Raw genomic sequence first — 57,671 nt, forward strand, 5'->3', positions numbered from 1 at the left:
CGGTGCGCAACAGCGGGCGGTTGCGATCCCGAGCGGTGCGACCCACCTGCTGCTCGACAGAAGCATGCAGATAGACCACTCGTCCGCCGGCATGCAGCGCCCGACGGTTGGCTTCGCGCATCACCGCGCCGCCACCGGTGGCGAGCACCACGCCATCGAACGCGCACAGCTCGGCGATCATCGCCTGCTCACGGTCACGAAAGCCCGGCTCGCCTTCCTTGTCGAAAATCCATGGGATATTGGCGCCCGTGCGCAATTCAATTTCCTTGTCGGAATCTTTGAACGGCAGGCGCAGCTCTTTGGCCAGCAAACGGCCGATGGTGCTTTTTCCAGCGCCCATCGGCCCAACAAGAATCAAATTTCGCACAGAATCAACGACTCACAGCAATCGCCTGGTTATTCATGATACGCGGAGTGAGGAACACCAGCAGCTCGGATTTGCTATCCGAAACCACATCACGCCGGAAAAGGCGGCCAAGATACGGCACATCGCCAAGAAATGGCACCTTATCTACAACCTTGCTCTGAGTATTTGAGAAAACCCCGCCAATCACAATGGTCTCGCCATCATTGACCAGGACCTTGGCATTGACCTCGTTTTTCTTGATCGGCGGCACATCATTCACCTTGTTCAGGTAGTCCGGCTCATCCTTGGTGACCTTGACCTCCATGATGATCCGGTTGTCTGGAGTGATCTGCGGGGTCACCTCCAGCGACAGTGAAGCCTCCTTGAACGACACCGACGTCGCACCGCTGGAGCTGGCTTCCTGATAAGGAATTTCCGTGCCCTTGAGGATCTTTGCCGTCTCCTTGTCGGACGTCACCACCTTGGGCTGGGAGACGATCTCCCCGTTGCCGGTCTTCTCCATGGCCGTCAGTTCAAGGTCCAGCAATACGTTGTCGGTGATGAAGGCAATGCCAATGCCCGAGGTATTGCCCGAGGCGCCCAGGTCGACGAACGGCTGGTTGGTGCTGGTGCTACCCGGCGTGCCGACAGTGGTTGAATCGCCCGTGGTAACCCCCGAGGAACTCCAGTTGCCCTTGTTTTGAATCGAACCGCCCCAACGCACGCCCAGGCTTTTGTCGTAGTCGACGTTAGCCTCGACAATCCGCGCCTCGATCATCACCTGGCGCACCGGAATATCCAGTTGCGCCACGATCCGGCGCAGTTCGTCGAGACGGTCCTGGGTCTGGTAGGCAATGATGTTGTTGGTTCGCTCATCGACCGTGATCGTGCCGCGCTCATCGGCTTTCGCCTCGGCGCTGGTCACCGACTGGAACAGCTTGGCGATGTCCGTCGCCTTCGCATAGTTGACCTGCAACAGCTCACGCCGCAGCGGCGCCAGGTCGGCAATCTGCTTCTGCGACTCCAGTTCCTGGCGCTCACGGGCGGCAATTTCATCGGCCGGAGCCACCAACAGCACGTTGCCGACCTTGCGTTTGTCCAACCCCTTGGTCTTGAGCACCAGGTCGAGCGCCTGGTCCCAGGGCACATTCTGCAACCGCAGGGTGATGCCACCCTGCACCGTGTCGCTGGCCACGAGGTTCAGGTTGGTAAAATCGGCAATCAGTTGCAGGACCGAACGCACCTCGATGTCCTGGAAGTTGAGCGAGAGCTTCTCGCCACTGTAGGCCGCCCGGTCGGCGTTACGTTTTTGCAGGTCGTCGACGGTCATGGGCCGGACGCTGACGGTGAGCTTGTTGTCGGTCTGGTAGGTCGAGTAGTCGAAAGTCCCGCTGGGTTCGATGCTGATGGTCGCCCGGTCGCTGCCGGCGCTGGCATTGACGAATTGCACCGGGGTAGCGAAGTCCTTGACGTCCAGGCGCACCCGCAGCGGCTCGGGCAACTGCGTCCTGGCGAAATTGAGGATGATCTTGCCTTCGCGCTCCTGGATGTCCGGGGCGATGGACGGATCAGACAGATCGATCACCACGTTGCCTTCGCCCTGGGTCCCGCGTTGGAAGTCCACCCCACGGATCGCCTTGCCCACCGGCCCACTGGCCCTCGCAGGCGCAGCGCTGGCAACCGCCGGGCGCGGGGGCTGAGTGGTGGAGTTCTTCGGAGCAGTGCTCTTCGGGGCGGCGCCCTTGCCAACCACCACGAACAGGTTGTTACCTTCGATCCGGGTGTCATATGGCGCCAGTTGGGTAAGGCCGATAATCAACCGAGTACGATCCCCAGCCTCGACCACAGTGGCGCTGCGTGCATTGCCCCCGCCCAGGTCGTGGCGCTTGCTGGAAAGTTGATTGGTCACGCCCGGCAGGTCCAGTGCAATCCGGGCCGGTTGTTCGGTGGTGTAGCCCCGGGGTGGTGGCGGCGGCCCGTCGAAGGTGAGCTTCAACTCGACACGGTCCCCCGGCAACGCCGCCACATCCAGCGTCTTCAGGCTGGCCCCAAGAACCATCGGCGACAACAGCGCTATCCATAGCGAAATACCGAGGGCTGAAAAAAACCTGTTCATTGTTCGAATTCCACTATGAATGCTCTTTCAAAGGAATGGTCCGTGGTCGCTCCAGCCAGGCACCCTCGCCATCGGGAACGATTTCGACCACATCGACCTGGGTGGCACTGATGCTGACGATCCGCCCGTCGTTACGCCCCAGATAGTCACCGACCTTGAGCCGATGCACCCCGCCCGCGCCCCGCAGGAGCGCGAAGGAGCCACTGACATTGGAGATCGTACCGACCATTTCGAACTGCTCGATGTTGAAGCCTTCCAGGTACTGTTTGACCCGGTTCGGATCGGGCCGGACATTGCGCGAGCCCCGCTGCCGTTCAGCCTGGTCCACGCGAACCTGCCGGGAAAACGGGCTGCGCAGGTTGGCGGCACTGTAGGTAAAGGTTTCGTAGGGCCTGAACGTCGGCGTCGGCTCGATCTTGCCGGGTGGCCGCAGACGCACTTCGTTCATGTAGGCGTCCAGGTCGCTGAAACCGTTGTCGCTGTCGCAGCCCGCCAGCGCAACCAGGCCTGCCAGCAGGCAGATACGACACAGCGGCCTCATGGTTGCGCCTCCTGCTCGTTGTACCGGTAGGTCTTGGCCTGGATGCTCATGCGCAGCTTCGCGCCGGCCTCGGGCTCCATCGGTGCGATCTCGAAATCGTGCAGCGTGACAATCCGGGGCAGCCCCGCCACCCCACTGACGAACGTCGCCAGGTCGTGGTAGCCGCCGGTCACGGTGATCTGGATCGGCAACTCGATGTAGAACGGCTGGGTGACTTCCGGCAGCAGCTTGATTTCCTCGAACTCCAGGCCACTGCCCAGGCCGGTGCGAGTAATGTCTTCCAGCAGGCCTGGCACTTCGGTATCGCTGGGCAATTGCCGCAACAGCACACCAAAAGACATTTCCATCTGCTTCATCTGCTCGGTGTAGCGCTCCAGGTTCGCAGCCATGTGGGCCTTGCCCGCGAATTGCGCCTTGAGGGTGTTTTCTTCCTCGCGCACCTGCTGCAACTGGTTCTCCAGGTCGCTCAAGGCAAAGTTATAGCCCAGCCCCAGCACCAGGACCACCAGCAGGACACCCGACAGCCACTTGATCGGCGCGGGCCAGGAACCGATGTTGTTGGTGTCCAGGTCACTGAGATCGATCTTGCGCAGTGCGTCGAACCACTCCCCTGGCTTCATTGGGCGTCCTCCGCATCGGCCGGGCGAGTCTGGCGAACCGTCAGCTGGAAGACGTTGGCCTGGTCGAGCTGCCCAGCGGTGGTAGCCTTGACCTCCGTCAGGCTGGGCGTGTCGAACAGGTCCGACGAGTCCAGGTTGCGCATCAGGTCCGAGACCCGGTTGTTCGATTCCGCGGCCCCCTTGATCAAGAGCGTCCGCTCTTCCATCTTCACTTCAGTGAAATACACCCCGTCCGGCAGGGTCCGCACCAATTGGTCGAAGATGCGCCCGCTGACCGGCCGGTTACCTTGCAAGTCCTGGATGATGCGCATGCGCTCCACCAATTGCTGGCGACGGGCCTTCAATTCGCTGATCTGCTTAATGCGTTCGTCCAGCACGGCGATCTGCTGGGAGAGATGGCTATTGCGAGCGACCTGATGGTCGATGGCGCTGTCGAAGTACCGGACCGCGACCAGGACCACGCCGACCGCACCGACCAGCGCCCCCACCAAGGCCAGCAAAAAGCGTTTACGCCGTTCTTCACGCAGCTCTTCGCGCCATGGAAGCAGGTTGATCCGCGCCATCAGTCGAAACTCCTGAGGGCCAGCCCACAGGCAATCATCAGTGCCGGCGCATCACCGGCCAGGGCGCCGGCATTGACCTTGCTGCTCAGGGCCATGTTGGTAAAGGGGTTGGCCACCTGGGTCGGCGTGCCCAGGCGCTGCTCGATCAGCCGATCCAGGCCGGCCACCGAAGCCGTGCCCCCGGCCAGCAAAATGTGGTCCACCGCACTGTACTGGCCCGAGGCGAAGAAGAACTGCAAGGACCGCGAGACCTGCTGTACCAGGGCCTCGCGAAAAGGTTGCAGCACTTCGCTGAGATAGTCGTCCGGCAGGCCACCCTGCTTCTTTGCCAGGCCGGCCTGTTCGGGTGTCAGACCATAGCGACGCTGAATTTCCTCGGTCAGTTGGCGACCGCCGAACAATTGTTCGCGGGTATAGATGATGCGCCCGTTGTGCAGCACGCTAAGGGTGGTCATGGTGGCGCCGATGTCGACAACCGCCACAGTCAGCCGTTCCTGAGAGGCAGCCAGTTGCTTGGCGAGCAGGCCGAAAGCACGCTCTAGCGCATAAGCTTCCACATCGACCACCCGGGCCGTCAGCCCGGCGAGCGCCAACGCGGCCTCGCGGACCTCGACGTTTTCCTTGCGGCACGCCGCCAGCAGCACTTCGACGCGCTCGGCACTGCGTGGCGAAACACCCATGACTTCGAAATCAATGGCCACCTCATCCAGGGGATAGGGGATGTATTGATCGGCCTCGATCTTGAGCTGGTTTTCCATGTCATCGTCGGACAGCCCGGCGTCCATCTCGATGGTCTTGGTGATCACCGCCGAACCCGCAACGGCCACGGCCACGCCACGCAAGGGTGTCCGGGCCTTGGCCAACAGACGCGACAACGCCTGCCCCACCCCTTCGAGCTCGGCGATGTTCTTCTCGACCACGGCGTTGGCTGGCAACGGTTCGACCGCGTAGGACTCGACGCGGTATCGGTCGCCCTGGCGGCTCAACTCCAGCAGCTTCACCGACGTCGAACTGATGTCGATCCCCAGAAGCGCATGGGCTTTTTTATTGAAGAGTCGTAGCACTACCAATTCCCTATGACTATCCGTGAGTTACGGACTCTCTAATATGCATTGCGTTCAATCACACCGGTCCGACGGACGTCCGGATGGCATTCCCGACGAAAAAAAATGCTTATAATGCCCAGCGTTTTTTTTCGCTTTGTTGCAAGCACGGGTCCATCCCTGCACCTGGCGCCTTTTTCATTCTTTGCCTGGATATCCAAAAGCCTTGATTCGTCTGCTGAAATTTTTCGGATGGTCCATCGTCGCCGTTTTCTGCGGACTGCTCTTGGGCCTGAGCGGTGCCTTTCTTTACCTTAGTCCGGGATTGCCGTCCGTGGAGGCGCTGAGAAGTATTCAGTTGCAGATTCCTTTGCGGGTGTACAGCAGCGACAACAAATTGATCGCCGAATTTGGCGAAATGCGCCGCACGCCGATCCGTTTCGCCGACATTCCCCCCAATTTCATCAATGCGTTACTAAGTGCTGAAGACGATAACTTCGCCAATCACTACGGCGTCGACCCGGGCAGCCTGATGCGCGCCGCCAGCCAGTTGATCAAGAGCGGCCACATCCAGTCCGGCGGCAGCACCATCACCATGCAGGTGGCCAAGAACTTCTTCCTGACCAGCGAGCGCAGCTTCTCGCGCAAGACCACCGAGATCCTCCTGGCCCTGCAAATCGAGCGGCAGCTGACCAAGGATGAAATCCTCGAGCTGTACGTGAACAAGATTTACCTGGGCAACCGCGCCTACGGCATCGAGGCGGCGGCGCAGGTGTATTACGGCAAGTCGATCCGCGACGTGAGCCTGGCACAGATGGCGATGATCGCCGGCCTGCCCAAGGCACCCTCGCGCTTCAACCCGCTGGCCAACCCGGCACGCAGCAAGGAACGTCGCGACTGGATCCTGGGGCGCATGTACAAGCTCGGCAAGATCAGCGAGGCCGACTACACCGCCGCGATCAATGAACCGCTGAACGCCAGCTATCACGTACCGACACCGGAAGTGAACGCCCCGTATATCGCCGAGATGGCCCGTGCCGAGATGGTTGGGCGCTATGGCAGCGACGCTTACACCGAAGGTTTCCGCGTGACCACCACGGTGCCGAGCAACTTGCAGGAAATGGCCAACACCGCGCTGCACGAAGGCTTGATGACCTACGACCAGCGCCACGGCTATCGTGGCCCTGAATCGCGCCTGCCGGGCAAGACCAAGGAAGCCTGGGCCCTGGAGCTGACCAAGCAGCGCACCATCAGCAGCCTGGAGCCGGCGATCGTCACGTCGGTGGACAAGGACGGCATCAAGGTGCTGACCCGTAACGGCGAACAGGAGGAACACGTGGCCTGGGACACCATGAAATGGGCTCGGCCGTTCCTCAATACCAACAGCATGGGCGCCAACCCACGGCAACCGTCCGACGTTGCCCAGGTCGGCGACCTGATCCGCGTCCAGCGCCAGGCGGACAACACGCTCAAGTTCAGCCAGATCCCGGCCGCCCAAGGCGCACTGGTGTCCCTCGACCCGCAGGACGGTGCCATCCGTTCGCTGGTGGGTGGCTTCGCCTTCGAGCAAAGCAACTACAACCGCGCGTTGCAGGCCAAGCGCCAACCGGGCTCGAGCTTCAAGCCGTTCGTCTACAGCGCCGCCCTGGACAACGGCTACACCGCCGCCAGCCTGGTGAACGACGCGCCGATCGTGTTCGTCGATGAGTACCTGGACAAGGTCTGGCGTCCGAAGAACGACACCAATACGTTCCTTGGCCCGATCCGCCTGCGCGAAGCGCTGTACAAGTCCCGTAACCTGGTATCGATCCGCCTGCTGCAGGCATTGGGTGTGGACCGCACCATCGACTACATCAGCAAGTTCGGCTTCAACAAGCAGGACCTGCCGCGCAACCTGTCCCTGGCCCTGGGCACCGCGACCTTGACGCCGATGGAAATCGCCACCGGCTGGAGTACGTTCGCCAACGGCGGGTACAAGATCACTCCGTACATCATCGACAAGATCGAAAGCCGCAACGGCGAGACGCTGTTCGTCGCCAACCCGCCACGCGTTCCCACGGGTGAGCAGGCCAGCGATGGCCTCGCCGCCCCATCCACCGAGACGTTTACGGTCAATGCGACGCCGGGCGAAGCCACCACGGCCCCAGGCCTGCCCCAGGCGCCCGCCATCGCGGAGCGCATTGTCGATGGCCGCACCACCTACATCCTCAACAGCATGCTGCAGGACGTGATCAAGCTCGGCACCGGCCGTCGCGCCCTGGCCCTGGGCCGCACCGACCTGGCCGGCAAGACCGGTACCACCAACGAATCCAAGGACGCCTGGTTCTCCGGCTACAACGCCGATTACGTGACCACCGTCTGGACCGGTTTCGACCAACCCGAAAGCCTGGGTCGCCGCGAGTTCGGCGGTACCGTGGCGCTGCCGATCTGGATGAGCTACATGGGCGCCGCCCTCAAGGACAAGCCGCCGCACACCCAGCCGGAGCCGGAAGGCATCCTCAGCCTGCGGGTCGACCCGGTCAGCGGCCGTGCGGCCACGCCAGGCACCCCAGGGGCGTACTTCGAACTGTTCAAGAGCGAAGACACCCCGCCATCGGTCAACGAGCTGGGCAATGGCGTCGCACCGGGCAGCCCGCTGCCAGCGGACGAAGCGGCGCCGATCGATCTGTTCTAAGCAACAACAGCACACCAACCTGTGGCGAGGGAGCTTGCTCCCGCTCGGTTGCGCAGCGACCGCAAGTTTTTGGGGCCGCTTCGCAGCCCAGCGGGAGCAAGCTCCCTCGCCACAGGTTATCTGGCTTCCCTGAAGAACCATGTCGCCCCAGACAATTTCCGCAGGACAATAAAAAACCCCGACTCGCAAGAGCCGGGGTTTTTCGTTGAAGCGCTACAACGGCTTAGCCGTTGAACACGTCATCCACGCTCTTGAGCGGGTAGTTCTTCGGATACGGCAGGGTCGCCACGCCAGTCTCGATGGCGGCCTTGGCCACGGCGTCGGAGATCAGGGTGATCAGGCGGGCGTCCATTGGTTTCGGGATGATGTACTCACGACCGAATTCCAGCTTGATGCCGCCGTAGGCGTCGCACACTTCCTGAGGCACCGGCAGCTTGGCCAGTTCGCGCAGGGCGTTGGCGGCCGCGACTTTCATTTCTTCGTTGATGCGCTTGGCGCGAACGTCCAGGGCACCGCGGAAGATGAACGGGAAGCCCAGTACGTTGTTGACCTGGTTCGGGTAGTCCGAACGGCCGGTGGCCATGATCACGTCATTACGAGTGGCGTGAGCCAGTTCCGGGGCGATTTCCGGGTCCGGGTTCGAGCACGCGAACACGATTGGGTTCGGCGCCATGCGCAGCAGGTTTTCCGGGCTCAGCAGGTTCGGACCCGACAGGCCGACGAACACGTCGGCACCGTCCAGCGCGTCCGCCAGGGAGCGCTTGTCGGTCGCGTGGGCAAACACGGCCTTGTACTGGTTCAGGTCGTCACGGCCGGAGTGGATCACACCGGTACGGTCGACCATGAAGATGTTTTCGATCTTGGCGCCCATGCTCACCAGCAACTTCATGCAGGAGATGGCCGCAGCGCCAGCGCCGAGGCAGACGATCTTGGCTTCCGGCAGGGTCTTGCCGGCGATTTCCAGGGCGTTGATCATGCCGGCCGCAGTAACGATCGCGGTGCCGTGCTGGTCATCGTGGAATACCGGAATGTCGCACTGTTCGATCAGGGCGCGCTCGATCTCAAAGCACTCAGGTGCCTTGATGTCTTCCAGGTTGATGCCGCCGAAGGTAATGGAGATGCGCTTGACGGTGTCGATGAAGGCTTGCGGGCTCTCGGAATCGACTTCGATGTCGAATACGTCGATACCGGCGAAGCGCTTGAACAGCACGCCCTTGCCTTCCATGACTGGCTTGGAAGCCAATGGGCCGAGATTACCCAGGCCGAGAATCGCGGTGCCATCGGAAATGACTGCAACCAGGTTGCCTTTACCGGTGTATTTGTAGGCCAGTTCAGGGTCGCGAGCGATTTCGCGGACTGGTTCGGCTACGCCGGGGCTGTAGGCCAGCGACAAGTCGCGAGCAGTAGCGGTGGCCTTGGTGAGCTCGACACTCAGCTTCCCTGGACGAGGATTAGCGTGATATTCGAGAGCGGCAGTTTTCAGATCAGACATGTGGGCATTCCGCTTTTTACTGTGTTGGACAGACGGACCGCCGAGGATACGCGCCTCGCAAAGTCCCCACAAGACTGACCAGTCACTGCTGTCAAGCGCCCTGCCCTACGACTTTGGGCCAAGAGCCACGAAACACAAGGGCCACATGCATACAATCCACTGACAAAATGTCTACAATTTTTTCTTACAAGACCGCTTGCAGCATGGCAGGATCGGTCAGCGGCAACATCCATCGCGCCTGCCCGGCCTTGTGGCCGCCGCGTCGGGCGCGATCGACGACCCAGCCACGGGCCTCGATTTTTCGGCCCTTTAGCCGCTTCAGGGCCGAGGCGTCGAAGCGTCTTTGCACACCGGGCGCAATGTGCAGGACAACTGACCCCTGCAATTCAATCCAGATGCCACCGCGATTGCGCTGCACGTTTTCGACACGTCCGCTCATCAGCACAAAACCGGGCGCATTGATTTGCTCCGCTCGCACGACGGGCGATTTTTTCCAGAGGCCGGATCCGGCTTGCCGCGCATGACGTTCAGCCATTTGCTGGCATCTGACCAGGTCGACGTTCGGCGCGACCGCCACCAGAAACCCCAGCCCCTCGGCAATCAACCGTTCCTCGAGGTTCTCGCCCTGGGCGTTGTAGACATGGGCCAGTGTGCGACCGTAATCATCGCGGTCATCCTTGCCAGGCAACACGCCCACCCGGCCATCACTGGCGGCTACCAGGGCTTCGAGTCGCTGACGCGCCGCCACGGCGAACGGTTCGTCGGCGCGGCCTCGCTTGCCCAGTTCAGGGCTGTTGAGACCGATCATCCGAATGCGCCGGCCATCCTCCAGGTACAAGGTATCGCCGTCCACCACCCGTTGCACCGCCACTTGGGGCAGGTTGCCCGGCGAAGGACAGGACGCCTGGGCACCACCGAGGCAAATCGCGGACACAAAAAAGGCGCCCGCAAGGGACGCCTTTTTCATCAGTCTGGAGCGGTCGAAACGACCATCCAAAATGATCAGCCTCAGGCTTTTGGAGTAACTTTGCCGAAAGCACCGAAACGATCGGCGAACTTCTGAACACGACCGCCGGTATCCAGAGTCTTTTGCTTGCCGGTGTAGAACGGGTGGCATTCGTTGCAAACGTCGATCGCCAGGGCTTTGCCGTAGGTCGAACGCGTTTCGAACTTGTTGCCGCAGCTGCAGGTTACGGCAATTACTGGGTATTCCGGATGGATATCGGTTTTCATGCTGTTTTCCTCAGGCTAGCGTGCCGCCACCCAACACTATTGTTGAATACCGCACGTAATTAGGCCGCGGATTCTACCAGACAACATCAATCACGCAAGCTATGACTTGTACCAACCGTCTGCTAGGCTCGCGGCCTCAAGCACAATCCCTGTGGGAGAGAGCTTGCTCGCGATAGCGGTGGGTCAGTTGCAGTGATGCTGGCTGTGCCACAGCCATCGCGAGCAAGCTCGCTCCCACATTGAATCGTGTTCAGCCTTGCGAACTTGTCCGCCTATCGAGATCCCCCGCGTGCCCGACGCCATCCTGCGCCTCGCCCTGCCTTCGCCGCTGCGCCGCCTGTTCGACTACCGCGCCCCGGCCGGAGTCCTGCGCGCCCAGTTGCAGCCGGGCATGCGCCTGCGGGTGCCGTTCGGCCGGCGGGAGATGATCGGCATCCTGGTGGAGGTCACCGACCACAGCGAGGTCCCGGTCGACAAGCTCAAACCAGCCCTGGCCCTGCTCGATGCCACGCCACCACTGCCCGCCGCGCTGTTCAAGTTGTGCCTGTGGACGTCCCAGTATTACCAGCACAGCCTCGGCGACACCCTGAGTTGGGCGCTGCCGGTGCTGCTGCGCCAAGGCGAACCGGCCGAGGCGCGCCAGGAGCGGTTCTGGTCGGTGGCGCCCGGCGCCTCGCTGGACGATCCACGCATCGCCCGCGCCCCGCGCCAGCGCGAGGCCTTGGCGACCCTGGCCCAACATCCCCACGGCGTGGCGCACCAATTGTTGAGCAAACTGATGCTCAGCAAGGACAGCCTGGACCTGTTGCTGGCCAAGGACCTGGTCCAGGTGGAAGTACGCAGGCATGCCCCCGGCGCCCGCCATGAACATTGGCTGGCCCAGCCGGAACTGCCGCTCAACGCCGAACAGCGAGCCGCTTGCGAAGCGATTCGCGCAGGTTTCGACAGTTATCACGCCTTTCTGCTGGCAGGTGTCACCGGCAGCGGCAAGACCGAGGTCTACCTGCAACTGATCCGCCAGACCCTGGAGGCCGGCAAGCAGGCGCTGGTGCTGATTCCGGAAATCAACCTCGGCCCGCAAACCCTGGCGCGCTTCGAACAGCGCTTCAACGCCCGGATCGCCCTGGTGCACTCAGCGGTCAACGACCGCGAACGCCTGGAGGCCTGGCTCGCCGCCCGGGACGGCGAGGCCGATATCATCATCGGCACCCGTTCGGCCCTGTTCACACCGATGAAGAACCCCGGCCTGATCATCATCGACGAAGAGCACGACGGTTCCTATAAACAGCAGGAAGGCCTGCGCTACCACGCCCGCGACCTCGCGCTGGTGCGCGCCCGCCAGGAAAACATTCCCATCGTGCTCGGCTCGGCCACGCCATCGCTGGAAAGCCTGCACAACGCCTATACCGGTCGCTACGGCCTGCTGCGCCTCAATGAGCGGGCCGGCGGCGCCAAGCAACCGCGCTTCCTGCGCCTGGACGTGAAAAGCCGCCCGCTGGACAGCGGTATTTCCGGGCCGATGCAGCAAGCCATCGGCCAGACCCTGGCTGCCGGGCAACAGGTCCTGGTGTTCCTCAATCGCCGCGGTTTTGCCCCGACCCTGTTGTGCCACGACTGCGGCTGGATGTCTGGTTGTGAGCGTTGCGATGCGCGGATGACCGTGCATCAACGCCATGGCGAGTTGCGTTGCCACCATTGCGGCCACGTCGAGCGCGTGCCAAGGCATTGCCCGCAGTGCGGCAAAGTGGACTTGCGCCCGGTCGGCGCCGGCACCGAACGCGCCGAAGAACGGCTGGGCATCCTGTTCCCCGATTACCCGGTACTGCGGGTGGATCGCGACAGCACTTCGCGCAAAGATGCGATGAACCAGTTGTTCGCAACGATCCAGAAGGGCCAGCCGTGCATCCTGGTGGGCACGCAAATGCTCGCCAAGGGGCACCACTTCCCACGGGTCACGCTGGTGTCGATCCTCGACGCCGATGGCGGACTGTTTTCCGGTGATTTCCGCGCCAGCGAGCGCATGGCACAGTTGATCGTCCAGGTCGCAGGCCGGGCCGGGCGGGCCGAGGAGCCGGGCAAAGTGATCATCCAGACCCACCTGGCCGATCATCCGTTGCTGATCCAACTGACCGAGCAAGGTTATTTCGCCTTCGCCGAACAGGCCTTGAGTGAACGGCGCAGCGCCGGCCTGCCGCCGTTTGCCCATCTGGCGCTGTTGCGGGCTGAGGCCCACAAGCCGGGGCAGGCCGAAGCGTTCCTTGATGAGGCCTGCGGCGAGGCAGAGCGCTTGCTGGCGGAGCAGAACCTCACCGGCATCGAACTCTTAGGCCCGGTGCCGGCGCCGATGGAACGGCGGGCGGGGCGCTATCGAGCCCAGCTTTTACTACAGGCCAATGCCCGGGCGCCGTTGCATCGGCTATTGAGTGCCTGGCTACTGGTGCTGGAGCAGATGCCCAGTGGACGGGCAGTGCGTTGGTCGCTGGATGTGGATCCGGTGGATTTGTACTGAATGGACCGCAAGCCGGCCCCCTGTGGGATCGCGTGCGTCCAGGCCAGCAAGAATAGTCACCACACATCCCCAACCGACCCGCTACAGTTGGCAAGCTCGTCCGGGCCACGGATAATGCCCAGTTTTTCCACCAGCGCATCGAAGCGCCGCCGCGCCTGCGGTTGAAAGAGAAGACCATGAAAGACACCATTCGCCAGCTCATCCAGCAAGCCATCGCCCAACTCGTCACTGAAGGTGTGCTGCCAGAAGGCCTGTCGCCGGCGATTCAGGTCGAAAATACCCGCGACAAGACCCACGGCGACTTCGCCAGCAACATCGCGATGATGCTCGCCAAGCCGGCCGGCATGAAACCGCGGGACTTGGCGGAGAAAATCATCGCCGCGCTGCCGGCCGACGAGAACGTCAGCAAGGCCGACATTGCCGGCCCCGGGTTCATCAATTTCTTCCAGAACACCCAGGCCCTGGCCTCGCGCCTGGACGCGGCCCTGGCCGACGAGCGCATTGGCGTGCGCAAGGCCGGTCCGTTGCAGCGCACCGTGGTCGACCTCTCGGCGCCCAACCTGGCCAAGGAAATGCACGTCGGCCATCTGCGCTCGACCATCATCGGCGACGGCGTGGCGCGGGTCCTGGAGTTTCTCGGCGACACCGTGATCCGTCAGAACCACGTTGGCGACTGGGGCACCCAGTTCGGCATGCTGATGGCCTACCTTCAGGAAAACCCCATTACCAGCGATGAACTGTCGGACCTGGAGAACTTCTACCGCGCCGCCAAGCAACGCTTCGACGAGTCGCCCGAGTTCGCCGACCGTGCCCGGGGCCTGGTGGTCAAGCTGCAAGCCGGCGATGCCGAGTGCCTGGCGCTGTGGAGCAAGTTCAAGGACATCTCCCTGTCCCACTGCCAGAAAATCTACGAGTTGCTGAACGTCAAATTGACCATGGCCGACGTGATGGGCGAAAGCGCCTACAACGACGACCTGATCAACGTGGTCAACGACCTCAAGGCCAAGGGCATGCTGGTGGAAAGCAACGGCGCCCAGTGCGTGTTCCTCGACCAGTTCAAGACCGCCGATGGCGAGCCGTTGCCGGTGATCATCGTCAAGGCCGATGGTGGCTATCTCTACGCCACCACCGACCTGGCAGCCGTGCGCTACCGTAACAGCGTGCTCAAGGCCGATCGGGTGCTGTACTTCGTCGACCAGCGCCAGGCTCTGCACTTCCAGCAAGTGTTCGAAGTCGCACGCCTGGCCGGTTTCGTGACCCATCCAATGGAGATGGAGCACATGGGCTTCGGCACCATGAACGGCGCCGACGGCCGCCCATTCAAGACCCGCGATGGCGGCACGGTGAAGCTGATCGACCTGCTGACCGAAGCCCAGGATCGCGCCTACACCCTGGTCAAGGGCAAGAACCCCGAGCTGGCCGAAGACGAACTGCGCAAGATCGCCAAGGTCGTGGGCATCGACGCGGTGAAATACGCCGACCTGTCCAAGCACCGCACCAGCGACTACAGCTTCAACTTCGACCTGATGCTCAACTTCGAAGGCAACACCGCGCCGTACCTGCTGTACGCCTACACCCGCGTGGCGGGGGTGTTCCGCAAGCTCGGCAAAAGCTTCAATGAAGTGGACGGCCAGATTGTGCTCCAGGCCCCTCACGAACAGGAGCTGGCGGCGAAGCTGGCGCAGTTCGGTGAAGTGTTGAATAACGTCGCCGACAAGGGCACGCCGCACACCCTGTGCGCCTACCTGTACGATGTCGCCGGGCTGTTCTCCAGCTTCTACGAGAACTGCCCGATCCTCAACGCGCAAACCCCAGAGCAAATGCAGAGCCGCCTGCGCCTCGCCGCGCTGACCGGGCGTACGCTCAAGCAAGGCCTGGAACTGCTGGGCCTGGAAACCCTGGAGCGCATGTAAGTTGGCAGCCAAGAAAAAACCTGCACCCAAACGCGGCGCCAGTCGTTACCAGCCTCCAGCCAAAAAACCGATTCCGGGCTGGTTGTGGATGGCCATCGGCCTGACCGTCGGCGCTTTCATTGTGTTTCTGATGAAGCTGGAGCCGGGCCAGGGCGATGACGTCAAGCGCGTCCGGCAAGAGCAGCAGAAAGCCACGCGGATCGCCGAGGCCAACAAGACTCCGCCGAGCCCAACGCAACCGGTGAAGCCGAAGTACGACTTCTACACCTTGCTGCCGGAATCGGAAGTCATCGTGCCGCCCGAAGCCGTACCGGAGAAAACCCTGCCGACGCCGCAAGTGCCCACCACGCCGGTGACCCCGGCCGAAGCGGCGAAGATCGACACCGCCCGCGCCCAGGCGGCCCTGGCCGGCATCACGCCGCCGCCCGCCCCACCGGTGCAGAAAGCCGCGCCGGTGACCAAGTTCTTCCTGCAAGCCGGTTCGTTCCGCAAGGAAGCCGACGCCGACAAGGTGCGGGCGCAGATCATTCTGCTGGGTCAGTCCGTGGCGGTGGAGTCCGGCACCGTGAAGGACGAAACCTGGTACCGGGTACTGGTCGGGCCGTTCAGCAACCGCGAAGAACTGACCAAGGCCCAGAAACAATTGGCCGGCAGCGGTTTCAGCAACCTGTTGTTACAACAACGCCAGAGCCGCTGATCTCGTCAAGGACACCTGTGGCTGTGGGGCTTTTGTGGCGAGGGAGCTTGCTCCCGCTGGGCTGCGCAGCAGCCCCAACAGCTTGGGACCGCTACGCGCTCCAGCGGGAGCAAGCTCCCTCGCCACAGTGAATGCCGTTGCCACAAACCTGATCGGCAACCCGGGACACCACTCATCCCCTCCTCCACCCCACAGTTGAAAAACCCCGCGTCACCCCCATATGAGTTCCATCCGGGCATTTTCGCCCCGCTGCGTGGAGACTCTCCCTTGACCACCATCGTTTCAGTCCGCCGTCATGGCAAAGTCGTCATGGGCGGCGACGGCCAGGTTTCACTGGGCAACACCGTGATGAAAGGCAACGCGAAGAAAGTCCGCCGCCTGTATCACGGCGAAGTCATCGCCGGTTTCGCCGGGGCCACTGCCGACGCCTTCACGTTATTCGAACGTTTCGAAGGCCAACTTGAGAAACACCAGGGCCATCTGGTCCGAGCCGCCGTGGAACTGGCCAAGGAATGGCGCACCGACCGTTCCCTGAGCCGCCTCGAAGCCATGCTTGCGGTCGCCAACAAGGAGGCCTCACTGATCATCACCGGCAACGGTGACGTGGTTGAACCCGAGGATGGCCTGATCGCCATGGGTTCCGGCGGCGCCTATGCCCAGGCTGCTGCCAGCGCCCTGCTGAAAAAGACCGACCTGTCGGCCCGCGAAATCGTCGAGACTGCCTTGGGCATTGCCGGCGACATCTGTGTCTTCACCAATCACAACCAGACCATTGAGGAGCAGGACGAATAAGTCTGTTCCGGCCCAGCGCCACGGCTCATTCCTGCTCGAGGACCGTCAATTACCATGTCCATGACTCCCCGCGAAATCGTCCACGAACTCAACCGCCATATCATCGGCCAGGACGATGCCAAGCGCGCCGTCGCCATCGCCCTGCGTAACCGCTGGCGCCGGATGCAATTGCCCGAAGAACTGCGCGTCGAAGTGACCCCCAAGAACATCCTGATGATCGGCCCGACCGGTGTCGGTAAAACCGAAATCGCCCGGCGCCTGGCCAAACTCGCCAACGCGCCGTTCATCAAGGTCGAAGCCACCAAATTCACCGAAGTCGGCTATGTCGGCCGCGACGTCGAGTCGATCATCCGTGACCTGGCCGATGCCGCCATCAAGCTGCTGCGCGAACAGGAAATCACCAAGGTCCGCCACCGCGCCGAAGACGCCGCCGAAGAGCGCATCCTCGACGCCCTGCTGCCGCCGGCGCGCATGGGCTTCAACGCCGACGCCGCCGCGACCCAGGACTCCAACACCCGCCAACTGTTCCGCAAGCGCCTGCGCGAAGGCCAGCTGGACGACAAGGAAATCGAGATCGAAGTGGCCGAAATGGCCGGCGTCGATATTTCCGCGCCGCCAGGCATGGAAGAGATGACCAATCAGTTGCAGAGCCTGTTCGCCAACATGGGCAAGGGCAAGAAGAAAAACCGCAAGCTCAAGGTCAAGGAAGCGCTGAAACTGGTGCGCGACGAAGAAGCCAGCCGCCTGGTCAACGAAGAAGAGTTGAAGGCCAAGGCGCTGGAGGCGGTCGAGCAACATGGCATCGTGTTCATCGATGAAATCGACAAGGTCGCCAAGCGCGGCAATGTCGGCGGTGCCGATGTGTCCCGCGAAGGTGTACAACGCGACCTGCTGCCGCTGATCGAAGGCTGCACGGTCAACACCAAGCTGGGCATGGTCAAGACCGACCATATCCTGTTCATCGCCTCCGGTGCGTTCCACCTGAGCAAGCCGAGCGACCTGGTGCCAGAGCTGCAGGGTCGCCTGCCGATCCGTGTCGAGCTCAAGGCGCTGACGCCGGAAGACTTCGAACGCATCCTCAGCGAGCCCCACGCGTCCCTGACCGAACAGTATTGCGCGCTGCTCAAGACCGAAGGCCTGAACATCGAGTTCACCCCGGAAGGCATCAAGCGCCTGGCCCAGATCGCCTGGCAGGTCAACGAGAAGACCGAGAACATCGGTGCCCGTCGCCTGCACACGTTGCTCGAACGCCTGCTCGAGGAAGTCTCGTTCAGCGCCGGCGACCTGGCGAGCGCCCACAACGAAGCGCCGATCCTCATCGACGCCGAGTACGTCAACAGCCACCTGGGTGAATTGGCGCAGAACGAAGATCTGTCGCGGTATATCCTGTAGGCCACACGCTGTGTGAGCGGGCTCCTGTGGCGAGGGAGCTTGCTCCCGCTGGGTCGCGAAGCGGCCCCAAAAACCCGACTCCGGCGGATTATCGGGAGTCTTTTGGGAGGGCTTCGCCCTCCAGCGGGAGCAAGCTCCCTCGCCACGGATCGCTCATGCAAGGCGTCACGAAACGGACGATCTGCCATGACCAAACTCCCCACCGCCATCAACCTGCACAAAGCCTCCAAGACCCTGACGCTCAAATACGCGCCGGACGAGGAGTATCACTTGCCCGCCGAGTTCCTGCGGGTGCACTCGCCTTCCGCCGAGGTCCAGGGCCACGGCAAACCCATCCTGCAATACGGCAAGCTCAACGTTGCACTGATCAAGGTCGAACCGGCCGGCCAATACGCACTGAAACTGACCTTCGACGACGGCCACGACAGCGGGCTGTTCACCTGGGACTATCTCTACCAGTTGGCGGTGCGTCAGGAAGACTTGTGGAACGATTATCTTGGCGAACTCAAGGCCGCCGGAAAAACCCGCGACCCGGACGAGTCCGTCGTCAAGCTGATGCTCTAACTCAGGGGCTGGCGCTTTAGGGCGATTTTTCTAGACTCATCTGCTTGAATGCCCGCGCAGCAACGTCAATGACTGGCCTGCTTGCGAAAAAAATTAAACTCGGGTAACCAATGGAGCTGGCAAGTTACCTGCAAAGGAACCGCCGAGTTCCTGGCATACGTTTCCTCATTGGCCCTCGATGCGGAATTAATGGTCACCCGAGCAGCGTACCTGGTATTGGCTGTGTGGCTTCATGGCTCGATCCGGGTACTCGTCTGAAGGACAATGGAGCGTCGTAGATGAGCAACAAGAACAACGATGACCTGAAGTATCAAGCCTCGGAAAATACCCTGGGGTTGAATCCCGTCGTCGGCTTGCGCAGGAAAGATCTGCTGGCCTCTGCCCGCATGGTGCTGACCCAGGCCATCAAACAACCGCTGCACAGCGTCAAGCACGTCGCCCATTTCGGCGTCGAACTCAAGAATGTCCTGTTCGGCAAATCCGAACTGCAGCCGGCCGGCGACGACCGTCGCTTCGCTGACCCGGCGTGGAGCCAGAACCCACTCTACAAACGCTACTTGCAAACCTACCTGGCGTGGCGCAAGGAGCTGCACGCCTGGATCGACGACAGCAACCTCTCGCCCGCGGACATCAGCCGCGGGCATTTCGTGATCAACCTGATGACCGAAGCCATGGCCCCGACCAACTCGGCGGCCAACCCGGCAGCAGTCAAGCGCTTCTTCGAAACCGGCGGCAAGAGCCTGCTCGATGGCCTGTCCCACCTGGCCAAGGACCTGGTGCACAACGGCGGGATGCCGAGCCAGGTCGACATGGGCGCGTTCGAGGTCGGCAAGAGCCTGGGCGTGACCGAAGGCGCCGTGGTGTTTCGCAACGACGTGCTGGAGCTGATCCAGTACCGCCCCATCACCGAGCAGGTCCACGAGCGACCGCTGCTGGTGGTACCGCCACAAATCAACAAGTTCTATGTATTCGACCTGAGCCCGGACAAGAGCCTGGCGCGCTTCTGCCTGCGCAGCAACGTGCAGACCTTCATCGTCAGTTGGCGCAACCCCACCAAGGAGCAGCGCGAGTGGGGCCTGTCGACCTACATCGAGGCGCTCAAGGAAGCGGTGGACGTGGTCACGGCCATCACCGGCAGCAAGGACGTGAACATGCTCGGCGCCTGCTCGGGCGGCATCACCTGCACCGCGCTGCTGGGCCATTACGCCGCCCTAGGCGAGAAAAAGGTCAATGCGCTGACCCTGCTGGTCAGCGTGCTCGACACCACCCTGGACACCGACGTGGCGTTGTTCGTCGACGAACAGACCCTGGAAGCGGCCAAGCGCCATTCCTACCAGGCCGGTGTACTCGAAGGTCGCGACATGGCCAAGGTGTTCGCCTGGATGCGCCCCAACGACTTGATCTGGAACTACTGGGTCAACAATTATCTGTTGGGCAACGAGCCGCCCGTGTTCGACATCCTGTTCTGGAACAACGACACCACGAGGCTGCCAGCGGCGTTCCACGGCGACCTCATCGAAATGTTCAAGAACAATCCACTGATCCGTCCCAATGCACTGGAAGTGTGCGGCACGCCCATCGATCTCAAGCAGGTCTCCGCCGACATCTTCTCCCTGGCCGGCACCAACGACCACATCACGCCGTGGAAGTCCTGCTACAAGTCGGCACAGCTGTTTGGTGGCAAGGTGGAGTTCGTGCTGTCGAGCAGCGGCCATATCCAGAGCATCCTCAACCCGCCAGGCAATCCCAAGTCGCGCTACATGACCAGTGATGACATGCCAGCCAAGGCCGAGGATTGGCAGGAGAATTCAACCAAGCACACCGACTCCTGGTGGCTGCACTGGCAGGCCTGGCAGGCCGAGCGCTCGGGCAAACTGAAAAAAGCCCCGACCGTGCTGGGCAACAAGGCCTACCCGGCCGGCGAAGCGGCGCCCGGCACTTATGTGCATGAAAGATAGCTGCAAGCTTCAAGCTTCAAGCTTCAAGCGCCTTAACTTGCAGCTTGAAACTTGAAGCTTGATGCTGCTTTTCCACTTCTCCACCCCAGGGCTTGAGCATGCCGCAACCGTACATCTTCCGTACCGTCGATCTGGATGGCCAGACCTTGCGCACCGCGGTACGTCCCGGCAAGCCTCACTTGACGCCGCTGCTGATTTTCAACGGCATCGGCGCCAACCTCGAGCTGGTGTTCCCGTTCATCCAGGCCCTGGACCCGGACCTGGAAGTCATCGCCTTTGACGTACCCGGTGTCGGCGGCTCATCGACGCCCACCCGACCGTATCGTTTTCCTGGCCTGGCCAAACTCACCGCGCGAATGCTCGATTACCTGGACTACGGGCAGGTCAATGTGATCGGCGTGTCCTGGGGGGGCGCCCTGGCCCAGCAGTTCGCCCATGACTACCCCGAGCGCTGCAAGAAGCTGGTACTGGCGGCCACGGCGGCCGGGGCGGTGATGGTGCCGGGTAAACCGAAGGTGCTGTGGATGATGGCCAGCCCCCGGCGCTACGTTCAACCTTCCCATGTGATGCGTATCGCCCCACTGATCTACGGCGGTTCGTTCCGTCGCGACCCGAGCCTGGCGGCCAGCCATGCGGCCAAGGTTCGTTCGGCGGGCAAGCTCGGTTATTACTGGCAACTGTTCGCCGGCCTGGGCTGGACCAGCATCCACTGGCTGCACAAGATCCACCAGCCGACCCTGGTGCTGGCTGGCGACGATGACCCGCTGATCCCGCTGATCAACATGCGCATGCTGGCCTGGCGCATTCCCAACGCCCAATTGCACATCATCGATGACGGCCATCTGTTCCTGATCACCCGGGCCGAGGCGGTGGCGCCGATCATCATGAAATTCCTGGAGGAAGAACGTCAGCGTGCGGTGATGCATCCGCACCCCTCACCACTGGGCGGCTGAAACCGCCCATTAGCGCCTGGCAGGACGCCGGACCGCGCAGCGACCCGAAACAGCGACTATGTTGTCTGGTTCGGTGTGTTTGTTTTTAGCCTGATGACGAAGGAGTTGACTCATGCGCGACAAACCGGCGAAGGGTTCCATGCCCGCCCCTGCCAGCTTCATCAACGCACAAAGTGCGGTCACCGGCCTGCGTGGCAGGGACCTGCTGTCCACCTTGCGCAGCGTTGCCGTACACGGCTTGCGCAACCCGGTGCACAGTGCCCGGCATGCGCTGAAGCTGGGCGGTCAACTGGGCCGAGTGCTGCTGGGGGAGACCCTGCACCCCACCAACCCCAACGACCAGCGTTTCGCCGACCCCACCTGGCAGCTCAATCCGTTCTACCGCCGCAGCCTGCAGGCCTACCTGAGCTGGCAGAAACAGGTGACGAGCTGGATCGACGAAAGCACCATGAGCCAGGATGACCGCGCCCGCGCCCACTTCGCCTTCGCCCTGCTCAACGACGCCGTTTCGCCGTCCAACACCTTGCTCAACCCGCTGGCGGTCAAGGAGCTGTTCAACTCCGGCGGCACCAGCCTGGTTCGAGGCCTCAGCCATCTGGTGGATGACCTGCTGCACAACGACGGGTTGCCGCGACAAACCACGCCCCATGCCTTTGAAGTCGGCAAGACCCTGGCAACCACCCCTGGCGCGGTGGTATTTCGCAACGAATTGCTCGAGCTGATCCAGTACCGGTCCATGAGCGAAAAGCAATACGCCAAGCCGTTGCTGATCGTGCCGCCGCAGATCAACAAGTTCTATATTTTCGACCTGAGCCCTTCCAACAGCTTCGTCCAGTACGCCCTGAAAAACGGTTTGCAAGTTTTCATCATCAGTTGGCGCAACCCTGACGTACGCCACCGCGAATGGGGCCTGTCCAGCTACGTCGAGGCCGTGGAAGAGGCCATGAACGTCTGCCGGGCGATCACCGGCGCCCGCGAGGTCAACCTGATGGGCGCCTGCGCCGGAGGCATGACCATCGCCGCCCTGCAAGGCCATCTGCAAGCCAAGCGCCAGTTGCGTCGGGTCGCCAGTGCCACGTACCTGGTGAGCCTGCTGGACAGCCAGATCGATAGCCCGGCCACGCTGTTCATCGACGAGCAGACTCTCGAAGCCGCCAAGCGCCGTTCCTACCAGAAAGGCATCCTCGATGGCCGCGACCTGGCCCGGGTGTTTGCCTGGATGCGCCCCAACGATCTGATCTGGACTTACTTCATCAACAACTATCTGCTGGGCAAGGAGCCGCCGGCCTTCGACATCCTCTACTGGAACAACGACTGCACCCGCCTGCCGGCGGCTTACCACGGCGACCTGCTGGACTTCTTCAAGCACAACCCACTGACCCATCCCGGCGGTCTGGAAGTGTGTGGCACACCTATCGACCTGCAGAAAGTAACGGTGGACAGCTTCAGTGTGGGCGGCATAAATGACCACATCACACCGTGGGACGCGGTGTATCGCTCGACCCTGTTGCTCGGTGGCGAAAAGCGCTTCGTGCTCTCCAACAGCGGCCACGTCCAGAGCATCCTCAACCCGCCGGGCAACCCCAAGGCCAACTTCATCGAAAGCGCAAAATTGAGCAGCGACCCACGGGCCTGGTACTACGACGCCAAACACGTCGAAGGCAGCTGGTGGCCCCAATGGCTGGGCTGGATCCAGGAGCGTTCCGGCGCCCAGCACGAAACTCAGATGACCTTGGGCAACGCGAACTATCCGCCTCTGGACGCAGCTCCCGGTACCTATGTCCGCGTGCGCTGAAGCACCTTACCCCACGGCCAGGCGATTGGCCGTGGCATGACTTGATCATTAAGAAGACCGGATGAAAACCCGCGACCGCATCCTTGAATGTGCCCTGCAATTGTTCAACGAAAAGGGCGAGCCGAACGTCTCCACCATGGAAGTTGCCAACGAAATGGGCATCAGCCCGGGCAACCTCTATTACCACTTTCATGGCAAGGAACCGCTTATCCTCGGGCTATTCGAGCGATTCCAGGGCGAACTGGCGCCGCTGCTGGACCCTCCAGCGGACGTGCAGTTGGCGCCGGAAGACTACTGGCTGTTCCTGCACTTGATCGTCGAGCGCCTGGCCCAGTACCGCTTTCTGTTCCAGGACCTGTCGAACCTGGCCGGGCGCCTGCCGAAGCTGGCCAAGGGTATCCGCCAATTGCTCAATGCCCTGAAGCGCACCCTCGCCTCACTGCTGGCGCAGCTCAAGGCCCAGGGTTTGCTGATCAGCGATACCCAGGCCCTAGGGCAGCTGGTGGAGCAGATCACCATGACCTTGCTGTTCTCCCTGGACTACCAGCGGATCCTCGACCGTGAAGGCGAGGTTCGGTTGGTGGTCTACCAGATCATGATGCTGGTGGCCCCGCACCTGCCACCCGCGACCAAGGTGGCGACTGAGCAACTGGCGTTGCGCTACCTGGAAGAACACGAGTAACGCAGTGTGACGCTCGTCCCCATGCTCTGCGGGGGATGCAGCCCGAGACGCTCCGCGTCTCAAACAGCGGAACGCAGAGCGTCCCTGGAGGCATTCCCACGCGGGAGCGTGGGAACGAACGCCCGGCCTTCACAGGCCGGGCGTTTTTGCATGTCCCGCAGAATCAGGACTGGGTGGTAGGCGTCGTTGGAGCCGGCGCTGGAGTTGGCGTGGCGACCGGGGTCGGAGCGGCGGCGGAGTTCGCCGTGCTCGTCGGGGTCGCCGGTTTGGCGGCCGCGGTTGGCGCCTTCGGTGCAGCGGCTTTCGGCGCGGCCGGCTTTTTCACGGCCGGTTTTTTCGCCGCAGCAGGTTTGGCCGCTTTTGCCGCAGGCTTGGCCGCGGGTTTCGCTGCCGGTTTGGCCGCTGCCGTTTTAGCCGCGGGTTTGGCCGCGGGTTTGGCCGCAGGCTTGGCTGCCGCTTTGGCCGCTACCGGTTTGGCCGCCGCCTTGGCAACAGGCTTGGCCGCAGCAGTTTTAGCCGCGGGCTTGGCTGCTGCTTTCGCCGCAGGTTTGGCGGCGGTTTTTGCCGCTGCCTTGACCAATGGCTTGGCCGCCGTTTTAGCGGCCGGCTTGGCCGCTGCAGTCTTGGTCGCCACGGGTGCGACTTTGGCGCCGGTGAGTTTTTCGATCTGCTTGGTCAGGGTGTCGACCTTGCTGTGCAGTGCCTTGACTTCATTACGGCTCGGCACACCCAGGCGCGAGATCGCACTGTTCAGGCGCTTGTCGAAAGCCCCCTCCAGTTCGTCCCATTTGCCCAGTGCACGATCCTTCACGCCGCCGATTCGCGACTTGGCGGACTCGGCAGAGCCCTTGGCTGCATCGACTTGTTTGCCGACTGCCGTCTTGGTGAGTTTTTCGGCCTTTTCGCCGTCCTTAACCAGGGACTCGAAGAGCTTGCTGCCGTCAGTGTCGATCTTCGAGTACACGCCTAAACCAGCAAGCCAGATTTTGCGGGAATACTTTTCAATCTTCCCGGCCCACGAGCTGCCCTCTTTTTCTGTGATTTTTTTGCCAGCCATCCCGTTCTCCTTAATGTTTACGCGCGACACGTTCGAGCAATGCTGTCAGCTCATCGAGCTTAGCAGAGAGTGTCTCAACGTCATGTTTAGACGGAATGCCGATACGATTCAAGGCACTTGCAACACGGGCATCGAATACCTTCTCGACTTTATCGAGTTGTACTTCAACCCGGGCCTTAAAAGTATTGACGTCGCTCTTGGCTTCAATCAATTCGCTGTTGGCCGCTTCAAGTTTTCTGGCAATTTTCTTTTTGCCTTTGGTTTCAATAACTTCGCCAGCCTTTACCAACTCCTGAAAGTACTCGCTGCCTTCCTGGCCGACCTTCGTGTAGGCGCCCAGGCCCGCCAGCCAGATCTTGCGCGCGTACGTTTTCACGTCGCTGAGCGTGGAAGATTCAACGTCGGTTTTTTTCTTCAGAATAACTTTGGCCATGGTGCACCTCACTCGAAAATGGTTTGAGGAACTGCCCGCACACGGTCGGGCTCAGGCACAAAGTAGTGACAATAATTAGAAACGGCACCCTAACAACTGACACAAACCTGAGGGCGATGACTTTCCCTGTGGGAGCGAGCTTGCTCGCGATTGCATTGGGTCAGTCACATCGACATTGACTGATACTGCGTAATCACGAGCAAAGTCGCTCCCACAGGGAAAGGTGGTGATCTTGAGTGCTGTACTTCCCTTCTTTCGTCGATCAAGCCAACGCTTTATCCAGCGCCTTTTCGATTTCCGTCTTGATCGTGCCGCTCATGGCCGACATCAACATGCCCAGCTCCACATCGACGCGGATCGAGTCCTCGCCAACATGCACTTCGCCCTTGACCCCGGAACGCTTGAGTTTCAGGGTGTCGCCCTCCCACTGCGGCTCCAGGCCATAGCTGTCGGACAACTTCTGCGCCAGCTTGTCGGCTTTCTCTCGTGCCGCTTCCTTGCCCAGGCCATGGGCACGCTCAACCGTTATACGGGCCATCGGGTGACTCCTGTTTTATCGGGACTTGCCTGAACGTTTCAGACCCTGCCTGCGTCAAAACGTCCCGGCGGTCGCCCATCTTACCTTCAGCCTTGCCAAGACAAAGCCCTCCACCGGGATTAGAATGTCCCGCATTCTTTTTTGGTGACCGCGATATGACTGATCAGCGCAAAGGCAGCGATGCCGAACCCACCACTCACTTCGGCTTCAAGAACGTGCCGGAAAGCCAGAAAGCGGAAAAAGTCGCTGAGGTTTTCCACTCCGTAGCCGCCAAGTATGACTTGATGAACGACCTGCTCTCGGGCGGCATGCACCGCCTGTGGAAGCGTTTCGCGATCGAACTGTCGGGCGTGCGCAGTGGTAATCGCGTACTGGACATCGCCGGCGGCACGGGCGACCTGACGAAGAAGTTTTCCCACATCGTTGGGCCGACCGGCCAAGTCGTCCTGGCCGACATCAACGAATCCATGCTCAAGGTCGGTCGCGACCGCCTGCTGGACCTGGGCGTGGCCGGCAACGTCGAGTTTGTCCAGGCCGACGCGGAGAAGCTGCCGTTCCCCGACAACCATTTCGACTGCGTGACCATCGCCTTCGGCCTGCGCAACGTCACCCACAAGGAAGATGCCCTGCGCTCGATGCTGCGCGTGCTCAAGCCCGGTGGCCGCCTGCTGGTGCTGGAGTTCTCCAAGCCGACCAACGCGCTGATGTCCAAGGCCTATGACGCCTACTCGTTCGCCTTCATGCCGCTGATGGGCAAGCTGATCACCAACGACTCGGAAAGCTATCGCTACCTGGCCGAATCGATCCGCATGCACCCGAACCAGGAAACCCTGAAGTCGATGATGGTCGAGGCCGGTTTCGACCGCGTGACCTACCACAACATGACCGCAGGCATTGTCGCCCTGCACCGCGGTATCAAGCCCTGATGCTGCTCACCGGCCTGCTCGCCAGCGTTGAACTCGGCCTCAACCGGGTGTTGCGCCTGGACAGCACGGCGCTCGCGCGCCTGGCGCACTTGAGCGGCAAAGTGATTGCCGTGGACTGCCGCAGCCCGACGTTGCGGTTGTTCATCCTGCCCAGCGACGAAGGCCTGATGCTCGCTGCGCACTGGGAGGCCGAGGCCGACTGCACGCTGCGCGCACCGGCGTCGAGCCTGCTGAACCTGGCCCTGGGCAAGGACAAGACCGCGGTGCTGCACAGCCCCGACGTGGAGCTCGACGGCGACAGCGGCGTACTGCTGGAGCTGGCGGCGATTCTCCAGGACCTGGAACTGGACTGGGAATACGAAGTGTCTCGCTGGATCGGTCCGGTGGCGACCCAATTGCTCAGCGGCCATTTGCGCAGCCGCAGCCGCTGGTATCGGCAAGGGTTCGCCAGCCTGGGGCAGAATCTGAGTGAATACCTGGCCGAAGAATCGCGTACCCTCGTAGGCCAACGCGAAGCACAAGCCCGTTTTAATGAACTGGACCAGATCAAACTTGACCTGGAACGTCTCGAGGCGCGTTTCGAGCGCCTTTCCCGATCCCTTGAAACCAAGCGATAACGCATGAAGCTGCTTGCCGTCCGCCGTTTGTTGCGCATCCAGCGCGTCGTGATCCGCTACCGCCTCGATGACCTGCTGTTCGCCCTGCCGCTGCCCTGGTTTCTCCTGGCCCTGCGCTTCGTGCTGCCGTGGCGCTGGTTTCCCCGGCGAACGCTGGACCTGAGTCGCGGTGCGCGCTTGCGCCTGGCCTTGCAGGACCTGGGGCCGATTTTCATCAAGTTCGGACAGATCCTATCGACCCGTCGCGACCTGTTGCCCGAAGACATCGCCGATGAACTGATGCGCCTGCAAGACCGCGTGCCGCCGTTCGATTCCAAGGTGTCGGTGGCGCTGATCGAGGAACAACTGGGCAAGAAGATCAGCGAAGTCTTCAGCCGTTTCGACGTCGAACCCCTGGCCTCGGCCTCCGTCGCCCAGGTTCACGCCGCACAACTCAAGAGCGGCGAAGAAGTGGTGGTCAAGGTCATCCGCCCGGGCCTCAAGCCGATCATTGCCCAGGACCTGGCGTGGCTGTTCATCCTCGCCCGCGCCGCCGAGCGGCTGTCGGCCGATGCCCGCCTGCTGCACCCGGTGGACGTGGTCCAGGACTACGAAAAAACCATCTACGATGAACTTGACCTGCTGCGCGAGGCCGCCAACGCCAGCCAGCTGCGTCGTAACTTCGAGGGCTCGCCGCTGCTCTATGTGCCGCAAGTCTATTGGGACTGGTGCCGGCCGAAAGTGTTGGTGATGGAGCGTATCTACGGCATCCAGGTCACCGACCTGGCGACCCTGGCCGACCAGCGCACCGACATGAAGATGCTCGCCGAACGCGGCGTGGAAATCTTCTTCACCCAGGTGTTTCGCGACAGCTTCTTCCACGCCGACATGCACCCAGGCAACATCTTCGTCAGCACGGTGCAGCCGTGGAGCCCGCAGTACATTGCCATCGACTGCGGCATCGTCGGTAGCCTGACCCCTGAAGACCAGGACTACCTGGCGCGTAACCTGTTCGCCTTCTTCAAGCGTGACTACCGTCGCGTCGCCCAGCTGCACATCGATTCGGGCTGGGTGCCGGCCGAGACCAAGCTCAACGAATTCGAAGCGGCGATCCGTACCGTGTGCGAACCGATCTTCGAAAAACCGTTAAAAGACATTTCCTTTGGCCAGGTACTGATGCGCCTGTTCCAGACCGCGCGACGCTTCAACATGGAAGTCCAGCCACAGTTGGTGCTGTTGCAGAAAACCCTGTTGAACATCGAAGGCCTCGGCCGCCAGTTGTACCCGGACCTCGACCTGTGGAATACCGCCCAGCCGTTCCTCGAACGCTGGATGCGCGAGCGCGTCAGCCCCAGAACCTTGCTGGGCAACGTGCAAAGCCAGTTCGAGCAGCTCCCGCACCTGGCCAACATGACCCGCGACCTGCTCGAACGCATGTCACAGCCCCACGCCCACGACCCGGCGCCCCCGTGGCAACGACGCAAGGACGATTGGCTGTTGCGCCTGCTGGGCGCGGCTCACCTGGGTGGCGGCGCGGTGCTGGCGACCGGCGGGCCGCTGAGCCAGCTGGGTCACTGGCCCGCCGGTATCATGATGGTGGTCGGTCTGTATCTGGTCGTTCGCCGATAGCAGGAATCAGCCGCAAGCTTTAAGCTGCAAGCCACAAGCTCCATACATACATAAATCTGCTTTTTACTTGCAGCTTGAAGCTTAAAGCTTGCCGCTGCCGTCAGGACTCAAGATGAAAAACTGGCAGGACGAGATCAAATGGGACGCTGACGGCCTGGTGCCGGCCATCGCCCAGGATCACAAGACCGGGCGTGTGCTGATGATGGCCTGGATGAACCGCGAAGCGCTGGCCCTGACCGCCGCCGAGAACCGCGCCATCTATTGGTCACGTTCCCGTGGCAAGCTGTGGCGCAAAGGTGAAGAGTCCGGGCATGTGCAGCACCTGCATGAGATGCGCCTGGACTGCGACGGCGACGTCATCATCCTGATGGTCGAGCAAGTCGGTGAGATTGCCTGCCATACCGGCCGTCAAAGCTGCTTCTATCGCGTCTTCGAGAACGGCGACTGGAAAATCGTCGACCCGGTGCTCAAGGACCCGCACGCCATTTATTCAGGACATACGCATGAGTGACACCCTGACCCGCCTGGCCCAGGTGCTGGAAGAGCGCAAGGGCGCCGCGGCCGACAGTTCCTATGTCGCCAGCCTGTACCACAAGGGCTTGAACAAGATTCTGGAGAAAGTCGGCGAAGAGTCGGTCGAGACCATCATCGCCGCCAAGGACGCCGCCATCAGTGGCGATTGCAGCGACGTGATCTATGAGACCGCCGACCTGTGGTTCCACAGCCTGGTCATGCTGGCCCAACTGGGGCAGCATCCGCAGGCCGTACTGGATGAACTGGACCGTCGCTTCGGTCTGTCCGGGCACGTCGAGAAAGCCTCGCGCCCGTCCGCCTGATCAATTTTTGAGAGGAGTAGCCACATGGGTATCTTTGACTGGAAACACTGGGTCGTCATCCTGGTCGTCGTGGTGCTGGTGTTCGGTACCAAGAAACTGAAAAACCTCGGCACCGATGTCGGCGAGTCGATCAAGGGCTTTCGCAAGGCCATGAACGACGACGAAAAACCGGCCGACCCGTCGGCGGCTGCTAGCCAACCGGCGCAGCCGACCCAACCGGTACCCCCCCAGGCCAGCCAGCCTGTGAACGCGCCGCACACCATCGACGTGCAGGCACAGAAAGTCGAAGAGCCCGTCCGCAAAGACTCGTGAGCACTGACTAATGTTTGGGATCAGCTTCACTGAACTGCTGCTCGTCGGCCTCGTCGCCCTGCTGGTACTGGGCCCCGAGCGTCTGCCGGGTGCTGCGCGCACCGCCGGCCTGTGGATCGGCCGCCTGAAGCGCAGCTTCAATGCGATCAAACAGGAAGTTGAACGTGAAATCGGGGCCGACGACATCCGTCGGCAACTTCACAACGAACATATTCTGTCCCTGGAGCAGGAAGCGCGGAAAATCTTCACGCCGACCCAACAGGAACCGACGCCGGTTCAGCCCGTGGCCGAACCGACGATTGCGCCACAGGCGCCGGTGGATGGTGCGCAGCCGCTGGCTGAACCGGCACCAGTGACACCGACGGTAACGGATACAGCGCCCCCTGCTGTCCCTGCGCCTAACGACCCTACTTTGCCGCCGCGAGCCCCATGAGCGATATCCCTGAAAACGACCAGCCGATGCCGCTGGTATCGCACCTCACCGAGTTGCGCACACGCCTGCTGCGTTGCGTCGCGGCGGTTTTCATCATCTTCGCCGGGCTGTTTTCCTTCACCCAGCAGATCTACACCTTCGTCTCCACGCCGCTGCGCCAGTACCTGCCGGTAGGGGCGACAATGATCGCCACCGACGTGTCGTCGCCGTTCCTGACACCGCTGAAGCTGACGATGATGGTCTCGCTGTTCCTGGCGATCCCGGTGATCCTGCACCAGATCTGGGGCTTCATCGCACCGGGCCTGTACAAGCACGAAAAACGCATCGCCGTGCCGCTGCTGGTGTCCAGCATCCTGCTGTTTTACACCGGCATGGCCTTCGCCTATTACCTGGTGTTCCCGCTGATCTTCAAATTCTTCGCCGCCGCCACCCCGGCGGGCGTGGAAATGATGACCGACATCAGCAGCTACCTGGATTTCGTCATGACGCTGTTCTTCGCCTTCGGCGTGGCGTTCGAAATCCCCGTGGCCGTGGTGCTGCTGGTATGGATCGGCGTGGTCGACGTGGCCTACCTGAAGAAGATCCGTCCTTACGTGATCATTGGCTGCTTCGTGGTCGGCATGATCCTGACCCCACCGGACATCTTCTCCCAGACACTGCTGGCGGTGCCGATGTGGCTGCTGTTCGAGATCGGCATCCTGTTCGGTGGCCTGGTGCGCAAGCGCCGGGAAGAAGAACCCGAGGACCAGCCGGTCGATGACCACAACGACCAGCCGCCAGCGACCCAAGCGTGAACCTGCTGCTGCTCGAAGAGGCCGACTTCATCGGGCCTGACCGCGTCATCCTCAGCGATCGCCGGTTGACCCACATGCAGGAAGTCCATCGCAGCGCCGTCGGTGACAGCCTGCGCGTCGGGCGCATCGGTGGGCTGATGGGCACCGCCCAGGTGCTGCGCCTGGAAGCCCGCGAGGCCGAACTGCAAGTGACCCTCGACCAGCCGCCGCCGGCCAAGTTGCCGCTGACCCTGGTGCTGGCCCTGCCTCGCCCGAAAATGCTCCGTCGCGTGTTCCAGACCATCGCCACCATGGGCGTGCCGCGCGTGGTGCTGGTCAACAGTTATCGTGTGGAAAAGAGCTTTTGGCAGACGCCGTTCCTGGAGCCCGAGGCCATCCGCGAGCAATTGATCCTGGGCCTGGAGCAGGCCCGGGACAGCGTGCTGCCGGAAATCATCATCGAAAAACGCTTCAAGCCCTTCGTCGAGGACCGCTTGCCAGCCATGGCGGATGGCACCCTGGGGCTAGTCGGCCATCCTGGCAACTATCCGCCCTGCCCGCGAGCGCTAACAGAGCCGGTGACCTTGGCCATTGGCCCCGAAGGCGGTTGGATTCCCTACGAGATCGAACTGCTGGGCAAGGCCGGCCTGCAACCGGTTCAACTGGGCGAGCGAATCCTGCGGGTCGAGACTGCGGTAACTGCCTTGCTCGCGCGATTGTTCTGATCCTCGTAGCTTGTGCAACGTGACCACAGGCGATTCATCCTCGCTGGCTGCAACGCTTGCCCTCTCCACCGCTAGACTCCCTGACGATTTCTACAGATCCCCGGCATATGGTCGATACTCTCTTCATAAGGCCTATAACAGGTTTGAGGGAGTATCGGCATGTTCAGTTGGTTAACCGAAAAGCTGGGAAACGTCAGCGTCAATCGCAAGCTGGGTTTCGGTTTTGGCCTGGTCCTGCTCATGACCCTCTTGAGCACCTTCGCCGGCTGGAACAGCCTGAGCAGTGTGATCAGCCGTTCAGATAAACAAGCTTCCATCGCCAGTATCAACGAGGCGGCCAAGGATTTACGCGTCGCCCGTCTCGACTACGAGATGCGACGCGGCGAACAAGGGCCGACAGCCGTCAACGAGCTCCTGGGCAAACTTCAAGAGAGCATCCAAGCTGCCCTCAAACGATTTGTGCGCCCGGCAGACCAGGAGTTGCTCAATCAGCAATTGGCTAATGTCGATGAATACAAGCGTGCCTTTGTCGACCTCACCCAAGCGACGCAGAACCGCGAGTCGGCCCGGTCCAAGCTTGGCGCCAACGCCGACAACGCCGTGGCCAAGGTGACAGACGTCGAAAATGCCTTGCGACAAGGCGACAGCGTCCCGCAATTCAACAACGTGGTCGAGCTGAGCAAACTGCTCCAGCAAGCGCGTTACCAAGTTCGCGGCTACACCTACAGCGGTAAGGCCGACGCCGAGCAGCCGGCGCTGGATGCCATCGAAAACGTCCTGAAAAACTTCGAGAGCCTGCCGGGCAAGTTACCGGAGCAGCACGCAACCAACTTGCAACAAGCCGCCGAATCAATGAAAGCCTATCGCGCAGCCGTCAGCCAGTTCCGCGATTCGCAGGTCGCCAGCGCCTCAGCCCTCAAGAGAATGGTCGACCAGGACACCCATTTGCATGAGCTGAACAAACATTTGACGGCCTCACAGATTGAGAAGCGCGACCTGGAGACGATTCATGCGAAAGAGGCCCTGATTACCGTTGCCGTCCTGGCGTTAGCGTTTGGTCTGCTGGCTGCGTGGATCATAACCCGCCAGATCGTCGTGCCTCTGCAACAGACCCTGGTGGCCCTCGAACGTGTCGCCTCGGGCGATTTGAGCCATAACCTGGTGGTTACCCGCCGTGACGACATGGGCCAATTGCAAGCTAGCCTGCAGCGAATGGTGATCAGCCTGCGGCAACTGATCGGGGGTATCAGCGACGGCGTCACGCAAATCGCCAGCGCCGCCGAACAGCTCTCGGCCGTCACCGAACAGACCAGTGCCGGGGTCAACAGCCAGAAAACGGAGACCGACCAGGTCGCCACTGCCATGCACGAAATGACCGCCACCGTGCAGGAAGTGGCGCGCAATGCCGAGGAAGCCTCCGAAGCGGCAGTTGCCGCTGACCAGCAGGCTCGCGAAGGCGAAAAAGTGGTCGGCGAAGCCATCGCCCAGATCGAACGCCTGTCCAAAGAAGTGGGCATCTCCACCGAAGCCATGGGCCACCTCAAGCGCGAGAGCGACAAGATCGGCAGCGTGCTGGACGTGATCAAGTCTGTCGCCCAGCAAACCAACCTGCTGGCCCTCAACGCCGCCATCGAAGCAGCCCGGGCCGGTGAAGCCGGGCGTGGGTTTGCGGTGGTCGCAGATGAAGTCCGCAGCCTGGCCCAGCGCACCCAGAAGTCCACCGAAGAAATCGAAGAACTGATCCTCGGCCTGCAATCGGGCACCGAACAGGTCGCGACCACCCTGGACAACAGCCGCAACCTGACCGACAGCAGCGTCGAACTGACCCGCCGGGCCGGTGGCTCACTGGAAAACATCACCCGCACGGTCTCGGCGATCCAGTCGATGAACCAACAGATCGCCGCCGCCGCCGAGCAGCAGAGCGCCGTGGCCGAAGAGATCAACCGCAGCGTCGTGAACGTTCGCGATGTCTCCGAACAAACCGCCTCCTCCAGTGAGGAAACCGCCGCCTCCAGCGCCGAACTGGCGCGGTTGGGGGTTCATTTGCAGACGCTGGTAGGTCGCTTCAAGGTCTAACCATAAGGGCAGGTATAAAACCCGTGGCCAGAGATTGCTCGCGCTTGGGCGCGAAGCGGCCACTACTGTGACATCTATTCTCTACAGATCCCTTCCAAACGGTCGATATAGCTCCCAGCACACAAACTCAGCGCTGCAGGGAGTAACAGTATGTTCCGATGGCTAGGTAATGTAGGCGTTAATCGCAAACTCGGTTTCGGCTTCGGCCTGGTGCTGTTCCTGACCGTGATAATCGCCTTCACGGGCTGGACCGGCCTGGGTAACGTCATCAGCCGTGGCGACAAGCTGGGGTTCATTGCCAGCCTGAACGATTTGACCAAGGACTTGCGCCTGGCACGCATGAACTACGACACCTCGCGGGGCGAGAATGGCCCCCAGCAAGTCAACGACCTGATTGGCAAACTCGACGCCGGGCTGAAAACCGCCCGCCAACTGATCGAACAACCGGCCGATGCCGCACTGATCGATAAACAATTAGCCGCCGTGGCCGAGTACAAAAAAGCCTTCGCCGAGATGACCCGCGCTACCGCCAGCCGAGAAGATGCCCGCAGCAAACTCGGTGCCAGTGCAGACAATGCCGTGGCTCGCGTCGCTGAAGTAGAGAAGTCGTTGCTGCAAGGCGACAACGTCGCCCAGTTCAACAACGCTGTGACCCTGAGCAAGGCGATCCAGCAAGCACGCTATCAAGTTCGCGGTTATACCTACAGCGGCAAGAACGAAGCCCAGCAACCGGCCCTTGAGGCCATCGACAATGTCCTCAAGCTTCTCGCACGCTTGCCAGAGCAGTTGCCCGAGGAACATGCCGTCAACCTGCAACAGGCCAACGACTCGATCAATGTCTATCGCGCAGCGGTCAGCCAGTTCCGCGACTCCCAGATCGACAACGCCGCCGCACTCAAGCGCATGGCAGAGCAAGGCGACGTATTGATCGACGCCAGCCAAAAACTGACGGTCTCCCAGACCGCTGTGCGCGACCGTGATGCCGCCAAGGCCAAGACCTTCCTGGTCTCAGCTGCAGTACTGGCCCTGTTGTTCGGTGTCATCGCCGCCCTGGTCATCACCCGGCAGATCGTCGGTCCTCTGGGCCAGACCCTCAAAATCGCCGAACGCGTGGCTGCCGGCGACCTGACCCACAACCTCACTTCCGAGCGCCGCGACGAACTGGGCCAGCTACAGCGCGCCATGCAGAACATGACCGTGGGCCTGCGGCAATTGATCGGCGGCATCAGCGAAGGCGTCACGCAAATCGCCAGCGCCGCCGAACAACTATCAGCCGTTACCGTACAGACCAGCGCCGGGGTCAACAGCCAGAAAGCGGAAACCGACCAGGTCGCCACCGCCATGCACGAAATGACCGCCACGGTGCAGGAAGTGGCCAGCAATGCCGAAGAGGCTTCCGAAGCGGCCGTCGCCGCCGATGCCCAGGCACGCGAAGGCGATAAAGTCGTCGGCGAAGCGATTGCCCAGATCGAGCGCCTGGCACTCGAAGTGGGTAATTCCACCACCGCCATGGGCGAGCTGAAGCGAGAAAGCGACAAGATCGGCAGTGTGCTGGATGTGATCAAGTCCGTCGCCCAGCAAACCAACTTGCTGGCCCTCAACGCCGCCATCGAGGCGGCCCGGGCCGGTGAAGCCGGGCGTGGGTTTGCGGTGGTCGCCGATGAAGTCCGCAGCCTGGCCCAGCGCACCCAGAAGTCCACTGAAGAGATCGAGGAACTGATCCTTGGCCTGCAGTCGGGCACTGAGCAGGTCGCGGCGACCTTGGACAACAGCCGCAGCCTGACCGACAGCAGCGTCGAGCTGACCCGTCGTGCCGGTGCGTCGCTGGAAAACATCACACGTACCGTCTCGGCGATCCAGGCGATGAATCAGCAGATCGCCGCTGCGGCTGAGCAGCAGAGTGCTGTGGCTGAGGAGATCAACCGTAGCGTGTTGAATGTGCGTGATGTGTCGGAACAGACTGCCGCCTCCAGTGAGGAAACGGCTGCTTCCAGTGCTGAGTTGGCGCGGTTGGGGGGGCATTTGCAGGGGTTGGTGGGGCGGTTTAGGGTTTGATGGTTTTGTGTGTATATCCGTTATTTAGGTAACGGCGGCTTACGGTTCCGCTCTTACAGCGGCTCACTTTTGAGAAGCGCAAAAGTAAGCAAAACGCTCATGCCCCACCACTTGGCACCTCGCCTAGGCTCGGTGTGCCCTCACTCCGGCATTGCTCCGTGGGCCGCCGCGAAGGGCCATCCATGGCCCAGCGCGGCTAACCCGGCATCCATGCCGGGTTGCCCACTGCGCAATGCCTGCGTTCGGCCAGCGTGGTTAATGGGGCGCCCGAGATCAACGTCCACCACGAGCCGGCCTGGTAGCCGACCTGGTTCTTGATGGGGACCGCATTCCTCCTGCGGGAGCGGGCTTGCTCGCGAAGAGGCCGGTACATACGACATCCAGGTTGACTGCGGTCGCACCTTCATAGCCTCAACCTGTTCGCGATAGCGGTAATTCCGTGACATAGCGGTTGGATTTACTGCCGTCATCGCAAGCAAGCTCGCACAAGGGACTGGTGCCTATTGATCGTTCCCACGCTCCTGCGTGGGAATGCCGCCAGGGACGCTCCGCGTTCCGCTTCTGGAATGTGACGCAGAGCGTCACAGGATGCATCCCCACGCAGAGCGTGGGGACGATCAGCTTCAAGCCAATCCATGCCTTCGCGAGCAGGCTCGCTCCCACAGGGGAAACGCGGTCCCACCATGAACCAGGTCGGCTACCAGGCCGCCTCGTGGTGGACGTTGATTTCGGCGCCCCGTTAACCACGCTGGCCGAACGCAGGCATTGCGCAGTGGGCATCCCGGCATGGATGCCGGGATAGCCGCGCTGGGCCATGGATGGCCCTTCGCGGCGGGCCCACGGAGCAATGCCGGAGTGAGGGCACACCGAGCCTAGGCGAGGTGCCGAGTGGTGGGGCATGAGCGTTTTGCTTACTTTTTCGCTTCTCAAAAGTGAGACGCTGTAAGAGCGGAACCGTCAGCAGCCGTTACCTAAATAACGGATATACATACAAAAATACCTGAGCCCCACAATCCGTCATCCCAAGGCTACGGAGCCTTGCACCATTGCCTACAACTACGCCAGAATCCGCCGGCTTGTGCGCCTTGCCCCCGGGCTCTAACGTTTGCAGGTCGCTGTCAGTTCAGCGATCGGGTTTAGCAGCTCGGCACAATATCAAGGCACGCAGGTCCGCTTTATGGTGGCTGTGCGTGGGGCACTTCGGTGCGCCGGGTTCCTTGATTCCTGGTCTGCTAACCCGCGCACAGTCGCCACCCTTTTCGTTTAGCAGCGATGTCTGGCGGCTCCATCAATCAAGGAGCGTCAACCATGCACAAGGCCACACCCAACCCACCAGAACCCGAAACCGACCCCAAGAAACGCCAGGAAGCCACCGACCGCGCGTTCGATTACTACCTGAAGCCCAACGTCAACACACAACCTTGACCGCACCACGATCTGTGGCGAGGGAGCTTGCTCCCGCTGGGTGGCGCAGCCGCCCCCGCTTTTTGGCGTCCGCTGCGCGGCCGAGCGGGAGCAAGCTCCCTCGCCACAGGTGTTAACCCTGTCCCCGGACCAAACAGTCGTGTTCACAACAGCGCCCAACAAAAAGCCCCGCTTCCTTTCAGAAGCGGGGCTTTTTGCGTATCAGGCCACTTGAGGCTGCACGCTCACCGGCTGTAGCGGTAGCAGCGGTGCATGAGGATCGGCCTTGACCGACTCACGCCACGCCGCCAGCCACTCGGGATGACCCTCGCTCCAGACCTGATCATGCAGGCGAGACAAGGCCACCGGGTCGCTCAGCAGGGCCAGTCGCTCGGCGTTGCTGAGGCCGGTCGGGCCGGTCTTCAAGGCGTGACGAACGCGTTCGACCCGCAGCCATTCGATCGGCTCGGCCTTGCCGTGACGCGAGGTTGCCAACGCATACGCCAAGGCGTTCTGTTGTGGATCGACCACCGCCCGGATGAAACCGTCTTTGAGCGCATGCCAACGGTTTTCATGGGTGTACTGGTCCGTCGACAGCAGTTCCTGGGGCGGTGCGTATTCCTCAGGGATCAGGAACAGGCTTTCATCGCGGGACTTCAAGCCCAGGCCCACGCGGCTGGAAATCACCGATACCGGAATCGACAGCATCAGCGAGCCGACAATCGGCACCAGCCACCACAGGAAGCTCGGGTTCAGCCAGATCACCAGCAAGGCCCAGAAGAAGCCCAGCAAGGTTTGCGGGCCGTGGCGCTTGACCGCTTCGCTCCATGGCGTGGAGTCGTCGTCACGTTGTGGCGAGTTCCAGGTTGCAGCCCAGCCCAGGAATGCGGCAAGCACGAAGCGGGTGTGGAAAATCATCCGCACTGGCGCCAGCAGCATGGAGAACAGCATCTCCAGGAGCATCGACAGCGTCACCTTGAACTTGCCACCGAACTCCTTCGCACCCTTGGCCCAGATCAGCACGATACTCAGCAACTTGGGCAGGAACAGCAGCACGATGGTGGTGGAGAACAGGGCGATGGCTTTTTCCGGGTGCCATTGTGGCCACAACGGATAGAGCTGACGCGGCTCGAGGAAGTACTGCGGCTCCATCAGCGTGTTCACCGCCAACAACGCAGTGGACAGCACCAGGAAGAAGAACCACAGCGGCGCCGACAGGTAGGACATCACGCCGGTCAGGAACACCGCACGGTGCACCGGGTGCATGCCCTTGACCAGGAACAGCCGGAAGTTCATCAGGTTGCCGTGGCACCAGCGACGGTCACGCTTGAGTTCGTCCAGCAGGTTCGGCGGCAGTTCTTCGTAGCTGCCCGGCAGGTCATAGGCAATCCACACGCCCCAGCCGGCACGGCGCATCAGCGCCGCTTCGACGAAGTCGTGGGACAGGATGGCACCGGCGAACGCGCCTTTACCGGGCAGCGGCGCCAGCGCGCAGTGCTCGACGAACGGCTTCATGCGAATGATCGCGTTGTGGCCCCAGTAGTGGGATTCACCCAACTGCCAGAAGTGCAGGCCGGCGGTGAACAGCGGGCCGTACACCCGGGTGGCGAACTGCTGCATGCGCGCATACAGCGTGTCCATGCCCGAGGCACGTGGCGCGGTCTGGATGATGCCGGCGTCCGGCGTGGCTTCCATCAGGCGCACCAGGCTGGTCAGGCACGTACCGCTCATGACGCTGTCAGCGTCGAGCACGACCATGTACTTGTAGTCGCTGCCCCAACGACGGCAGAAGTCGTCGAGGTTGCCGCTCTTGCGCTTCACGCGACGGCGACGGCGGCGATAGAAGATCTTGCCGAAGCCCCCGGCTTCACGGCAGACATCCAGCCAGGCCTGCTGCTCGGCTACGCAAATATCGGTCTCGTTACTGTCGCTGAGCACGAAGAAGTCGAAACGATCCAAGTCACCGGTGGCAGCCACCGACTCGAAGGTTGCGCGCAAACCGGCGAATACCCGCGGTACGTCTTCGTTGCAGATCGGCATCACCAGTGCGGTGCGGGCATCCTTGGGAATCGGCTCGTTGCCGGCGCTGGCACCGGAGATGCGGTACTTGTCGTGACCGGTGAGCAATTCGAGAAAGCCCATCAGCGCCGTCCAGAAACCCGCCGACACCCAGCAGAACAGGATCCCGAACAGGATCAGGATGCTGGTTTGCAACGCATACGGCAGCACTTGCGTGGCCGTCTGCAACAGCGGTTGGTGCAGGACTTCGTCCAGGTCCACCAGCGACCAGCCTTGGTACGGCATGATGCCTTTCATGTACCAACCGGCAACGATGGTCTGGCCGAGCATCAGGATCAACAGGATGTAGCGGCGGATCGAACCCACGGTACGCCAGCGTGCATGGGGCAGCACGCGCTCATCCTTGGGCGGCTTCGGCGGGTTGGTACGCCCGGTCAGGCGCCGCCAACCGCGCACCAGGATATTGGTGCGCCACGGTTCCGGCACGACCTTGGTCCGGCGAATCGGCGGTGTCGCCTTCAAGCACACCCGGCCGTTGGCATCGAGGGCCAGCATTTCGGCGTCCTCGAGTTCCTCGGCGGTGCTCAGCGTCAGGCGTCGGCCCACCGAGGCTTGCGCCGCCTCGTTGGGTGCGTCGAATGTCGAGGAAGCCAAGCGTTCATGCAATTGGCTGAATGACGTGCAGCCCGCCAGCTCGGCGCGCTGCTCGTCGGTCATCGGCAAGTGGGCCAGATACTCACTGAGAGTCTCTGGTCGTACGGACGTATTACTCATCGGCAGGCAACTGGTAGCTCCAGGTCTCAGTCAGGACTTGTTCAGTCTGTTCCGGTTCCTGTTGGGTTGGGATCGGCTCGGCGACGGCGGTGGATGCCTTGACGGCCTTGGTTTCTTTCTGCTCGCCGGCTTGCTCGTTGGCTTGCTCTTTTTCGCTCTGCTGCTTGGCGACCTTGTCGGCCTTGGCCAGCGTGGCCACGGAATGCGCGGTGGCTGGGAGTTCGACAGGAACAAGCGGCCTGACCAAGGCGGCACGCATCTCGGTCGCTTTGCTCGGGTCCTTGATCTTCAGGCGCAGCGTCAGGCGCCAGCCCTTGGTTTCAGGGTTGTAGCGCACACTGTTCTCGACGATCTCGGCGTTGTCACCAACGCTCACCTGGCTACGTACTTCGGCTTCTTCAGGCAGCGCTTGCAGGGACGGCCCTTCGAAATCCACCAGGTAGGCCACGCTACCGTCCGGTTGACGGATCAGGTTGGACTGCTTCACGTCACCGGTCGAACGCAGGGTCTGCTTGACCCAGGCGCTGTCTGGCGAGTGCAGGTTGGCTTCGTCGAGGGTCCAGTGCAGACGGTAGGCGAAGTCCAGTGGCTGGCCTGGTTCAGGCAGTTTTTCCGGGCTCCAGAACGCAACGATGTTGTCGTTGGTTTCGTCGGCGGTCGGGATTTCAACCAGATCGACAGTACCTTTGCCCCAATCGCCTTTCGGTTCGATCCAGGCGCTTGGACGTTTTTCGTAACGGTCATCCAGGTCTTCGTAGTGGCTGAAGTCACGACCACGTTGCAGCAGGCCGAAACCACGCGGGTTTTCTACCGAGAAGTTGCTCACGGCCAGGTGTTTCGGGTTGTTCAGCGGACGCCAGATCCACTCGCCGTTGCCGGCATGGATGGACAGGCCGCTGGAATCGTGGAGTTCACGACGGTAGTTCAGCACCTTGGACGGCTGGTTGGCGCCGAACAGGAACATGCTGGTCAACGGGGCAATGCCCAACTTGTTGACACGATCACGCAGGAACACCCGCGATTTCACGTCGACAACGGTGTCGGTACCCGGACGCACGATCAGGCGATAGGCGCCAGTGGCCCGTGGCGAATCCAGCAGGGCGAAGATCACCAGGTGCTTGTCGGTCGGTTTCGGACGCTGGATCCAGAACTCGCGAAAGCGCGGGAATTCCTCACCGGAAGGCAACGCGGTGTCGATGGCCATGCCTCGAGCGGACAAACCGTAGACCTGGCCCTTGCCGATGACGCGGAAATAACTCGCGCCCAGCATGGTCATGATTTCGTCTTGCTTGTCAGCCTTGTTGATCGGGTACAACACGCGGAAACCGGCGTAGCCCAGCTGTTCGGTGGCCTTGGGATCGAACTTCACGTCGCCGAAATCGAAACGTGTCGGGTCGTACTTGATCTCGTCGACGGTGGTCGCGGTGATTTCGTTGATCTTCACCGGCGTGTCGAAATGCATGCCCTGGTGATAGAACGACAGCCGGAACGGGGTCTTCTGGTCGGCCCATTCCGCTTTTTCGGTGCGGAAACGAATTTTCTGATAATCGGCGAATTTCATTTCGCGGAATTCGTTCGGCAAATTGCTGCGCGGGGCTTCGAACTTTTGCCCGGCCAATTCTTGTGCCTTCGCCGATACATCATCCAGGCTGAATGCCCACAGTTGGCCCGCGCCGAACAGGCACAGCAGGGCCGAGCCCGCTACCAGAGCGTTTCTAAACCGTTTGGCAGTCATTTTTGGTGCATTACAGGGACTAACAATCACGAGCAACCCTCGCCGAAAACTGATCAAAAAACCAACGGCCAGATAAAGTATCTGCACGGTAACGGCACTGAAAAACCGTTCCTGCGGACCACTCTTGCCAAGTTGGCGAGCATTGTTCCGACTCCGATGGGACAAAATGATTCCCCAAACGGTCCAGGACAAGTCTCTACCTAAGTCAAATGGACCAGCGAACGCTGATCCCCCGTAGCGCGCGATTATCTAGTAGCCCGCGTGACAACGCATCAGGGGTAGCAAAGTATTTATCGAGAAAACTCCCAGTTTTTCCTCGAAACAGGCCCGAAAAGATGTTTCAAGCGCTTTCAAACCTGTAACAGGAACGTTACCGGGCCATCATTGACCAAATGCACCTGCATGTCGGCGCCGAATCTACCTGATGCCACAGTGCCATGCACCTGTTTTGCCTGGGTGAGCAAATAGTTGAACAACTCTTCTCCCAGGGCCGGAGGTGCGGCTGTCGAAAAACTCGGGCGCAAACCACTTTTGGTGTCGGCCGCCAAGGTGAACTGCGACACCAGCAACAACCCACCACCGACATCCGCCAGGGACAGGTTCATCTTGCCGTCGGCGTCGCTGAATACTCGATAGTTAAGCAGCTTATGTAGCAGTTTGTCGGCGCTGGCCCGGGTATCCCCGGGCTCGACGGCCACCAACACCAGCAAGCCCTGGTCCACGGCGCCGACGATCTCACCTGATACTTCGACCCGTGCGCAGCGAACTCGTTGCAACAGCCCCTTCATGCTTCTTCAGGCGGCAGGTCGAGCAGGCGCCGGGCCATTTGCGCAGCGGCGCGCACCAGTGCGTCGGTGATCCCCGGCTCCGAAGCGGCGTGGCCGGCGTCGCGAATCACCTGCAGTTCGCTGTTGGGCCAGTTCTGATGCAGCTCCCAGGCATTGTCCAGCGGGCAGATGACGTCGTAACGGCCATGCACGATGACGCCCGGCAAATGGGCGATCTTGCCCATGTCGCGAATCAACTGGTTGGGTTCGAGGAAAGCGTTGTTGGTGAAGTAGTGGCATTCGATCCGGGCGATCGACAGCGCTCGCTGCGGCTCGGAGAAGCGATCGACCACCAGCGGGTTCGGACGCAGGGTCGCGGTACGACCTTCCCAGGTGGACCAGGCCTTGGCCGCGTGCATCTGGGCGATCTGGTCGTTGCCGGTCAGGCGCTTGTGGAAAGCGCTGAGCAGGTCGTCGCGTTCGTCCAAGGGGATGGGTGCGATGTAGTCCTGCCAGTAGTCGGGGAACAGGCGACTGGCGCCGGCCTGGTAGAACCACTCGATTTCCTGCGGACGGCAGAGAAAGATCCCTCGCAGGATCAGGCCGTGTACCCGCTCGGGATGGGTCTGGGCGTAGGCCAGGGCCAGGGTCGAACCCCAGGAACCGCCAAACAGCACCCACTTCTCGATGCCCAGGTGTTTGCGGATGCGCTCCAGGTCTTCGACCAGATCCCAGGTGGTGTTGTTCTCAAGGCTGGCATGGGGGGTGGACCGACCGCAGCCGCGCTGGTCGAAGGTGACGATGCGGTACAGGTTCGGATCGAAGTAACGCCGGCTCTGCGCATCGCAGCCGGCACCCGGGCCGCCGTGAATGAACACCACCGGCAGGCCTTCGGGGGAACCGCTTTCATCGACATAGAGCGTGTGGGTGTCATCGACAGCCAGATCGTGCCGGGCATGGGGTTTGATCTGCGGGTACAAAGTCTGCATTGCGCGCTCCGTAAGGGGTCGAGTCATCCCTGTGGGGACGTCTATTTAGTCTGCCGTCCGGCATCATAAACCCGAATTACCTTAATGAGCATGTCCCCTGCGCAGTCAAAGCATGTCAGCCAGGTACGCCAGCAGCGTGCGATACATCTGATCGACCTCTGGCACCTGGCCGCGGCCACGCAGGCAACCGTGGACCAGCCCATTGCCGACATACAGCACGGCGTCTCCCCCTGCGGCGTTCAGCCGCTCGCAATAAAGGACGCCGTCGTCGCGTAGCGGATCCCATTGCGCGACGGCAACCAGCGCTGGCGGCAAGCCGTCCAGGCTGTCGGCGAGTAACGGCATGGCATAAAGCGAGGGACGAGCGCCACCCAGGTACAGCGCCTCATAGCGCTCCAGCTCGCGACGGCTCAGGAGCGGGGCATCGAAGCACTCGTGACGCGACGGCAGATCCGCGGGGCCACCGAGCGCTGGATAAATCAAGACCTGGGCCCGGGGCAACGGTTGCCCGGCATCGCGCAAGGCCAGGCATAACGCGGCGGCGAGATTGCCGCCGGCGCTGTCACCGACCACCAGCCGGCGACGGGGGTCGATGGCAAACGGGGCGTCCGCCAAGTGGCGCCACACTGCCAGGCAATCTTCGAAACCGGCCGGAAACGGATGCTCCGGGGCCAGCCGGTAATCCACCGCCACCACCAACGCGCCCAACTCAGCGGCCAGCTCCATGCAGATGAAGTCATGGGAATCCAGGTCCCCCACGACCCAACCGCCACCGTGCAGGTAAAGCATGCATGGCCAGCCGGCAAACGGTGCCGCACGTTGCGGGTAATAGGCCCGCACCGCCACGCCGGCCAGTTCGAAATCCTCGACGGCCAGCGTCGGCGGGCAAGGCGCAGTGAACGCCCGGCACATCTGGCTGTAGGCCTGGCGCGAACCGGCAAGGCTGTCGTCCAGGCTGGTGAAGCTCAGGGTTTTGTCGATGAAGGCTGACATTGCCTGGGAGAGTGGGTAGGTCATCGTGGTGTGGCTCAAAGGCTTTTGTGGCGAGGGAGCTTGCTCCCGCTTGAGTGCGCAGCGCTCACAAGATTCTTGGGGCGGCTTCGCCACCCAGCGGGAGCAAGCTCCCTCGCCACACAGGGTTATCAGTGCCCGGAAATGGCCTCAGTTCTTGAGACTGGCCTGCACCGCCGCCACGCCATCCTTGCCATCGAAGCTCATGACACCCGCCAACCAACGCTGAAGATCCTCGGGATGCTCGCGCAGCCATTGCCGGGCGACGTCCTGGGGCGTCTTGCGCTCCATGATCGGTACCATCAATTGACTCTCCTGGGCGGCGGTGAAGGTGAGGTTTTCCAGCAAGCGGTTCACGTTCGGGCAGCGCTGGGCATAGTCCGGCGCGGTCACGGTGGACACGGTCGCAGCGCCTTCGTTCGGGCCATAGACGTCCTCGCTGCCGGTCAGGTACGTGATGTTCATGTTGATGTTCATCGGATGCGGGGTCCAGCCGACGAAGACCACGAACTCCTTGCGATTCACCGCGCGCTGCACCGCCGCCAGCATGCCTGCTTCGCCGGATTCGATCAGCTTGAAGTCCTTGAGGCCGAAGTGGTTGGTCTCGATCATGGTCTTGATGGTGGTGTTGGCACCGCTGCCCGGCTCGATGCCGTAGATCTTGCCACCGAGCTGGTCCTTGAACCGGGCGATGTCGGCAAAGGTCTTGAGCCCGGCCGCCGCCACGTAGTCGGGTACCGCCAGGGTGGCCTGGGCGTCGGCCAGGCTGGGCTTGTCCAATACCTTCACTTGGTTGGCGGCCAGGAATGGTGCGATGTTCTTGTCCATCGCCGGCTTCCAATACCCCAGGAAGATGTCGAGGCGCTTGTCGCGGATGCCGGCAAAGATGATCTGCTGCACGGCGCTGGTCTGCTTGCTGTCGTAGCCCAGACCGGTGAGCAGCACATCGGCCATGCCGCTGGTGGCGATCACGTCGGTCCAGTTGACCACGCCCATGCGCACGGTCTGGCACGACGCAGGCTCGGCGGCCATCGCCCCGGCGCTCAAGAGGGTGGTACCGCAGAGGATCGACAGACAGCGTTTGAACAGTCTTTTCATCGGGAAGGTCTCGTGCGGCAGCGGATTATTGTAGGTCGGTGTCTTGCTGCACCGTGCCCAAAACATTACGCAGCGCCGAGGGGCTGAAGATGAACTGTGGCGACTCGGTTTTGCACGGTGGCGACAGGTTGAGCGCTCTGAAGACCTCTGTGGCGAGGGAGCTTGCTCCCGTTGGGCTGCGCAGCGGCCCCAAAAACTTGCGAGCGCTACGCACTCGAGCGGGAGCAAGCTCCCTCGCCACAGAGGTACGCGCACTGTTTATTTTTTGTAAGCCTGCCGCCCCCACACCAACAAGCCTTCCAGCAATTGCCTGAGTACCACTTGCGTCGGCTCCGCCAGGTCGGCGCGATAGTTGAACGGTTCGTACTCTTCCATGTAGGTGCTCTGGCAAAGTTCCAGTTGCACCGCGTGGATGTCTTCGGCCGGATTACCGTAGTGCCGCGTAATGTGTCCGCCCTTGAACCGCCCGTTGAGCACGTGGGTGAACTGACCATGGCGAGCGCAGATGGCTTCGAGCTGGCTGGCCAGGATCGGGTCGCAACTGGCACCGTTGAACGTGCCGAGGTTGAAGTCCGGCAGCTTGCCGTCGAACAGGTGCGGGATCACCGAACGGATCGAATGGGCGTCGAACAGCAAGGCATAACCGAACTCGGCCTTGAGCCGCGCCAGTTCCTGCCGCAGCGCCTGGTGGTAAGGCATCCAGATCTGTTGCAGATACCTCGCCCGCTCCTCGGCCGACGGCTCCAGCCCTTGGCGAAACAACGGCACGCCATCGAACAGCGTCGCCGGGTACAAACCGGTGGTGGCGCCGACGTACATCGGTTTGTCATCGGAGGGGCGGTTCAGGTCGACGACGAACCGTGAGTACTCGGCGGCCAGGGTGCTGGCGCCCAGCTCGGCGGCAAATTCGTAGAGCCTTGGGATGTGCCAGTCGGTATCTGGCAGGCTTTGCGCCTCGGGGATCAACCCGGCCTGTACCGCCGGAGTCAGGCGCAGGCCGGCGTGAGGCATGCTGATCAACAGCGGCACGCGCCCTTGCTTGAAATTCAGGACCTTCTCCACAACCGTTCTCCTCAATCGATTTCCACGCCGTGACGCACGACGCGTTTTTCCAGATCGCCACCGAGCCAGTACGCCAGGTCGGCCGGGCGGTCGATGTGCCAGGCGACAAAGTCCGCGACCTTGCCGGCTGCCAGCGAACCGTGGGTTTGAGCCATGCCCAAGGCCTGGGCCGCATGAATCGTCGCCCCCGCCAAGGCTTCTTCCGGGGTCATGCGGAAGCAGGTGCAGGCCATGTTCAACATCAAGCGCAACGACAACGCCGGCGAGGTGCCCGGGTTGAGGTCGCTGGCCACGGCGATTTTCACACCGTGCTTGCGCAGGGCTTCCATGGGCGGCAATTGGGTTTCGCGCAGGAAATAAAACGCCCCCGGCAGCAACACCGCCACGGTGCCGGATTCGGCCATGGCCTTGGCATCGTCCTCGGTCATGAACTCCAGGTGATCGGCCGACAGCGCCTGGTAACGCGCCGCCAGGCTGGAACCGTGCAGCGACGACAATTGCTCGGCGTGCAGCTTCACCGGCAGCCCAAGTTGTTGCGCTGTGATAAACACCCGCTCGACCTGCGCCGGGGAAAACGCCAGGTATTCGCAAAAGGCATCCACCGCATCCACCAGTCCTTCGGCTGCCAAGGCCGGAAGCATCTCGCTGCAGATGTGTTCGATGTAGTCGTCGGCGCGATCCTTGTATTCCGGCGGCAAAGCGTGGGCTGCCAGACAAGTGCTGCGCACGCTGACTGGCAGCTCTGCGCCGAGGCGGCGGATGACGCGTAGGATCTTGCGCTCGCTGGCCAGGTCCAGGCCGTAACCGGATTTGATTTCCACCGTGGTCACGCCGTCGCGCATCAGGCTACCCAGGCGCTTGGCGGCGCTGGCGAACAGCTCGTCTTCACTGGCGGCGCGGGTGGCGCGTACGGTGCTGGCGATGCCACCGCCGGCTGCGGCAATCTCGGCGTAGCTGACGCCTTGCAGGCGCTGCTCGAACTCACCGCTGCGGTTGCCGCCAAATACCGTGTGGGTGTGACAGTCGATCAGCCCCGGCGTGACCCAGGCGCCCTTGAGGTCGTTGACCGCCGGGTAGTCACCCGTCGGCAATTCGGCACGCGGGCCGATCCATTGGATGTGCTTGCCCTGGGTAACGATGGCGGCGTCTTCGATGATCGAGTAGACGCCCTGGGCCATGGTGGCGGCGTGGCAGTTTTGCCAGAGGGTTTTCATTGATGTCCTCCGTCAGGATCATTCCCACGCTCCGTGTGGGAATGCAGTCCGGGACGCTCCGCGTCCCTCGTAGAGCGGAACGCAGAGCGTCCCATGAGGCGTTCCCACGCAGAGCGTGGGAACGATCGAATCAGCCTTACAGGCTCGGCAACAACTGCGCCGTGACCAGCTCGTTCAGGCACCGACTCGCCAGCAATTCACTGGCCGCATTGATGTCCGGTGCAAAGAAGCGGTCCTTCTCGTAAAACGGCACTTGCGCACGCAACAGCCCCCGGGCCCGCTCCAGCTTCGTGGAGGTCTTCAAGCCGCCACGCAGGTCCAGCCCCTGGCAAGCCGCAAGCCATTCCACCGCGAGGATCCCACGGGTATTTTCGGCCATTTCCCACAGACGCTTGCCGGCAGCCGGGGCCATGGAAACGTGGTCTTCCTGGTTGGCCGAGGTCGGCAGGCTGTCCACCGAATGCGGATGGGACAGCGCCTTGTTTTCGCTGGCCAGGGCCGCCGCGGTGACCTGGGCGATCATGAAGCCGGAGTTCACCCCGCCATTGGCCACCAGGAACGGCGGCAACTGCGACATGTGCTTGTCCATCATCAACGAAATCCGGCGCTCGCTCAGGGAGCCGATTTCGGCAATCGCCAAGGCCATGTTGTCGGCGGCCATCGCCACCGGTTCGGCGTGGAAGTTGCCGCCGGAAATCACGTCGCCCTCGGCGGCGAACACCAGCGGGTTATCCGACACCGCGTTGGCCTCGATCACCAATACCTCGGCGGCCTGGCGGAACTGGGTCAGGCAGGCGCCCATCACTTGCGGCTGGCAGCGCAGGGAGTACGGGTCCTGGACCTTGTCGCAGTTCTGGTGCGAATCGGAGACTTCGCTGCGCTCGCCCAGCAGATCGCGGTAGGCAGCGGCGGCGTCGATCTGGCCTTTCTGGCCACGGGCGGCATGGATGCGTGCATCGAACGGCGAGCGCGAGCCAAGCACCGCTTCCACCGTGAGGCCACCCAGGGCCAGGGCACCGGCAAACAGGTCTTCGCCTTCGAACAGGCCACGCAGGGCAAACGCGGTGGACACCTGGGTGCCGTTGAGCAACGCCAAGCCTTCTTTCGCGGCCAGGGTCAGCGGCGCGAGGCCGGCCACTTTCAGTGCCTCGACAGCCGGCAACCATTCGCCTTTATAGCGCGCCTTGCCTTCGCCCAGCAGCACCAGGGACATGTGGGCCAGCGGGGCCAGGTCGCCGGAAGCACCGACCGAACCTTTAAGCGGAATGTGCGGATAGACCTCGGCATTGATCAGCGCGATCAGCGCATCGATCACCTGCCGACGGATGCCGGAGAAACCCCGGCTCAGGCTGTTGACCTTGAGCACCATGACCAGCCGCACCAGCGCATCGCTGATCGGCTCGCCCACGCCGGCGGCATGGGACAGCACCAGGGAACGCTGCAGGTTTTCCAGGTCTTCGCTGGCGATGCGGGTCGAGGCCAGCAGGCCGAAACCGGTATTGATGCCGTAGGCGGTGCGATTCTCGGCCAGAATCTGTTCAACGCAGGCGACGCTGGCCTCGATCTGCGCCGACGCGCTGGCGTCCAGGCTCAAGGTCACCGGTTGCTGATAGATGTCGCGCAATTGAGCCAGGCTCAATTGGCCGGGAATCAGGTTTAAGGCAGTCATGTATTGCTCCTTTTGAGAGTTTTGTTTTTACCCGCCAGTCGCTCCGGAATGTTCCGTTATCCGTCACCTTCGCCTTTTGGGCGATGCTTTATGGGCTATAGGTGCCTTGGCACGCTGGCGCTTTTTTGATCAATTCAAATTCGGTAATACGCTTCGCAGCATGCTCGGGTCTTTAAGCAGGCCAGCGGCACTGGCGATGTCCGGCGCCAGCCAGCGATCCTGATCGTAGGCCGGCACGCGCTCGCGCAGCAGTTTCCAAGCGATGTCGGTGCCGGTGCCGAAGCGCTGGGCCTTGAGAAATTCAAAGGCCTGGGCCGCCAGCAGGTATTCGATGGCGAGGATCTGCGTGCAGTTTTCCAGCGCCCTGTGCAGCTTCAAGGCCGCGTTGGTGCCCATGCTCAAATGATCTTCTTGCAGGCCCGAGGTGACGAAGTTGTCGAGCACCGCCGGTTGCGCCAGTTGCTTGTTTTCCGCGCACAGCGACGCGGCGACGTATTGCACGATCATCATCCCCGAATTCACCCCGGGGTTGGCTACCAGGAAGGCCGGCAGGCCGCTGACGTGGGGGTTGATCAAGCGGTCGAGACGACGCTCGGCGATGGAGCCGATCTCAGCCATGGCAATCGCCAGCAGGTCCGCCGCCATCGCCACCGACTGACCGTGGGGGTTGGCCTGGGACATCACCCGGAAATGCTCAGGCGTGCCGAGCAACAGCGGGTTGTCGGTGGCGGCGTTGAGTTCGGTTTCGATCTGTTGCCGCGCATGCGCCAGCTGATCGCGAGCGGCACCGTGCACCTGCGGAATCGAGCGGATACTCAAGGCGTCCTGGGTACGAATGCCCAAGCTTGAGGCGATGACTTCGCTGCCGTCGAGCAAGGCCCGCAAGTTGACCCCGACCTGCTGCATGCCCGGGTGCGGCTTGAGGGCGATGATCTCGGCATCGAACGCGGCAATCTGCCCGCGCAGGGCCTCGAAGCTCATGGCGCCGATCACGTCGGCCCATTGCACCAGCCGCGTCGCATCGGCCAGGGCCAGGCAGCTGAGGCCGGTCATGCACGGGGTGCCGTTGACCAGGCACAAACCGTCCTTGGCGCCCAACTGCACCGGTTGCAAGCCTTCGGCAGCCAAGGCCTGTTGCGCCGAAACGATGTGCCCGCGATAGCTGACCTGGCCGACGCCCAAAAGCGCGATGCTGATGTGGGCCATGTGGGTCAGGTAACCCACCGAACCCTGGGACGGCACCTGCGGTGTGATGCCCCGGTTGAGCAGCGCCAGCAACGCTTCGACCACCCGGCGATGGATGCCGGACTTGCCTTGGCTGTAATTGAGAATGGCGGCGCAGAGAATCGCCCGGGTCTGTTCATCGGAAAGCGGCGCACCGACGCCACAGGCATGGCTGAGCAGGGTGTTGCGCGACAGTTGGCTGAGCTGTTCGTCCTTGAGCGAAACATTGCACAAGGCCCCCAGGCCGGTGTTGACGCCATAGGCGCGCTCACCGCTTTCGACGATGCGCTGGACGATGGCCTGGGCATTGTCGATCCGCGCCCAGGCCTGGGCCGACAGCTCAAGCTCGGCACCGAAGCGGGCGACGGCGACCACATCCTGCCAACGCAACGGGGCGTCGGCGATTACGATTTTTTCAGCCTGGGACATCTTCAACCTCATGGAAAATTCATCTCAGCAGCACATCTGGCTCAAGGCATAGCCCTTGTGGCGAGGGAGCTTGCTCCCGCTTGAGTGCGCAGCGCTCACAAGATTTTTGGGGCGGCTGCGCCACCCAGCGGGAGCAAGCTCCCTCGCCACAAAAGCACACCGACCACCACAGCCTCACACCACCGCCGCTCGCCGCTGCACGAACCGATCGACATACTCATCCGCCGGCGAATGCAGGATCTCCCGGGGCGTGCCGACCTGGATCAGCTTGCCGTCCTTGAGAATCGCGATGCGGTTGCCAATGCGCACGGCCTCGTCGAGGTCGTGGGTGATGAAGACGATGGTCTTGTGCAGGGTCTTTTGCAGCTCCAGCAACTGGTCCTGCATTTCCGCACGGATCAGCGGGTCGAGGGCGCTGAAGGCTTCGTCCATCAAGATGATGTCGGTGTCCGCCGCCAAGGCCCGGGCCAGGCCCACGCGCTGGCGCATGCCGCCAGAGAGCTGGTGCGGGTATTTGTTCTCGTAGCCCTTCAGGCCCACGGTGTTGATCCAGTGCAGCGCCCGTTCGGCGCACACCTGCTTGCTCTCGCCGCGCACTTTCAAGCCATAGGCGACGTTGTCCAGGACGCTCTTGTGGGGCAGCAGGCCGAAGCTCTGGAACACCATGCTGATCTTGTGCCGGCGAAACTCGCGCAGGGCGTCCATGTCCAGTTGCAGGATGTCTTCACCGTCCACCAGGATCGCGCCGCTGGTAGGGTCGATCAGCCGGTTGAAGTGGCGCACCAGAGTGGACTTGCCAGAACCGGACAGCCCCATGATCACGAAGATCTCGCCGGTACCAATGCTCAGCGACAGGTCGTTCACACCGACCACGCAACCGGTTTCGGCCAGCACCTGGTCCTTGGTCTTGTCCTGGCGGATCAGCGCCAGGGCTTCCTTGGAGCGATTGCCGAAAATCTTGAAGACGTTCTTGACTTCGATTTTGCTGATGGCTGCGTTGCTCATTTGCTCACCTCATGCCGAGGACGACCATAGGCCTGGGTAATACGGTCGATGACCACGGCGAGAATCACGATTGCCAGCCCGGCTTCCAGGCCACGGCCGACGTTGAGGGTCTGGATGCCCACCAGTACGTCTTCACCCAGGCCGCGGGCACCGATCATCGAAGCGATGACGACCATCGACAGGGCCATCATGGTGGTCTGGTTGATCCCGGCCATGATGCTCGGCAGGGCCAGGGGCAGTTGCACGCCGAACAGCTGTTGCCAGCGGTTGGCGCCAAAGGCGTTGATGGCTTCCATCACTTCGCCGTCCACCTGGCGAATCCCCAGGTCGGTCAGGCGGATCAATGGCGGCGCGGCATAGATCACCGTGGCGAAAATCGCCGGGACCTTGCCCAGGCCGAACAGCATCAACACCGGAATCAGGTACACGAAGCTCGGCATGGTCTGCATGATGTCCAGCAGCGGCATCAGCACCGAACGCAGGCGATTGCTGCGCGCCGAGAGGATGCCCAGGGGAATGCCGATCAACACCGAGATCAGCGTCGCCACCAGCATCAGGGCGAGGGTCTGCATCAGTTTGTCCCACAGGCCCACCGCGCCCACCAGGAACAGCAGCCCGACGATCACTGCCGTGGCCACGACCTTGCGGGTGGCGTGCCAGGCAATGCCGCCGACGATGGCCAGCATCAGCCACCAGGGCGCCATGCGCAGCAGGCCTTCGAGGTTGACGATGGCCCACAGCAAGGTGTCGGAGATGTGCCGGAACACATCGCCATAGTTGGTCACCAGGGAGTCGACCCAACCGTTGACCCAGTCGGCGATGGAGAAGGTAAAGCTTTCGGGAAACATAAGAGACTCTCGATCAGGTGGATGCAGTGAACGTCCCGGCCAGCCCCACGGTTGGCCGGGAAAGATTCGACCTACAGAGCCGCGTCGATTTTCTTGGCAGCGTCTTCACTGACCCAGGCGTGCCAGACTTCAGGATGTTCCTTCAGGAAGATCTTCGCCAGCTTCGGCGACTCGATCCGCTCCTTGGCCATGCGCCCGAGGTTCTGGTTCAGGATATCGATCGGCAGGTTGACCTTTTCCAGCACCGCCACCAGTTCCGGGGCTTCGTCGTGGAAGGTCTTGGACAGGCCGACCTTGATGCTCACGCTTTTATCCACGCCCGGTTTTTCTTCCAGTTTCACTAGGTCCACCTGGCCCATCAGCGGCGTCGGCGACCAGTAGTAGAACAGGATCGGCTCGCCACGCTTGTAGCTCGACAGCACCGCCGCATCCAGGGCCGGGCCGGTGCCTGGACGGAAGTTGGTGTAGGTTTTTTCCAGGCCATAGCTTTTCAGCATTTCGCTGTTGTCCAGCTCACAGGTCCAACCGGCCGGGCAGTTGTAGAAACGGCCCTTGGACGGCTCTTCCGGGTCCTTGAACACGGCAGCGTATTGACCCAGGTCGGCGATGTTCTTCAGGCCCGGGGCCTTGGCTTCGAGCTTGCGCTTGGCGTCGCCCTCAACCACGTAGCGCGGCACATACCAGCCTTCGATGGCCCCCACCACCGGGGCGCCGACGCCGACCACCTTGCCGGCCTTCTCGGCCTTGTTCCACACCTCGCTGCGGCCGACCCACTCTTCGGCAAACACCTGGATGTCGTTGCTGCTCAGGGCATTTTCCATGGTGATGGAGTTGCCTGGCAGGCTGTCGGTCTTGCAGCCGTAGCCTTTTTCCAGCACCACTTGCAGGACGTCGGTCAGCAGCATGCCGCTTTCCCAGTTCAGGCCGGCGAACTTCACCGGTTTGCCCGACTCGCACCAACCCGCCGCTTGTGTGGCGCCGGCGCCGGCCAGCAGGCCCATGGAAAGCAATGTGGTCAGCAGGGTCTTGTTCGACTTCATTATGTGACGCTCCTAATCAGTTGGATTGGCTTACGGCAGTCAAGAGGCATCCAGCCCTGTCAACGTCCCATCAGACCGCTTGGATGCGGCCCGCCCTGCTCGGTTGTGCGTCAACCGTGTCCTGCTCGAGCGGCAGGATCAATTGATCGGGTACAGCGCTGTGCCACTTCTTGGCGACGACGTAATACAGCGCCGCCGGAACCACCAGGCCGATGATCCAGGAAATATCCACACCGCCCATGGCTTCCACCAGCGGACCGGTATAGAACTTGGTGGCGATAAACGGCAGTTGAACCAGTACACCGAAGACATAGACGCTGATACCCAAGGCGTTCCAACGACCGTAGCGCCCATTCGGATCGGCCAGTGCCGGCACGTCATAACGCTCGCGGGTGATGCAGTAGTAGTCCACCAGGTTGATCGCGCTCCAAGGCGTAAAGAACGCCAGCAGGAACAGGATGAAAGACTTGAACGCACCGAGGAACGAGTGCTGACCGAGTAGCGCGATCAGCGTCGCAGCGCCGACGATGACCAGCACGAAGACCAGACGCTGCAAGCGCGTGACGTTCAGGTGACCACGAAAACCGCTGATGATGGTCGCGATGCACATGAAGCTGCCGTAGGAGTTCAGCGTGGAGATGGTGACCTTGCCGAATGCGATGCTGAAGTACAGCAGCGCAGCCGTGGCGCCGGTACCGCCCAGGCCCACGATGTAGGCCACTTCGTGACCGGCGAACTGCCCATTGGCCGAGGCCGCGGCAAACACGCCGAGGATCATCGCCACCTGCGCGCCGATGACTGAACCTGCGCCTGCGGCAAAAAAGGTTTTCACCGAGGAAGTTTGGCTCGGCAGGTAACGCGAGTAGTCCGCCACATAGGGGCCGAAAGCGATCTGCCAGGAGGCCGCGAGCGACACCGCCAGCAGGAAGCTGCTCCAGCTGAAATGGCGGATTTGCAGGAGTGCGCCAACGTCCGTCTGGCTCATCAGGCGAGCGAACAGGTAAACGAAGGCGATCACACCCAGGATGCTGGCGACACGGCCAATGAAGTGAATCACCCGATAACCAAGCACCGTGACCAACACGATGACACTGGCGAAAATGAGGATGCCGACACTGTCGCTGACATCAAACAACTGGCCCAGCGCCTGACCGGAAAGCACGGTGCCCGTCGCGGTGAAACCCAGGTACATCAGGCACACCAGCACGATCGGGATGGCCGCGCCATACACACCGAACTGCACCCGACTGGAGATCATCTGCGGCAGGCCAAGCTTGGGCCCTTGCGCGGCATGCAAGGCCATGACGCCACCGCCGAGCACTTGGCCGATCAGCAAACCGATCAACGACCAGAACACATCACCGCCAAGCACCACCGCCAATGCACCGGTGACAATGGCAGTGATTTGCAGGTTGGCCCCCATCCAGAGGGTGAACTGGCTCAACAGCCGACCGTGTCGCTCCGCTTCCGGGATGTAGTCGATCGAACGTTTCTCGATCAACGGCTTGCTGCTTGCGCGTGTGCTACTGACAGCCATGGTTCAACCTCTGTGGATTGTTCTGGAATTCATTGCGCTGCTGCTTCCCTGTGGGAGCGAGCTTGCTCGCTCCCACAGGGGGCCGGGGGTTACTTGCCAGTGATCATCGGCAAGTTCAGCCCCTGCTCTTTCGCGCAATCGATCGCGATCTGGTAACCGGCATCGGCATGACGCATCACACCCGTAGCCGGGTCGTTGTGCAGCACGCGGGCAATGCGCTCGGCCGCTTCGTCGGTACCGTCACAGACAATCACCATGCCCGAGTGCTGGGAGAAGCCCATACCGACGCCGCCACCGTGGTGCAACGACACCCAGGTCGCGCCGCTGGCGGTGTTGAGCAAGGCGTTGAGCAGTGGCCAGTCGGAAACGGCGTCGGAGCCGTCCTGCATGGATTCGGTTTCACGGTTCGGGCTGGCCACGGAACCGGAGTCCAGATGGTCGCGACCGATCACGATCGGCGCCGACAATTCACCGCTGCGCACCATTTCGTTGAAGGCCAGGCCCAACTTGGCGCGCTGGCCCAGGCCGACCCAGCAGATCCGTGCCGGCAAACCCTGGAAGCTGATGCGCTCGCGGGCCATGTCCAGCCAGTTGTGCAGGTGGGCGTCGTCGGGGATCAGTTCCTTGACCTTGGCGTCGGTCTTGTAGATGTCCTGCGGATCACCGGACAGCGCAGCCCAGCGGAACGGACCGATACCGCGGCAGAACAGCGGACGGATGTAGGCCGGGACGAAACCAGGGAAGTCGAAGGCATTTTCGACGCCCTCTTCCTGAGCCATCTGGCGAATGTTGTTACCGTAGTCGAAGGTCGGCACGCCCATTTTCTGGAAGGCCAGCATGGCTTTGACGTGGACGGCCATCGATTGCTTGGCAGCCTTCACCACGGAGGCAGGTTCGGTCTTGGCGCGGGCACGGTACTCGTCCCAGGTCCAGCCGGCCGGCAGGTAGCCGTTGAGCGGGTCGTGGGCGCTGGTCTGGTCGGTGACCATGTCCGGACGCACACCACGACGGACCATTTCCGGCAGGATCTCGGCAGCGTTCCCGCACAGGGCGATGGAAATCGCCTTGCCTTCGGCGGTGTATTTCTCGATGCGCGCCAGGGCGTCGTCGAGGTCGGTGGCTTGCTCGTCGACATAGCGGGTTTTCAGGCGGAAATCGATGCTCACCTGCTGGCACTCGATGTTCAGCGAGCACGCACCGGCCAGGGTCGCGGCCAAGGGTTGCGCACCGCCCATGCCGCCCAGGCCGGCGGTCAGGACCCAGCGCCCCTTGAGGTTGGAGTCGTAGTGCTGGCGACCAGCCTCGACGAAAGTTTCGTAGGTACCCTGCACGATGCCCTGGCTGCCGATGTAGATCCAGCTGCCGGCGGTCATCTGGCCGTACATGGCCAGGCCCTTGGCGTCGAGTTCGTTGAAGTGCTCCCAACTGGCCCAGTGCGGCACCAGGTTGGAGTTGGCGATCAGGACGCGAGGGGCGTTGCTGTGGGTCTTGAACACACCCACCGGCTTGCCGGATTGCACCAGCAGGGTTTCGTCGTCGTTCAGGTTGGTCAGGCTTTCGACGATCTTGTCGTA

Annotated in this window: 48 protein-coding genes and 3 pseudogenes (2 of these 51 cut by a window edge); 24 read left to right on the plus strand and 27 right to left on the minus strand. The window is 61.9% G+C overall.

The genetic code is table 11. From position 1 onward, the window contains the following. The 6 genes in view from aroK to V7773_RS11940 are tightly spaced (at most 13 nt apart) and all read right to left on the minus strand, a layout consistent with a single transcriptional unit that may run on beyond the window. Positions 1–367, minus strand: the 5' portion of a protein-coding gene (gene aroK / locus V7773_RS11915; RefSeq protein WP_003196983.1) for a shikimate kinase AroK. It extends 152 nt beyond the left edge of the window; 367 of the gene's 519 nt are visible here — the first part of the coding sequence; it begins with the start codon at positions 365–367; its stop codon lies beyond the left edge, outside the window. 4 nt (positions 368–371) lie between these two features. After that, a complete protein-coding gene (pilQ, locus tag V7773_RS11920) occupies positions 372–2,462 on the minus strand; it encodes a type IV pilus secretin PilQ (protein WP_336073546.1) in 2,091 nt (696 codons plus the stop codon). Between the two features lie 13 nt (positions 2,463–2,475). After that, the gene (locus V7773_RS11925; protein ID WP_336073547.1) at positions 2,476–3,003 is read right to left on the minus strand and encodes a pilus assembly protein PilP; all 528 of its coding nucleotides are present in this window, start codon (positions 3,001–3,003) and stop codon (positions 2,476–2,478) included. Beyond that, positions 3,000–3,623, minus strand: coding sequence for a type 4a pilus biogenesis protein PilO (gene pilO / locus V7773_RS11930; protein ID WP_063323304.1), 624 nt, complete (start codon positions 3,621–3,623; stop codon positions 3,000–3,002). Before pilO ends, V7773_RS11925 begins: the two co-directional genes overlap by 4 nt. Continuing rightward, a complete protein-coding gene (locus V7773_RS11935; RefSeq protein ID WP_336073548.1) occupies positions 3,620–4,186 on the minus strand; it encodes a PilN domain-containing protein in 567 nt (188 codons plus the stop codon). Before V7773_RS11935 ends, pilO begins: the two co-directional genes overlap by 4 nt. Further along, complete coding sequence (locus V7773_RS11940) at positions 4,186–5,250, minus strand: pilus assembly protein PilM (protein ID WP_063323306.1); 1,065 nt, start codon at positions 5,248–5,250, stop codon at positions 4,186–4,188. The genes V7773_RS11935 and V7773_RS11940 overlap by 1 nt, the downstream gene beginning before the upstream one ends. A gap of 208 nt (positions 5,251–5,458) precedes the next feature. Between V7773_RS11940 and V7773_RS11945 the strand changes: the two genes are divergently transcribed. Continuing rightward, positions 5,459–7,903 (plus strand): penicillin-binding protein 1A, encoded by a 2,445-nt coding sequence (locus V7773_RS11945; protein ID WP_170862058.1) that lies wholly within the window; start codon positions 5,459–5,461, stop codon positions 7,901–7,903. Between the two features lie 223 nt (positions 7,904–8,126). Here the strand turns inward: V7773_RS11945 and V7773_RS11950 are convergent, their stop codons facing one another. The 3 genes from V7773_RS11950 to rpmE all read right to left on the minus strand — a co-directional run bounded on the left by V7773_RS11950 (position 8,127) and on the right by rpmE (position 10,628). Then, positions 8,127–9,395 (minus strand): malic enzyme-like NAD(P)-binding protein, encoded by a 1,269-nt coding sequence (locus tag V7773_RS11950; protein WP_063323308.1) that lies wholly within the window; start codon positions 9,393–9,395, stop codon positions 8,127–8,129. A gap of 184 nt (positions 9,396–9,579) precedes the next feature. Then, entirely contained in the window at positions 9,580–10,362 is a 783-nt protein-coding gene (locus V7773_RS11955; protein ID WP_336073549.1) for a thermonuclease family protein, read from the minus strand. A gap of 41 nt (positions 10,363–10,403) precedes the next feature. After that, positions 10,404–10,628 carry a 50S ribosomal protein L31 gene (rpmE, locus tag V7773_RS11960; RefSeq protein WP_003196965.1) on the minus strand — a complete coding sequence of 75 codons (225 nt, stop codon included), beginning with the start codon at positions 10,626–10,628 and terminating at the stop codon, positions 10,404–10,406. A 289-nt stretch (positions 10,629–10,917) separates the two neighbouring features. Between rpmE and V7773_RS11965 the strand changes: the two genes are divergently transcribed. The 10 genes from V7773_RS11965 (at position 10,918) to V7773_RS12010 (ending at position 23,883) form a co-directional block, all read left to right on the plus strand. Next, entirely contained in the window at positions 10,918–13,137 is a 2,220-nt protein-coding gene (locus V7773_RS11965; protein WP_336073551.1) for a primosomal protein N', read from the plus strand. 176 nt (positions 13,138–13,313) lie between these two features. After that, positions 13,314–15,050, plus strand: coding sequence for an arginine--tRNA ligase (gene argS, locus V7773_RS11970; protein ID WP_092146793.1), 1,737 nt, complete (start codon positions 13,314–13,316; stop codon positions 15,048–15,050). 1 nt (position 15,051) lies between these two features. Beyond that, positions 15,052–15,747, plus strand: a complete 696-nt coding sequence (locus V7773_RS11975; RefSeq protein WP_063323312.1) for an SPOR domain-containing protein — start codon at positions 15,052–15,054, stop codon at positions 15,745–15,747. Between the two features lie 267 nt (positions 15,748–16,014). Then, on the plus strand, positions 16,015–16,539 hold the full coding sequence (gene hslV, locus V7773_RS11980) for an ATP-dependent protease subunit HslV (RefSeq protein WP_265032891.1): 525 nt from the start codon (positions 16,015–16,017) through the stop codon (positions 16,537–16,539). 54 nt (positions 16,540–16,593) lie between these two features. Beyond that, positions 16,594–17,931: an ATP-dependent protease ATPase subunit HslU gene (gene hslU, locus V7773_RS11985; RefSeq protein ID WP_063323313.1), complete on the plus strand. Its 1,338-nt coding sequence runs from the start codon at positions 16,594–16,596 to the stop codon at positions 17,929–17,931. Positions 17,932–18,117: 186 nt separating this feature from the next. Next, complete coding sequence (locus tag V7773_RS11990; protein WP_063323314.1) at positions 18,118–18,495, plus strand: gamma-butyrobetaine hydroxylase-like domain-containing protein; 378 nt, start codon at positions 18,118–18,120, stop codon at positions 18,493–18,495. Positions 18,496–18,773: 278 nt separating this feature from the next. Then, the gene (phaC, locus tag V7773_RS11995) at positions 18,774–20,453 is read left to right on the plus strand and encodes a class II poly(R)-hydroxyalkanoic acid synthase (RefSeq protein ID WP_092222305.1); all 1,680 of its coding nucleotides are present in this window, start codon (positions 18,774–18,776) and stop codon (positions 20,451–20,453) included. Positions 20,454–20,551: 98 nt separating this feature from the next. Then, positions 20,552–21,406 carry a poly(3-hydroxyalkanoate) depolymerase gene (phaZ, locus tag V7773_RS12000; RefSeq protein WP_336073554.1) on the plus strand — a complete coding sequence of 285 codons (855 nt, stop codon included), beginning with the start codon at positions 20,552–20,554 and terminating at the stop codon, positions 21,404–21,406. A 112-nt stretch (positions 21,407–21,518) separates the two neighbouring features. Next, positions 21,519–23,201 (plus strand): class II poly(R)-hydroxyalkanoic acid synthase, encoded by a 1,683-nt coding sequence (gene phaC / locus V7773_RS12005; protein WP_336073555.1) that lies wholly within the window; start codon positions 21,519–21,521, stop codon positions 23,199–23,201. A 61-nt stretch (positions 23,202–23,262) separates the two neighbouring features. Further along, positions 23,263–23,883, plus strand: a complete 621-nt coding sequence (locus V7773_RS12010; protein ID WP_063323318.1) for a TetR/AcrR family transcriptional regulator — start codon at positions 23,263–23,265, stop codon at positions 23,881–23,883. Between the two features lie 163 nt (positions 23,884–24,046). On the opposite strand, the gene V7773_RS12015 is transcribed toward V7773_RS12010, so the two are convergent. The 3 genes from V7773_RS12015 to V7773_RS12025 all read right to left on the minus strand — a co-directional run bounded on the left by V7773_RS12015 (position 24,047) and on the right by V7773_RS12025 (position 25,911). Beyond that, the gene (locus tag V7773_RS12015) at positions 24,047–24,940 is read right to left on the minus strand and encodes a phasin family protein (protein ID WP_336073557.1); all 894 of its coding nucleotides are present in this window, start codon (positions 24,938–24,940) and stop codon (positions 24,047–24,049) included. A gap of 10 nt (positions 24,941–24,950) precedes the next feature. After that, positions 24,951–25,373 carry a phasin family protein gene (locus tag V7773_RS12020; RefSeq protein WP_336073560.1) on the minus strand — a complete coding sequence of 141 codons (423 nt, stop codon included), beginning with the start codon at positions 25,371–25,373 and terminating at the stop codon, positions 24,951–24,953. 262 nt (positions 25,374–25,635) lie between these two features. Continuing rightward, positions 25,636–25,911, minus strand: coding sequence for a polyhydroxyalkanoic acid system family protein (locus tag V7773_RS12025; RefSeq protein ID WP_063323320.1), 276 nt, complete (start codon positions 25,909–25,911; stop codon positions 25,636–25,638). Positions 25,912–26,066: 155 nt separating this feature from the next. On the opposite strand from V7773_RS12025, the gene ubiE reads away from it, so the two are divergent. The 13 genes and pseudogenes from ubiE to V7773_RS30460 all read left to right on the plus strand — a co-directional run bounded on the left by ubiE (position 26,067) and on the right by V7773_RS30460 (position 36,272). After that, on the plus strand, positions 26,067–26,837 hold the full coding sequence (gene ubiE, locus V7773_RS12030) for a bifunctional demethylmenaquinone methyltransferase/2-methoxy-6-polyprenyl-1,4-benzoquinol methylase UbiE (RefSeq protein WP_003196937.1): 771 nt from the start codon (positions 26,067–26,069) through the stop codon (positions 26,835–26,837). Then, positions 26,837–27,461 (plus strand): annotated as a pseudogene (locus tag V7773_RS12035) (ubiquinone biosynthesis accessory factor UbiJ). Before ubiE ends, V7773_RS12035 begins: the two are co-directional and overlap by 1 nt. After that, the gene (gene ubiB / locus V7773_RS12040) at positions 27,458–29,062 is read left to right on the plus strand and encodes a ubiquinone biosynthesis regulatory protein kinase UbiB (protein ID WP_072344992.1); all 1,605 of its coding nucleotides are present in this window, start codon (positions 27,458–27,460) and stop codon (positions 29,060–29,062) included. The pseudogene V7773_RS12035 and the gene ubiB overlap by 4 nt, the downstream one beginning before the upstream one ends. Positions 29,063–29,174: 112 nt before the next feature. After that, the gene (gene hisI / locus V7773_RS12045; RefSeq protein ID WP_063323322.1) at positions 29,175–29,573 is read left to right on the plus strand and encodes a phosphoribosyl-AMP cyclohydrolase; all 399 of its coding nucleotides are present in this window, start codon (positions 29,175–29,177) and stop codon (positions 29,571–29,573) included. Next, complete coding sequence (locus V7773_RS12050) at positions 29,566–29,898, plus strand: phosphoribosyl-ATP diphosphatase (protein WP_003186671.1); 333 nt, start codon at positions 29,566–29,568, stop codon at positions 29,896–29,898. Before hisI ends, V7773_RS12050 begins: the two co-directional genes overlap by 8 nt. 24 nt (positions 29,899–29,922) lie before the next feature. Then, a complete protein-coding gene (locus V7773_RS12055) occupies positions 29,923–30,210 on the plus strand; it encodes a twin-arginine translocase TatA/TatE family subunit (RefSeq protein ID WP_336073567.1) in 288 nt (95 codons plus the stop codon). Between the two features lie 10 nt (positions 30,211–30,220). Continuing rightward, positions 30,221–30,643 (plus strand): Sec-independent protein translocase protein TatB, encoded by a 423-nt coding sequence (tatB, locus tag V7773_RS12060; RefSeq protein ID WP_092146802.1) that lies wholly within the window; start codon positions 30,221–30,223, stop codon positions 30,641–30,643. Then, complete coding sequence (gene tatC / locus V7773_RS12065) at positions 30,640–31,437, plus strand: twin-arginine translocase subunit TatC (RefSeq protein WP_060739577.1); 798 nt, start codon at positions 30,640–30,642, stop codon at positions 31,435–31,437. The genes tatB and tatC overlap by 4 nt, the downstream gene beginning before the upstream one ends. Continuing rightward, complete coding sequence (locus tag V7773_RS12070) at positions 31,434–32,141, plus strand: 16S rRNA (uracil(1498)-N(3))-methyltransferase (protein WP_092345452.1); 708 nt, start codon at positions 31,434–31,436, stop codon at positions 32,139–32,141. Before tatC ends, V7773_RS12070 begins: the two co-directional genes overlap by 4 nt. Positions 32,142–32,381: 240 nt before the next feature. Then, positions 32,382–33,314 (plus strand): annotated as a pseudogene (locus tag V7773_RS30445) (methyl-accepting chemotaxis protein); the annotation flags it as partial. A 198-nt stretch (positions 33,315–33,512) separates the two neighbouring features. Then, positions 33,513–34,217: a methyl-accepting chemotaxis protein gene (locus V7773_RS30450; RefSeq protein ID WP_442963484.1), complete on the plus strand. Its 705-nt coding sequence runs from the start codon at positions 33,513–33,515 to the stop codon at positions 34,215–34,217. A 150-nt stretch (positions 34,218–34,367) separates the two neighbouring features. Continuing rightward, positions 34,368–35,414 (plus strand): annotated as a pseudogene (locus V7773_RS30455) (methyl-accepting chemotaxis protein); the annotation flags it as partial. Further along, on the plus strand, positions 35,409–36,272 hold the full coding sequence (locus V7773_RS30460) for a methyl-accepting chemotaxis protein (protein ID WP_371856961.1): 864 nt from the start codon (positions 35,409–35,411) through the stop codon (positions 36,270–36,272). The pseudogene V7773_RS30455 and the gene V7773_RS30460, both read left to right, overlap by 6 nt. Positions 36,273–37,898: 1,626 nt before the next feature. Here the strand turns inward: V7773_RS30460 and mdoH are convergent. The 15 genes from mdoH to hutU all read right to left on the minus strand — a co-directional run. Continuing rightward, positions 37,899–40,469, minus strand: coding sequence for a glucans biosynthesis glucosyltransferase MdoH (gene mdoH, locus V7773_RS12085; RefSeq protein ID WP_336073572.1), 2,571 nt, complete (start codon positions 40,467–40,469; stop codon positions 37,899–37,901). Beyond that, a complete protein-coding gene (locus V7773_RS12090; protein WP_203417386.1) occupies positions 40,462–42,204 on the minus strand; it encodes a glucan biosynthesis protein G in 1,743 nt (580 codons plus the stop codon). The genes mdoH and V7773_RS12090 overlap by 8 nt, the downstream gene beginning before the upstream one ends. A gap of 350 nt (positions 42,205–42,554) precedes the next feature. After that, positions 42,555–42,992, minus strand: a complete 438-nt coding sequence (dtd, locus tag V7773_RS12095) for a D-aminoacyl-tRNA deacylase (RefSeq protein WP_063323331.1) — start codon at positions 42,990–42,992, stop codon at positions 42,555–42,557. Further along, on the minus strand, positions 42,989–43,960 hold the full coding sequence (gene pip / locus V7773_RS12100; protein WP_003196909.1) for a prolyl aminopeptidase: 972 nt from the start codon (positions 43,958–43,960) through the stop codon (positions 42,989–42,991). The genes dtd and pip overlap by 4 nt, the downstream gene beginning before the upstream one ends. Before the next feature lie 105 nt (positions 43,961–44,065). Next, positions 44,066–44,977: an alpha/beta hydrolase gene (locus V7773_RS12105; RefSeq protein ID WP_336073575.1), complete on the minus strand. Its 912-nt coding sequence runs from the start codon at positions 44,975–44,977 to the stop codon at positions 44,066–44,068. Positions 44,978–45,121: 144 nt separating this feature from the next. Next, the gene (locus tag V7773_RS12110; protein ID WP_336073576.1) at positions 45,122–46,069 is read right to left on the minus strand and encodes a choline ABC transporter substrate-binding protein; all 948 of its coding nucleotides are present in this window, start codon (positions 46,067–46,069) and stop codon (positions 45,122–45,124) included. 258 nt (positions 46,070–46,327) lie between these two features. Then, complete coding sequence (gene hutG, locus V7773_RS12115; protein WP_336073577.1) at positions 46,328–47,131, minus strand: N-formylglutamate deformylase; 804 nt, start codon at positions 47,129–47,131, stop codon at positions 46,328–46,330. Between the two features lie 11 nt (positions 47,132–47,142). Next, positions 47,143–48,345, minus strand: coding sequence for an imidazolonepropionase (gene hutI / locus V7773_RS12120; protein ID WP_092151013.1), 1,203 nt, complete (start codon positions 48,343–48,345; stop codon positions 47,143–47,145). A 136-nt stretch (positions 48,346–48,481) separates the two neighbouring features. After that, on the minus strand, positions 48,482–50,014 hold the full coding sequence (gene hutH / locus V7773_RS12125) for a histidine ammonia-lyase (RefSeq protein ID WP_063323336.1): 1,533 nt from the start codon (positions 50,012–50,014) through the stop codon (positions 48,482–48,484). A 129-nt stretch (positions 50,015–50,143) separates the two neighbouring features. Beyond that, positions 50,144–51,667 carry a histidine ammonia-lyase gene (gene hutH, locus V7773_RS12130; protein ID WP_336073578.1) on the minus strand — a complete coding sequence of 508 codons (1,524 nt, stop codon included), beginning with the start codon at positions 51,665–51,667 and terminating at the stop codon, positions 50,144–50,146. 174 nt (positions 51,668–51,841) lie between these two features. After that, complete coding sequence (locus V7773_RS12135) at positions 51,842–52,672, minus strand: quaternary amine ABC transporter ATP-binding protein (protein WP_092151007.1); 831 nt, start codon at positions 52,670–52,672, stop codon at positions 51,842–51,844. Further along, the gene (locus V7773_RS12140; protein WP_003196893.1) at positions 52,669–53,520 is read right to left on the minus strand and encodes an ABC transporter permease; all 852 of its coding nucleotides are present in this window, start codon (positions 53,518–53,520) and stop codon (positions 52,669–52,671) included. Before V7773_RS12140 ends, V7773_RS12135 begins: the two co-directional genes overlap by 4 nt. A gap of 71 nt (positions 53,521–53,591) precedes the next feature. Beyond that, the gene (locus V7773_RS12145; protein WP_336073580.1) at positions 53,592–54,560 is read right to left on the minus strand and encodes an ABC transporter substrate-binding protein; all 969 of its coding nucleotides are present in this window, start codon (positions 54,558–54,560) and stop codon (positions 53,592–53,594) included. Positions 54,561–54,630: 70 nt separating this feature from the next. After that, positions 54,631–56,097: a purine-cytosine permease family protein gene (locus V7773_RS12150; RefSeq protein WP_092222288.1), complete on the minus strand. Its 1,467-nt coding sequence runs from the start codon at positions 56,095–56,097 to the stop codon at positions 54,631–54,633. Positions 56,098–56,186: 89 nt separating this feature from the next. Beyond that, positions 56,187–57,671 carry the 3' portion of a urocanate hydratase gene (hutU, locus tag V7773_RS12155; RefSeq protein ID WP_336073581.1) on the minus strand. Its footprint extends 204 nt past the window's final position, so the window shows 1,485 of its 1,689 coding nt (coding positions 205–1,689); the start codon falls outside the window, past its right edge — the gene reads right to left on this strand; its stop codon occupies positions 56,187–56,189.

This window comes from Pseudomonas sp. 3JA, assembly GCF_036961705.1.
In the GTDB taxonomy this organism is placed as follows: Bacteria; Pseudomonadota; Gammaproteobacteria; order Pseudomonadales; family Pseudomonadaceae; genus Aquipseudomonas; species Aquipseudomonas fluorescens_Q.

Bases quoted from the DNA above. Each gene is read 5' to 3' on its own strand.
- pilQ (WP_336073546.1), bottom strand. From the start codon at position 2,462: ATGAACAGGTTTTTTTCAGCCCTCGGTATTTCGCTATGGATAGCGCTG.
- V7773_RS11925 (WP_336073547.1), bottom strand. From the start codon at position 3,003: ATGAGGCCGCTGTGTCGTATCTGCCTGCTGGCAGGCCTGGTTGCGCTG.
- pilO (WP_063323304.1), bottom strand. From the start codon at position 3,623: ATGAAGCCAGGGGAGTGGTTCGACGCACTGCGCAAGATCGATCTCAGT.
- V7773_RS11935 (WP_336073548.1), bottom strand. From the start codon at position 4,186: ATGGCGCGGATCAACCTGCTTCCATGGCGCGAAGAGCTGCGTGAAGAA.
- V7773_RS11950 (WP_063323308.1), bottom strand. From the start codon at position 9,395: ATGTCTGATCTGAAAACTGCCGCTCTCGAATATCACGCTAATCCTCGT.
- V7773_RS11955 (WP_336073549.1), bottom strand. From the start codon at position 10,362: ATGAAAAAGGCGTCCCTTGCGGGCGCCTTTTTTGTGTCCGCGATTTGC.
- rpmE (WP_003196965.1), bottom strand. From the start codon at position 10,628: ATGAAAACCGATATCCATCCGGAATACCCAGTAATTGCCGTAACCTGC.
- argS (WP_092146793.1), top strand. From the start codon at position 13,314: ATGAAAGACACCATTCGCCAGCTCATCCAGCAAGCCATCGCCCAACTC.
- hslU (WP_063323313.1), top strand. From the start codon at position 16,594: ATGTCCATGACTCCCCGCGAAATCGTCCACGAACTCAACCGCCATATC.
- V7773_RS11990 (WP_063323314.1), top strand. From the start codon at position 18,118: ATGACCAAACTCCCCACCGCCATCAACCTGCACAAAGCCTCCAAGACC.
- phaC (WP_092222305.1), top strand. From the start codon at position 18,774: ATGAGCAACAAGAACAACGATGACCTGAAGTATCAAGCCTCGGAAAAT.
- phaZ (WP_336073554.1), top strand. From the start codon at position 20,552: ATGCCGCAACCGTACATCTTCCGTACCGTCGATCTGGATGGCCAGACC.
- phaC (WP_336073555.1), top strand. From the start codon at position 21,519: ATGCGCGACAAACCGGCGAAGGGTTCCATGCCCGCCCCTGCCAGCTTC.
- V7773_RS12010 (WP_063323318.1), top strand. From the start codon at position 23,263: ATGAAAACCCGCGACCGCATCCTTGAATGTGCCCTGCAATTGTTCAAC.
- V7773_RS12015 (WP_336073557.1), bottom strand. From the start codon at position 24,940: ATGGCTGGCAAAAAAATCACAGAAAAAGAGGGCAGCTCGTGGGCCGGG.
- V7773_RS12020 (WP_336073560.1), bottom strand. From the start codon at position 25,373: ATGGCCAAAGTTATTCTGAAGAAAAAAACCGACGTTGAATCTTCCACG.
- V7773_RS12025 (WP_063323320.1), bottom strand. From the start codon at position 25,911: ATGGCCCGTATAACGGTTGAGCGTGCCCATGGCCTGGGCAAGGAAGCG.
- ubiE (WP_003196937.1), top strand. From the start codon at position 26,067: ATGACTGATCAGCGCAAAGGCAGCGATGCCGAACCCACCACTCACTTC.
- ubiB (WP_072344992.1), top strand. From the start codon at position 27,458: ATGAAGCTGCTTGCCGTCCGCCGTTTGTTGCGCATCCAGCGCGTCGTG.
- hisI (WP_063323322.1), top strand. From the start codon at position 29,175: ATGAAAAACTGGCAGGACGAGATCAAATGGGACGCTGACGGCCTGGTG.
- V7773_RS12050 (WP_003186671.1), top strand. From the start codon at position 29,566: ATGAGTGACACCCTGACCCGCCTGGCCCAGGTGCTGGAAGAGCGCAAG.
- V7773_RS12055 (WP_336073567.1), top strand. From the start codon at position 29,923: ATGGGTATCTTTGACTGGAAACACTGGGTCGTCATCCTGGTCGTCGTG.
- tatB (WP_092146802.1), top strand. From the start codon at position 30,221: ATGTTTGGGATCAGCTTCACTGAACTGCTGCTCGTCGGCCTCGTCGCC.
- tatC (WP_060739577.1), top strand. From the start codon at position 30,640: ATGAGCGATATCCCTGAAAACGACCAGCCGATGCCGCTGGTATCGCAC.
- V7773_RS30450 (WP_442963484.1), top strand. From the start codon at position 33,513: ATGACCGCCACCGTGCAGGAAGTGGCGCGCAATGCCGAGGAAGCCTCC.
- V7773_RS30460 (WP_371856961.1), top strand. From the start codon at position 35,409: ATGACCGTGGGCCTGCGGCAATTGATCGGCGGCATCAGCGAAGGCGTC.
- mdoH (WP_336073572.1), bottom strand. From the start codon at position 40,469: ATGAGTAATACGTCCGTACGACCAGAGACTCTCAGTGAGTATCTGGCC.
- V7773_RS12090 (WP_203417386.1), bottom strand. From the start codon at position 42,204: ATGACTGCCAAACGGTTTAGAAACGCTCTGGTAGCGGGCTCGGCCCTG.
- dtd (WP_063323331.1), bottom strand. From the start codon at position 42,992: ATGAAGGGGCTGTTGCAACGAGTTCGCTGCGCACGGGTCGAAGTATCA.
- pip (WP_003196909.1), bottom strand. From the start codon at position 43,960: ATGCAGACTTTGTACCCGCAGATCAAACCCCATGCCCGGCACGATCTG.
- V7773_RS12105 (WP_336073575.1), bottom strand. From the start codon at position 44,977: ATGACCTACCCACTCTCCCAGGCAATGTCAGCCTTCATCGACAAAACC.
- V7773_RS12110 (WP_336073576.1), bottom strand. From the start codon at position 46,069: ATGAAAAGACTGTTCAAACGCTGTCTGTCGATCCTCTGCGGTACCACC.
- hutI (WP_092151013.1), bottom strand. From the start codon at position 48,345: ATGAAAACCCTCTGGCAAAACTGCCACGCCGCCACCATGGCCCAGGGC.
- hutH (WP_063323336.1), bottom strand. From the start codon at position 50,014: ATGACTGCCTTAAACCTGATTCCCGGCCAATTGAGCCTGGCTCAATTG.
- hutH (WP_336073578.1), bottom strand. From the start codon at position 51,667: ATGTCCCAGGCTGAAAAAATCGTAATCGCCGACGCCCCGTTGCGTTGG.
- V7773_RS12135 (WP_092151007.1), bottom strand. From the start codon at position 52,672: ATGAGCAACGCAGCCATCAGCAAAATCGAAGTCAAGAACGTCTTCAAG.
- V7773_RS12140 (WP_003196893.1), bottom strand. From the start codon at position 53,520: ATGTTTCCCGAAAGCTTTACCTTCTCCATCGCCGACTGGGTCAACGGT.
- V7773_RS12145 (WP_336073580.1), bottom strand. From the start codon at position 54,560: ATGAAGTCGAACAAGACCCTGCTGACCACATTGCTTTCCATGGGCCTG.
- V7773_RS12150 (WP_092222288.1), bottom strand. From the start codon at position 56,097: ATGGCTGTCAGTAGCACACGCGCAAGCAGCAAGCCGTTGATCGAGAAA.